Origin of the sequence: Arthrobacter sp. SO3, from assembly GCF_020532825.1 — a bacterium.
GTDB lineage: Bacteria > Actinomycetota > Actinomycetes > Actinomycetales > Micrococcaceae > Arthrobacter.
Map to the genome: position 1 here is coordinate 6,982 of NZ_MQTS01000165.1, position 42,075 is coordinate 49,056.

Sequence of the window (42,075 nt, forward strand, 5' to 3'; positions counted from 1 at the left end):
GACTCCAGGATCCGGGTTGTAGGGGCGCCCTGGAGGGCGGGCGCCGCCGCGGCGGAAGTCCACACGTTCGTCCGAAGGTTCGCCAGCAGCGACTCCGCCTCGGCCTGCCGTGCGAAATCGAGTTCGACCACCACGTAGTTCGGATCCTCCACCGGGCGGCTGATCCGGTGTGCGGTGACCCCCGACGCCGCGCGGTTGACCGGATCACGGTCGAACGCCGTTTTCCACATGCCAAAATCCTTGATCGCGTGCTCGATCTGCAAGGTGTACATCGCACTCATTCCTTCCGTTTCCTGCTCCTGGCTGGTGTGGCATGTTCCACGCTAGGCGGGGCCGGGCCCGGTGCGGTATCCCAGAAATCTGGTGGCGGGCAGGGGCATACTGAATTCATGACCACCAGCTGGGCGCTGAGCCGGAGTCTGGAACGCATCGGGGAGCTCTGCCGGGACGTGCTGGACGACAAGGAGCTGCGCCGCGGAGTGCTTGCGGAACTGGGCCGGATGGTGCCGTTCAGCGCCTTTGCCTGGCCGCTGTCGGATCCCGAATCGGCCACCGGCATTGCGCCGATGGCCAGGATCCCCTGCCCGGAAGAACTGCCGGAGCTGATCCGGCTCAAGTACCTGACGCCCGGCTGCCGTTGGACCGCCCTCATCGGGCTGCCCCGGCCCGCGACCACGCTGCTGATGGCCACGGGCGGCGATCCGGCGCGCAGTCCCCTCTGGAGCGGCCTGCTGAACCGCTACGGCGTGACGGATGTGCTGTCGGCGGTCTTCGCTGACAAACATGGCTGCTGGGCCTGGCTGGATCTCTGGCGTGCAGGGGATGAAGGCACCTTCTCCGGGCCCGAGACCGACTACCTCGCCACGGCCGCGCCGCTCGTGGCGGCCGGCCTCCGGCGGAGCCGTGCGGCACAGTGCCGGCGGGATGCGGAAGCCGGCAAATCCGCCTGGCCGGTCGTCCGGAAGCCTTTGCCGCCCCAGGCGGTGCTGACCCTGGACGAGACTCTGGCCGTGGTGGGGCAGACGGCCTCGGCCGGAGACTGGCTGGGGCTGCTGCAACGTGGGCCCCGGCCGTACGAGGGCGTTCCGGCGGAGGTCCTTAATGTTGCCGCACAGCTGCTGGCCAGGGAAGCGGGGGTGGACGCGAACGCTGCGATGTCGAGGGTACCTGTCGGCCTCGGTGCCTGGGCGCTCCTGCGCTCCACCCGATTGGAAGACGGCCGGACGGGGGCAACGCCTCCGCTGGCGGTGACCATCCAGGAATGCCCGGCGGCGGACCGGCTCGAGGTGTTCGCCCGCTGCTTCGCCCTCACCCCGCAGCAGCACCGGCTGCTGGAACTCACCGCCGGGGGACTGAGCACAGCGGAGCTGGCCGCTGCCCTGCGGATCCGCCCCTACACCGTGCAGGACCAGTTCAAGGCTGTCTTCGCTGCCTGCGGCGTCCGGAGCCGGGGTGCGCTGCTGGGCCTGGCACTTGGCACTGCGGCTGTGCGTGCCGATACCGGCCAGACCCCTGCGGCGTCGTGAAGACCCCTGTTGTGAAGGGCCCGGTCGGGAGGGGCCCGGCCCTGGTCACCCGGAACAGGCTCGGCTAGCCGCCGGCGAACGGCGGCAGCACGTCGACGACGTCGTCCGGCTTCAGTGCCGCCGTGCGGTTCCGCACCGCCACCTCGTTGAGCAGGAAGCTGCTGCGGGACAGCAGCCGCGCCAGCGGCGGGGTCCCGGCCGGCGGTTCCGGGCGCTCGACGGCGAGGATCGCCGCCAGGAGCGAGGCGACGGTGGCGTCCGCGGGAAGGTCAAAGCGCTCCTCGTCGACGCCGGCGGCAGCGCGCGCGGCAGCGAAGTAACGTACGTTCACAGGTGGTTCAGCCTCCGATGGCGCTCATGCTGCGGTCCGGCTGGACGAAGTCCGGGGCGTCCAGCCCGACGTGGTCCATACCGTGGGCCTTGGGCTTGATCCACATCGCGTCCTGCCAGCGCCCGGCGAGCTGTTCGTCGCTTGCGCCCTCGCGGAGCAGCCCCAGCAGGTCAACTTCCTCACGGGAGAACAGGCAGCTCATGATTTTGCCCTCGGCCGTGATGCGGGTGCGGCGGCAGTCGGAGCAGAACGGCTCGGTCACGGAGGCGATGATCCCCACGGTTCCCAGCACCGGGCCGGTTGCTTCGACGGTGCCGGGCACCCGGGCCCGGACCTCGAAGCGTTCCGCCGGGGCGCCGTCGCGGTCCCGCGGATCAGCGCTGAGGACATAGTCGACGGAGAGCAGTTCGCGGATTTCAGCGGCAGTGATCATGTTCCGCCGGGTCCAGCCGTGGTCGGCGTCGAGCGGCATCTGCTCGATGAAGCGCAGCTCGTAGCCGCGGTCCAGCGCCCAAGCCAGCAGCGCCGGGGACTCGACGTCGTTGATGCCGCGCATCAGTACCGCGTTGAGTTTCACGGGCCCCAGTCCGGCGGCCCAGGCGGCGTCCACGCCAGCCAGGACCTTGTTCAGGAAGGGACGGCGGGTCAGCTGGGTGAAAGTTTCCTCGTGCAGCGAGTCCAGTGAGACGTTGATCCGGGACAGCCCGGCCGCCTTGAGCCCGGCGGCTTTCTTGTCCAGCCCGACGGCGTTTGTCGTCATGGAAATCGGAAGGTCAGGGTGAGCCTTTCGGAGCGCAGAAATGATGTCCAGCAGGTCGGCCCGGACCAGCGGTTCGCCGCCGGTGAGCCGCAGCTCGCGCACACCGAGCATGTCGACGCCGATCCGCACGATCCGGACAATTTCCGCCGCCGACATAACAGCCTGCTTTGACAGCCACTCCAGGCCCTCGGCCGGCATGCAGTAGGTGCAGCGCAGATTGCATTTGTCGGTCAGGGACAGCCGCATGTCCGTGGCGCGGCGGCCGTAGCGGTCGACGAGGCCGGCGGGCATTCCGGCGGGACGCCCGGGCAGCTGCGCGCCGGCGGTGCCCGCGCCGGGGCCGTCATCCGCGCGGGGCTGGGGCATACCAAGCTGAACACTCATAATGTCAGGCTACGCCACCTCGGCGCCAGCATCACAGCTGGTGGGCCCGGGGATTCCCCCGGCGGGATCCTTTCGGGGTCCCGACGCTCTTTGTTCTGCCGCCGGGCCGGCACGAACCTATGCTGGAGAAGTGAACACCACGCAGCACGGGCAGCCGGGCACATTCCCCAACCCCGGCCCGCAGACCCCCGGGCCGGGAATGACGGACCGGCAGGCGACCAGCTGGGCCGCGGCGGCCGGCATCGCCGCCGTCGGAACGGGGGTTGCCCTCGGGGAACTCGCGGCAGGACTCGTGAGCCCCTCGCTCTCCCCGGTGACGGCTGTCGGCGGCGCCGTGATCGACGCGGTCCCACCGGGCGTCAAGGAGTGGGCCATTGCGCTGTTCGGCACCGCGGACAAGGTTGCCCTGCTGGGTGGCATGGGGCTCCTCATCGCTGCCCTGGCAGCACTGTCCGGAATTGTGGAGCTGCGGCGCGGCTTCGCCGGGGTCGCCATTATTGCCGTCTTCGGCGTGGTGGGGCTGGCGGCTGTACTGGGCCGGACGGAACTGACGGCGAACGCGGTCCCGGTCCCTCTGCTCGCCGCCGCTGTGGGCATGGTCCTGCTGCGGTGGCTGGTCCGTCGGCTGCGGGAGTGGCGCACCGAAGCCGGACCGCCGGCTGCCCGGCTGCCCGCTGGGCCGCCGCCTGCCGGACCGGGCACCGCGGCACAGCCTCCCTCCCGCCGCCGCTTCTTCCACGCGCTCGGCGGGACGGCCGCCGTCGCCGTGGTGGCCGGCCTGCTGGCCACGACGTTCCGGGGAGCCGCCGCCGCCGTCAGTGAACTGCGCAGCAAGCTGGTGCTCCCCGCGCCGGAGTCGCCGGCACCGCCGGTCCCGGCCGGCGCCGAGGTCCGGCTGGACGGTGTGGGCCCGCTGGTGACCCCCAACAAGGATTTCTACCGGATCGACACCGCCCTGCGCGTCCCGGTGGTGGACCCGGCCCAGTGGACCCTGAAAGTCACCGGCTTGGTGGAGAAGGAGGTCTCACTGGACTTCGCCGCACTGCTGGCCAAACCCCTGGTCGAACGGCACGCCACCATCGCCTGCGTCTCCAACGAGGTCGGCGGGGACCTGATCGGCAACGCCCGCTGGCTCGGCTGGCCCGTCCGGGAACTGCTCGCCCTCGCCGGCCCGAAGGACGGCGCGGACATGGTCCTGTCCCGCAGCGCGGACGGCTGGACCGCCGGCACCCCGTTGGAGGTCCTGACCGACAACCGGGACGCGCTCCTGGCAATTGGCATGAACGGAGAACCCTTGCCGCTGGAGCACGGCTTCCCGGTCCGGCTCATTGTCCCGGGCCTCTATGGCTACGTTTCGGCGACCAAGTGGGTCACCGAGCTTAAGGTGACGCGTTTCGCCGATGACGTCGGCTACTGGACGCCCCGTGGCTGGAGCGAGCGCGGTCCGGTCAAGACCTCCTCCCGCATCGATGTGCCCCGGGACGGCCGCTCCGTCAGCGCCGGAACCGTGGCCTTCGGCGGGGTCGCCTGGGCCCAGCACACCGGGATCGGGCGGGTGGAGCTCAGGATCAACGGCGGGGCGTGGCAGCCGGCCGAGCTCGCTCCCGGGATCTCAAAAGACACCTGGTACCAGTGGAAGCTGGCCGTACCGCTGACCCCCGGCCAGTACGAGGTCCAGGTCCGTGCCACGGACCTCAACGGCGTCGCGCAGGTGGAGGACCGCGCGCCGGTGGCGCCCAGCGGGGCCACCGGCTTTCACACGGTTAGAGTTGACGTGAAGTCCTAACGGTCCCGGCGCGCACGCAGGGACCGGGAGCCGGGCCGGCGAGCTAAGTCAAGGGCCCAAGACGAGGGGTCACCAACGTATGCACCGCACCCAGACACGGCACGTCACCGTGGAAGAGCACCGCGAATCGGTCCGCCGCCTCCTGGCCCCGCTCCGCACCCCGGACCGGATGGAACGGCTCCCGCTCCTCGCAGCGCTGGGCCGCGGACTCGCGGCGGACGTCGTGGCTCCGCTGGATCTGCCACCCTTCGCGAATTCGCAGATGGACGGCTTCGCCATCCGCAGCGCCGACGTGGCCGGCCTGCCCGGCGGCGGCAGCGAACTGCACGTCGTCGCGCCGGTCCCGGCCGGGGCCGCCCCGGCCGAACTCGCCCCCGGAACAGCCGCCCCGATCATGACCGGCGCCATGATGCCTCCCGGCGCCGACGCCGTGGTGCCGATCGAACAGGCCGTCCCCGCTGTATTCCCCGCGCCCGGTGTGCCGGCCACGGTCCGGCTGCCCGCCGTCCCGGCGCGGAACTTCGTCCGCGACGCGGGCAGCGACATCCGGACCGGCGAGCTGGCCCTCGCCGCCGGAACCTTCCTCGGACCCGGCCAGCTGGGACTCCTGGCCGCCCTGGGATTCACCGACGTACCCGTCTACCGGGCGCTGCGGATCCTGCTGGTCACCACCGGGGACGAAGTCGTGGAGCCCGGCAGCCCCTTGGGGCCCGGCAAAATCTACGACTCCAACGCCACCCTGCTCGAATCCTCCATGCGCCAGGCCGGACTCCACGTCACCCGGACCGGGATCTCCACGGACCGCCCCGAGGCACTCGCCGCACTGCTGCGCCGGCACGCAGCGGACGTTGACCTGATCGTCACCACCGGCGGGGTCAGCAAAGGCGCGTACGAGGTGGTCCGGCAGGCGATGGAGGGCCACGACGTCGACTTCTTCGGCGTCGCCATGCAGCCCGGCGGCCCGCAGGGCATCGGAACCTTCGACGGCGTCCCCGTCCTCGGCTTCCCCGGGAACCCGGTGAGCTGCCTCGTCTCCTTCGAAATGTTCCTCCGGCCCGCGCTGGGGGACCTGTTCGGCTGTCCCGCACCGCGCCCCGCGGTCAGGGCTCGGCTGGCCGAGGCACTGACATCCCCGGCGGGCAAGCACCAGGTCCGGCGCGGGACCGTCCTCCCCAACGGCACCGTCCGGCTCGAAGGCGGCGCCGGCTCGCACCTCGTCAGTGCCCTGGCGCACTCCAACGCCCTGATCCAGGTGCCGGAAGGAATTGCGGCGCTCGCCGAGGGCGCTGAGGTGGAAGTATGGATGCTGTGAACGAAGCAGACCCCGCAATGGGGAACCCAGGCCTGACCCACCTCCGCCAGGACGGCACGGCCCAGATGGTCGACGTGTCCAACAAGGCGGCGAGCACCCGCCAGTCCACTGCCACCGCCACTGTCCGCAGCACGCCCGAGGTCCTCGCCCTGCTCGGTGCGGGGGACCTGCCTAAGGGTGACGCCCTCGCCGTCGCCCGGGTCGCCGGGATCATGGCTGCCAAGAAGACCGCGGACCTGATCCCGCTGTGCCACCCGCTGCCGATCGCCAAGGTCACCATCGACTTCGAACTCGACGCCGACTCGGTCACTGTGTTCGCCACGGTCAAGACCCTCGGGGTCACCGGCGTCGAAATGGAAGCGCTGACGGCCGCCTCCGTGGCCGCGCTCAGCGTGTACGACATGATCAAGGCCGTGGACAAACACGCGGTGCTGACCGATATCAAGGTGCTGGCCAAAAGCGGCGGCAAGAGCGGGGACTGGACACTATGAGCATGCCCGAACCACACCGGCACGGTGAAGCCACCGGCCGGAAGGCCGGCGTCGTGATCGCCTCCACCCGGGCCGCGGCCGGCATCTATGAGGACCTGACCGGCCCGGTCATTATCGACTGGCTCACCGAACACGGCTTCGAGGCCTACCCGGCCCTCGTGGTCCCGGACGGCGAGGCCGTGGGTGCGGCCCTGCGTGCGCTCCTGACCCAGGCGCCGGCCGTCATCATCACCAGCGGCGGCACCGGCCTCAGCCCCACGGACGCCACGCCGGAGCAGACGCTGCCCCTGCTGGACCGCGAAATCCCGGGCATCATGGAGGGCATCCGCTCCGCCGGGATGGCCAAGACCCCGACTGCGATGCTCAGCCGGGGCCATGCCGGCGCCGCCGGCCAGACCTTCATCGTCAATCTCCCCGGATCCCCGAAGGGTGTTATGGACGGCCTCAGCGTGCTGGACCCCATCCTCGGACACCTGTGCGACCAGCTGGAAGGCAGCCATGGCCACTGAATCAACCTTTGACGTCGTGTCCGCGGTGCTCAGCGCCGAGCCCATCTCCGTGGACCAGGCCATCGCCGCCGTCGAATCGGATACCGCGGGCGCGGTGGTCAGCTTCAGCGGTGTGGTCCGCAACCACGACGGCGGCAAACCCGTCCAGCGGCTCAGCTACAGCGCGCACCCGACGGCGCACCAGGTGATGGCCGACGTCGTCGCACAGCTCGTCGCCGAACAATCGGCTGGCGGGGAAACCGCCGAACAGGCGGCAGGAGACGCCGGCGGGACAGCCGTCGACGCCGCCGGCCTGCCGGGCCAGCCGGTGCGGATCTGGGTGGCGCACCGGATCGGGATGCTGGAGATCGGCGACCCCGCGCTGGTCTGCGCCGTCTCCGCCGCGCACCGGGGCCAGGCCTTCGCGGTCTGCTCGGAACTCGTGGACCGGATCAAGGCGCAGGTTCCGATCTGGAAGGAACAGTTCTTCACCGACGGCACGGTCGAATGGGTCGGCGCGGGGGCTTAGCCCCGCCCCGGGGCAGCGCCGGGCGCCACTCGCGGGGCCTGTCATGCAGGGTTGCAGGTTCAGGCGGGCACCTGCCCCGGCGGTAGGGTTGATGGCATGACCGAACAACTCGCAGTCGCCGTGCTGGGCGCGAACGGGCGCATGGGCGCCGAAGCGGTGAAGGCTGTCGAAGCCGCCGCTGACTTGAAGCTTGTCGCCGCTCTGGGCCGGAACGATTCCCTGGACACCCTCGTCGACGCCGGTGCCCGGATCGTGGTGGACCTGACGGTCCCCGGGAGCACCGAAGCGAACGTCCGCTTCGCCGTCGAACACGGTATGCACGCCGTGGTGGGCACCACCGGCTGGGACGCCGGCCGGTTGGACCGGCTCAAGGAGCTCCTCGCCGGCCAGTCCGGCGTCGGCGTCCTGATCGCCCCGAACTTCGCGCTCGGATCCGTCCTCGCCTCCGCGTTCGCCGCCAAGGCCTCGCGCTACTTCGAATCGGTCGAAATCATCGAACTGCACCACCCGGAGAAGGTGGACGCCCCGTCCGGAACCGCTGTGCGCACCGCACAGCTGATCTCCGCCGAGCGTGAAGCCGCCGGCCTCCCCGCCAGCCCCGACGCCACCACAAGCGAGCTCCCCGGCGCGCGCGGCTGCGACGTCGACGGCGTCCGCGTCCACAGCGTCCGGCTCCGCGGCCTCGTGGCGCACCAGGAGGTCCTGCTGGGCGGGCCGGGGGAGCAGCTGACCCTCCGGCACGACTCCTTCGACCGGGCCTCGTTTATGCCCGGCGTGCTGCTGGGGGTGCGCAACATTGCGTCCCGCCCGGGCCTCACCGTGGGCCTGGACGGCTACCTGGACCTGGGGCTCTGAACGCCGTGGCCACCGTCCTGACCGCCTTCAAAGCCAACCGCACCAAGATCTGGGTCGGCGCCGTCACCCTGCTGCTGGTGTTCTACCTTGTGGTGTCCTTCCAGCGCGCGGTCCTGCTGATGACGGACGCCAACCCGGTGGCCAAAGCCCTCGGCGTGGCGTATCTGCTGCTGCCGGTGATCGGTGCCTGGGCCCTCATGCGCGAACTGCTCTTCGGCGCCCGGACCGAGCGGCTGGCAAAGATCCTGGAAGCCGAAGGCGGCTTGCCGGAGGATAATTTGCCGCGCACGCCCGCAGGGCGGATCATCCGCGAGGCTGCGGACCGTGAATTCGAGAAATACCGTGTTGAGACGGAAGCCGCGCCGGAGGACTGGCGTTCCTGGTTCCGGCTGAGCTGTGCCTACGACGCCGCGGGTGACCGCAAGCGCGCGCGTGCCTCGATGCGCGACGCCGTCCGGCTGTACCGGACGGGATCCCGCCAGGGCTGAGCCGCGGCCAGCAGGCCAGAGGCGCGGTCAGCGGATGCGGGCCGGCTGGTGCCGGCCGAGCTGGTTCGCGGCATGCGCCACCCACTCCAGCGGCCCGCGCCACACCAGGGCCGCGAACATGGCGCCAAGGGCCAGGATCGCCACGGCCTGCGCCCAGTAGATGCCCTCCAGCGTCCACCCGGACGGCAGTGGCTGGCCGTACAGTGAGGCCATCACGCACAGGTGGGCCGTGTAGAAGCTCAGGGTCATGGCACCGGCGCCCCGCAGCGGGAGCAGGAAGTCCCACCCGCTGCCCTGGACCAGCCGGCCCAGCAGCAGGCAGCCCCCGACGACGGCGGCCGCCACCCCCGAGGTGTGCAGCAGATCCAGGGTGGTGCCCGAATGCGGGGCGCTGGAGGCGAGCCACCAGGCGGAGCCGGTCTGGTCCACTCCGGCCAGGTTGACCTGCAGGAGGCTCCCCAGTGGATATGACGGATCGAGCAGGGACGCCTGCAGTGCAGCCCGGCCGCCCCAGTCCTCCATCATCACCACGCCCAGCCACTTGGCCAGCACCGCAACTACCGTTCCCGCCGCCAGCAGCAGCGCCGGGACCGCCGCCGACGTGAGGGCCAGCCGGCCGATCGCGAGGCCGATCAGCAGGTAGGCAATCCACTGCAGGACAGGGTAGTAGCCGGTCAGGAAGAGATCGCCGAGCAGCACCGCGGGCGTGGACAGATCCTCCCACTGGGGGTTGTGCCCCAGCTGCAGGGCCGGCACGGCGGTGAGGAGCCAGGGCCGCAGCAGGAAGGCGAGCGCCGGGGTCACCAGCACCCAGCCGAGGGCAAGTACCAGCAGGTGCTTGACGTCCAACCCCAGGAACGGCAGCACGCAAAGGAACAGCACAGCGTAGTGGACCAGGATGATGGCGATGTTCACTTCCAGCCCCCCGATGGAGAGCCCGACGGCGCCCACCACGAGGGCGCGGAGGGCGATTCCCCGGCGGGCCGCCCACAGCTGCGGCCCCTGGAGGGGGTGCTGTTTGCCGGTTGACAGTGCCAGCCCGATTCCGGCGAGCACGGCGAACAGGGCCGAGGCGCGCCCGGAAAACACCAGCCCCACCCAGGTGGGTGTGAGCTGGGCGTTGGACTCGAAGGTGGGGAACACGTGGGTGGCCATCATGCCCAGGAGGGCCAGCCCGCGGGCGGCATCGATGCCGGAGAGCCGCGTCCCGGCCGCTTTGCTTACGGCGGGCCGGGCAGTGGAGGCTGTTCCGCGCGGCGTCATCTTTTGATCGTCTCATGACGGGCACAGGTGATCCCGGGCTACGGTGCGGATCCGGAGGTGCTCACAGGAGTCACACAGGTCTTGTATTCGAATATATGTTCGAATACCATGTGGTTATGAACAATCCATCAGAGCCCGTTCAGCCGGACACGGCAGCCGGCGTCCTCAAAGCCATGAGTCCCGGCGTCGTGGACTTCCTGTTCCGCCAGCTCGTTGCCGGCGAACCCGCGGAGGACCTCCAGTGGCAGCAGGAGGGCGCGGCCCTGTCGGCGCAGCCGCCCGGCGCCGAACTGGCCCGCCGGCTTGCCGAAACCGACCTTGAAGCGCTCACACCCGGCGAACTGTTCCACTATGTCCGGGCGGCCCAGCGGCTCGCGGCGTGGGCCGAGGGGCTCCGGGAGGACGCCGTGGGCCGCTACTGCGCCACACCTTCCGGCAGGACCGCCCCGGCCGTGTGAGCGGTGCCTAGGATGGCAGGGTGACCACAGCGCTGACGCTTTCCGCCATCCAGTACACGGCCCTCGACGGCGGGCTCGCCGCCAATGTCCCGGAACATATCCGGCTGATCGAAGACGCCGACGACCACGGTGCCCGGCTGGTGGTCTTTCCCGAGCTTTCCCTCACCGGTTACCGGCTGGACGGACTGGCGGATCCGGACCGGTGGGTGACCGCCGGGGACGCCCGGCTGGACGGCCTGCGCGAAATCTGCCGGCGGACCGGAATTACCGCGGTTGTCGGCGCCCCGTTCAAGGACGCGGACGGCACGCCCCGACTCGCCTCGCTCGCCCTGCACCCCGGCGGTCAGCTGGAAACCGGTTTCAAAGTCTGGCTCCACGGCCCGGAGCAACAATCCTTCAGCGCCGGAGACCGGACGGCCGTCCTTGACCTCGACGGCTGGAGGGTCGCCCTGGCCATCGGCCCGGACGCCGGCCGCCCGGCCCATGCCCGCGGGGCGGCGGAGGCCGGCGCGGACATCTACGCTGTCTCGGCCCTTTATGCCGACGGCGAGGACAACCGGCTGGCCGGGCACCTCGGCGCGCGGGCCAGGGACAACCGGATGTTCAGCCTGCTGGCCAACCTCGGCGGTACTACCGAGCGGGGGGCCTCGGCTGGCGGGAGTGGTTTCTGGGGGCCGGACGGAGGCGTGATCCGGCAGGCGGCCGGAACGGGGACCGAAGTGCTGACCGCGACCCTGCAGCACAACGTCCTGGCCCCCTAGGTCCGGGAAGGCGCTGGCCTCCATCACCGGGCTCCCGCACCCCCCCGGCCGGCTTCCGGGTGAGGCCCGCGGGCCGGGTTTGATCTTCATCACGTCGCCGCCATTGTCACATCGCGCCGGGGACAGGGTAACGTTTTTCATATGGCTGACTCTGATACTCGCTCTTACACGTTCGGAACCCTCGTGACCGCCATGGTCACGCCTTTCACTTCCGACGGTGAGGTCGACTACCAGCAGAACGCCGAACTGGCCAACAAGCTCGTCGACGACGGCAACGATGCCCTCGTTATTTCCGGTACCACGGGGGAGACCTCCACCCTGGAAGACGACGAGAAGGAAAAGCTTTTCCGGGTCATCGTGGAGGCCGTGGGGGACCGGGCCAAGGTCATCGCCGGAACCGGTACGAACCACACCTCGCACTCGATCGAAATGGCCAAGCGCGCCGCGAAAGCCGGAGCGCACGGCCAGCTGATTGTCACCCCGTACTACAACAAGCCGAGCCAGGCCGGCATCCAGGCCCACATCGAAGCCGTCGCCGACGCCGCCGATCTGCCCGTCATGGTCTACGACATCCCCGGCCGTTCCTGCGTGCCGATCCTGCCCGAAACCATGATCCGGCTCGCGGACCACCCGAATATTGTGGCGCTCAAGGATGCCAAGGCCGATTTTGCCGCCGTCACCCGGGTCCTTGCCAACACCGACCTTGACGTCTACTCCGGCGACGACGGACTGACCCTGCCGTGGATGGCAGCGGGCGCCGTCGGGCTCGTCAGCGTCTCCGCGCACGTCGCGACGCGGCAGTTCCGCGCCCTGATCGATGCCGCACTTGCGGGCGACTTCGCCACCGCCCGCACCATACATTTCGAACTGGACCCTCTGGTCCGTGCAGTGATGACCCATATCCAGGGTGCTGTTGCTGCGAAGCAAGTTCTTAAGTGGCAGGGAGTCCTGCCCAACTCGGTTGTCCGTTTGCCCCTCGTGGAGCCGGACGAAGCTGAGATCGAAACCATCCGCGAGGACTTGGCGGAAGCCGGAATGGTCTTTTCCTGATCAGGTGTTCCAACTGATGAGTAGAGACCAGTCCGGTACCCGCCTGGAAAGTAGTGCATTATGACCCAAACCGCCCTTCCCGGCCTTGTCACGCCGCCGAAACTGCTCAAGGACACCCTGCGGATCGTTCCGCTCGGTGGTCTGGGGGAGATCGGCCGCAACATGACCGTCTTCGAAATCGACGGCAAGCTGCTCATCGTCGACTGCGGCGTCCTCTTCCCTGAGGAAACCCAGCCCGGCGTCGACCTGATCCTTCCCGACTTCTCCTACATCAAGGACCGCCTCCAGGACATCGTCGCCGTCGTCCTGACCCACGGCCACGAGGACCACATCGGTGCCATCCCGTACCTGCTGCGCCTGCGCGCCGACATTCCCCTGGTCGGCTCCCGGCTGACGCTGGCCCTCATCGAGGCGAAGCTGCTGGAACACCGGATCAAGCCGGTCACCCAGACCGTCACCGAGGGCCAGGTGCAGAAGTTCGGCCCGTTCGAATGCGAATTCGTGGCCGTCAACCACTCGATCCCGGACGCCCTGGCCGTGTTCCTGCGCACCTCCGGCGGCACCGTGCTGCACACCGGCGACTTCAAGATGGACCAGCTGCCGTTGGACGGCCGGATCACCGACCTCCGCCACTTCGCCAAGCTGGGCGAAGAAGGCGTGGACCTGTTCATGTCGGACTCCACCAACGCCGACGTGCCGGGCTTCACCACCGCCGAGAAGGAAATCGGCCCCACCCTGGACCGGCTCTTCGGCCAGGCCTCCAAGCGCCTGATCGTCGCGTCCTTCTCCTCGCACGTGCACCGCGTCCAGCAGGTCCTCGACGCCGCCGCCAACCACAACCGCAAGGTGGCCTTCGTCGGCCGCTCGATGGTCCGCAACATGGCCATCGCCGAGAAGCTCGGCTACCTCGACGTGCCCCCGGGCATACTGGTCGACATCAAGAACATCGACAACCTGCCGGACAACCGCGTGGTGCTGATGTCCACCGGTTCCCAGGGCGAGCCGATGGCGGCCCTGTCCCGCATGGCCAACGGTGACCACCGCGTCGTCGTCGGCCAGGGCGACACCGTCATCCTCGCCTCCAGCCTGATCCCGGGCAACGAGAACGCCGTGTTCCGCATCATCAACGGCCTGCTCAAGCTCGGCGCCGACGTCATCCACAAGGGCAACGCCAAGGTGCATGTCTCCGGCCACGCCGCCGCCGGCGAACTGCTGTACTGCTACAACATCCTGGAGCCGCTCAACGCGATGCCGGTGCACGGCGAGACCCGCCACCTGATCGCCAACGGCAAGATCGCCCTGGACTCCGGGGTCCCCGAGGAAAGCATCCTCCTCGCGGACAACGGCACCGTCATCGATCTCCGCGACCACCAGGCGGACATCGTCGGCCAGGTCGAGGTCGGTTTCGTCTACGTCGACGGCTCCAGCGTTGGCGAAGTTACGGAAGCGGACCTGAAGGACCGCCAGACGCTCGGCGATGAAGGCTTCATCTCCATCATCACCGTCATCCACCGCGCCACCGGCAAGGTCGTCTCCGGCCCCGAGATCCACGCCCGCGGCGTGGCCGAGGACGACTCCGTGTTCGACGAGATCATCCCGAAGATCAACGCCGCCCTGGAAGAAGCCGTGCTCAACCGCTCGGACCACACCACGCACCAGCTGCAGCAGGTTGTCCGCCGCGTGGTCGGCACCTGGGTCAACCGCAAGCTTCGCCGCAAGCCCCTGATCATCCCGGTGGTCCTGGAGGCGTAAGCCCCGGCGGCGGCGCCAGCGCCCCGCAGCTCAACGGCCGTCCCGGCCCGCCGCAGGCTCCAGCTTGCGGCAGACCGGGAGGGCCGTTTTTGCGTGCCCGGCCGGCAACATGATCCCCGCGGAGGCCCGGAAATCCGCGGTTTTCGGCCCGGCGTCAGGTACCGTAGCGGGTATGGCGACACGTACTTCCTCCGCGCCTAGAGGAAACCCCAGCGGTAAATCAGGCAGCCCTTCGGCCCGGGGCTCCGGCCCGGCTGCGTCCAAAACCAGCAAGCCCTCCGGAACAACGGGCACCGCGCGCACCCGCCAGCTGGCCGCCGTCGAACCCAGACAGCCCTGGCCGGTCCGGGTTGTGGCCGGTGCCTGGCTGGGCGTTGCCCACGTCGTCGGGGCGGGAATCCGGCGGATCGGCTACGACGTCAGCGACCTCGCCCCCGGGGACCGCCGCGACGGCGCAGCCCTGTTCAACCTCGCACTCGGGGTCTTTGTCGCCACCTTCGCCTGGTGGGGCTTCCAGGGCTGGTTCCCGGACACTGTCTACGCCATCATCAACGGCACCTTCGGCTGGATGTCGCTGCTGCTGCCGCTGATGCTGTTTGTCTGCGCCTTCCGGCTGTTCCGCCAGCCCGCCGACGGCCGCGGCAACAACCGAATCGGGATCGGCTTCCTGATCATGACCTTCGCCGGCTCCGGCCTGGCCCACATCATCGGCGGGGAACCCACCGTCGCGGAGGGGTTCGACGGACTGCGCCACGCCGGCGGCATGCTCGGCTACCTCGCCGCGGCCCCGCTGGCCGCCATCCACCCCGCCGTCCCGGTGGCCGTCTACAGCCTGCTCGCCTTCACCTCGCTGCTGATCGTCACCGCCACGCCGTTCGGTGCCATCCCCGGCCGGCTGCGCGGCGCCTACGAGCACCTCATGGGCATCGACCTGCAGGACGACGACACTGACGGCACCGGCCACGACCGCAGCTACCTCTACGAAAACGACACCCCGGCCCCGGCGAAGAAGAAACGCCGCCGCCTCTTCGGCAAGGACCACGACGAGGAGGCCGGACTCGAAGGCTACGTCGGCGACGAGGCCTTCGAACGGGCCCTGATCGCCGATGAGGAAGCCGAAGCCGCCCGATCGGCCGGCGGCGCCAAAACGGGCTCCAAGTCCGTCGCACCGGGGGTGCGCCGCCCCACCCAGGCCGAGATCGCCGTCGAGAAGATCAAGGCAGCCCAGGGGCTGGGCGGCGACGCCGGAGCGGCGGGGGAGAACGCCACCGAGGCGATCCCGCTCGTCACCCCGGGCATGATCGCCGCGGGCTCACTGAACCCGGCCGTGCCCGCACCCGGCGCCGCTGCCGTGGCAGCCGCCGCGAAGGTCCCCTCCAAACCGGTCGTGCCGGCACCCCTGCCCACCCCGATTCCGCAGCGCACCGAACAGCTCTCGCTGGCCGGCGACGTGACGTACACGCTGCCGCCGTCGGACGTCCTGACCCCGGGCTCCATCCCCAAGGAACGCACCGAAGCCAACGACGCGATTGTCGCCTCGCTGACCGAAACCCTGAACCAGTTCAACGTCGAGGCGCAGGTCACCGGGTTCAGCCGCGGCCCCACCGTGACCCGCTACGAGATCGAGCTCTCCCCGGGCACCAAGGTGGAACGCGTCACCGCGCTGTCCAAGAACATCTCCTATGCCGTCGCCAGCTCGGACGTCCGCATCCTGAGCCCCATCCCGGGCCGGTCCGCGATCGGCATCGAGATCCCCAACACGGACCGCGAGACCGTGTCCCTCGGCGACGTGCTCCGCAGCCAGAACGCCCGGCGGACCGAGCACCCCATGGTGATCGGCGTCGGCAAGGACGTCGAGGGCGGCTACGTCGTCGCGAACCTCGCCAAGATGCCCCACCTGCTCGTGGCGGGCGCCACCGGTGCCGGCAAGTCGGCGTTCGTGAACGCCATGATCACGTCCATCCTGATGCGCGCCACCCCCGACGAGGTCCGCATGGTCATGGTGGACCCCAAACGGGTGGAACTCACCGCCTACGAGGGCGTCCCGCACCTCATCACCCCGATCATCACCAACCCCAAGAAGGCCGCCGAGGCCCTGCAATGGGTGGTCCGCGAGATGGACGCCCGCTACGACGACCTCGCCAACTACGGTTTCAAGCACATCGACGACTTCAACAAGGCCGTCCGCGCGGGCAAGGTCCACCCGCCCGAGGGGTCCAAACGGGTCATCCGGCCGTACCCGTACCTGCTGGTGATCGTCGACGAACTCGCCGACCTGATGATGGTCGCCCCCCGCGACGTCGAGGACTCGATTGTCCGCATCACCCAGCTGGCCCGTGCCGCCGGCATCCACCTCGTGCTCGCCACCCAGCGGCCCTCCGTCGACGTGGTCACCGGCCTGATCAAGGCCAACGTGCCGTCGCGGATGGCGTTCGCGACCTCCTCGGTGACGGACTCCCGCGTGGTCCTGGACCAGCCGGGCGCAGAGAAGCTGATCGGCCAGGGCGACGCGCTGTTCCTGCCCATGGGCGCGTCGAAGGCCATGCGTGTCCAGGGTGCCTGGGTCACCGAATCGGAAATCCACAAGGTGGTCGAGCACGTCAAGGGCCAGCTCAAGGCCGTGTACCGCGACGACGTCGCCCCCGAGGCGCCGAAGAAGCAGATCGACGACGACATCGGGGACGATCTCGAGGTCCTGCTGCAGGCGACCGAGCTCGTCGTCACGACCCAGTTCGGCTCCACCTCGATGCTGCAGCGCAAGCTCCGCGTCGGCTTCGCGAAGGCCGGCCGGCTGATGGACCTGCTCGAATCCCGCGGCGTGGTGGGCCCCTCCGAGGGCTCCAAGGCCCGCGATGTCCTGGTCAAACCCGATGACCTGGCGACGGTTCTCGCGGCCATGAAGGGCATGGAGGTGCCCGCCATCGCCGATTCCCAGACCGCTGCGCTGAGCGAGAACGCCAACGCGAACCTCGCCCAGGGCGGCTATGCGGAGGACCTCGTCGCCGCGGACCTGGACCGGCGCGGCCAGAACACCCAGTACTACGACGGCGCCGACGGCGCCGGCGGGGGCTCCGGCCCGGATGAGGACGACGGGGGCTCCGAGGACGCCTGGTCGCTCACCGGACGGTAGCCTAGGAAGGTGACTAGCGCCGAAGCAAACAAGGCCGGATCCGCCCCCGGAATCTGGAACCTGCCCAACATCCTGACGATGCTGCGGATCGTGATGGTGCCGTTCTTCGTCTGGTTCCTCCTGCTCGACGCGCCCGGGCTGGTCGCGCAGAACGGCGTCTGGCGCTGGGTTGCCGCGGCAACCTTCGCCGTCGCCATCTACACCGACAAGCTCGACGGCGACATCGCCCGCAGCCGCGGCCTCATCACCGACTTCGGCAAGATCGCTGACCCGATCGCGGACAAGCTCCTGATCGGCTCGGCCCTCGTGATGCTCTCGCTGCTGGGGGAGCTGCCCTGGTGGGTCACCATCCTGATCCTGGCCCGGGAATGGGGCGTCACGGCCCTGCGCTTCTTCGTCATCCGCTACGGCGTCATCCCGGCCTCGCGCGGCGGCAAACTCAAGACCGTCATCCAGACCGTGGCCATCTTCCTGTACATCCTCCCGCTGGCCTCAATCGCGCCGTGGCTGGGGATCGTGGCCTTTGCGGTCATGATGGTGGCCCTCGCGATTACGGTCTGGACCGGCGGCGAATATGTCATCGAGGCCCTCAAGCTGCGCGCCAGCGGCATCAGGGCACAGCAACGGAAGATCCAGGAGGGCAAGCCATGACCAATCCCCACCACCCGCTCAACCTGCATCACCTGGCCGAAGAGGCCGTCACCGGGGCCATCGGCCGCGGCCTGACCGTTGCCACCGCCGAATCCCTTACCGCCGGCATGCTCGCCGCCGTGATCGCGGACACGCCCGGCGCGTCCGGGATGCTCCAGGGCGGCGTGGTGTCCTACCAGAACACCGTCAAGACAGAGGTGCTGGGAGTTCCCCGGGAACTGCTGGACAGCGTAGGCGCCGTCGACGGCCGGGTCGCCGAGGCCATGGCGGACGGTGCCCGCAGGATCTGCGGGGCCGACATCGGCGTCTCCACGACCGGCGTCGCCGGCCCCGAGCCGCACGGCGGCAAGGATGTCGGCTCCGTCTACATCGGCGTCGCCACCGCGGAAGGCTCGACGTCGTTCGGGTACAGCTTCGAGGGCAACCGCCCGGAGATCCGCGGCCAGGCCTGCGCCGCGGCCCTGGAACGCCTCCTGGAAGCTCTGGCATCCCCAAGCTACCGGGCGTAAAGTTTCCGGGAACAAAACTTGATTCCTAATAGTTGTTACATTGTGTCGCTTCCGAATAAGGGAGGCGCCTAGGATGAAAGCATCATCAGTGTCCGCTTTGACCGGCGGGCTCGACATAAAGAGGGAGCAAGGCGATACAGATGGTAAAGCAGCCCGTATCCGTTAACGGCGTTGTCCGCTGGAAGGATGTGGGCCTCGCCGATCAGGCTAAGAGCGAACAGAAGGAGCGCAAGATGGTTGTACTTCGTCACGAAATCGGTGATGTACTCCGCGATGTCCGCCAACGCCAAGGCCGTACCCTCCGCGAAGTCTCGCACAGTGCCCGCGTGTCCCTGGGCTACCTGAGTGAAGTGGAACGCGGCCAGAAGGAAGCCTCCTCGGAGCTGCTCTCCTCGATCTGCTCGGCCCTCGATGTTCCGCTCTCCATCATGCTCCGCGAGGTCAGCGACCGCGTCGCCGTCGCCGAGGGTGTTGCCGTTCCGGACACCGTCCCGCAGGAATTTGCACAGCGCTACGGCCGTGACCTGGACCGTGAGCTCAACTCGGACCTCAACGACGAGTTGGCCAAGGGCCTTCTTTCCGGGGCGCGTTAGCCCCGACGCCCACCACTCGACAAAAGACCCCGGCGGTGTGCCGGGGTCTTTTGCGTGTGCGCTGTCTGCCTGCCCTGGGTTTGCCCGCCCGGCCCACTGTGCGTGACCGGCCCGGGGGGAGGGGCCCGGAGGAACAGGCCCGCTACTGGGGCTCTTCCCGGGGGAAACCGTCCCGCTCGTAGGTGGCGTTGAGTTTGGCGATGTAGCGGGACAGGGTCTGCAGGTCCTCCGGCGGCCACTCGCCAAGCCGTTCGCGGAACACCTCGCGCCGCGCGTCCTGCACCTCGTGCATCCGCTCCTCGCCCATGGGCGTCAGCCGGATCATCTGTGCGCGTCCGTCGAGCGGATCAGCTTCCTTGGCGACCAGGCCGAGTCGCTCCAGGAAAGCGATCTGCCGGCTCACGGAGGGCTTGCCGACGCCGATGCTGGAGGCCAGTTCGGTCAGCCGGATGGCACCCTGCTTGCGGATCACCGTGAGCAGGCCGTAGGCCGCCGGTTCCATGTCCGGGTGAACCTGCCGGGACAGGTGGTGGGAGATGGAACGGGCACGCCGCCAGAGCAGGCTCAACTGGTGCTCGACGGCGGTCAGTGCCGCCTCGGTGGAATCGTCCGCGCCGCCGGGGACGCCAGGGCCGGTGCTGCCGGGGGCTTCGGCGGGGTTGCTCATGGCAACCATTCTAGAGTCCTCCCGCACCGTGAGAGACTCTAGGGGTGCGAATCAGTGACTTTTGGCGCCTCATGGACGACGAATTCGGGGCAGGCTACTCCCGGGTCCTCAGCAGCTCCCTGGTCCTCGCGGGAGTCGGCGGGCGTACCGCCGAGCAGGCCCTGAATGCCGGGGTACCGCCCCGGCAGGTGTGGCTGGCGCTGTGCGAGGTCCAGGATGTGCCGCCCGAGCGGCGGCTGGGCCGCGACGTCAAACCCCGCTGACCCGGCGCGCGGCCAGCCGGCCCTGACCCGCGGCCCCAGACGTGCGGCGCCGATTCCGGGCCCGAACGCCCCGGGGCCAATTCCCGGCCCGAACGCCGCCGGTCCAGCGCCACCCGGCGGCAGCGGCTGACACGCCGCAGCGATTGTTCGAATATCTGTTCGGGTAGGACTATGCTTTTTTCAGAGTGTTTTCCACATATGCGGGGCCGGCAGGCAACTCTGTCGGTGGGTGCCAGTAGCTTCAGTAATGAACTGATCACCAACCTGATCAAGAACACTAAACACAGGGCCGGAACGGCCCCGCCACAGCGAGAAAGTATTAGAGGTGTGAACCATGGCCGCAGCCCCGGATCGCCAGAAGGCGCTCGACGCAGCGCTTGCCCAGATTGACAAGCAGTTCGGCAAAGGCTCGGTCATGCGCCTGGGTGACGAAGTCCGCGCGCCCATCGAGGTCATTCCGACCGGATCCATCGCGCTGGACATTGCCCTGGGAATTGGCGGCCTGCCCCGCGGCCGCGTCGTGGAAATCTACGGGCCGGAATCCTCCGGTAAGACCACGGTGGCGCTGCACGCCGTCGCCAGTGCCCAGCGCCTGGGCGGCATCGCTGCCTTCATTGACGCCGAGCACGCCCTCGATCCGGAATACGCCGCCAGGCTCGGCGTCGACACCGACGCCCTCCTGGTCTCCCAGCCGGACACCGGCGAGCAGGCCCTGGAAATCATGGACATGCTGATCGGCTCGGGCTCCCTGGACGTCATTGTCATTGACTCCGTTGCCGCCCTCGTTCCCCGCGCGGAAATCGAAGGCGACATGGGCGACAGCCACGTTGGCCTGCAGGCGCGCCTGATGAGCCAGGCCCTGCGTAAGATCACCGGCCGCCTGAGCCAGACCAAGACCACGGCCATCTTCATCAACCAGCTGCGCGAGAAGATCGGTGTCTTCTTCGGCTCCCCGGAAACCACCACCGGCGGCAAGGCCCTGAAGTTCTACGCCTCCATCCGCATCGACGTCCGCCGGATCCAGACCCTCAAGGAGGGCGCGGACTCCGTCGGTAACCGCACCAAGGCCAAAATCGTCAAAAACAAGATGGCCCCGCCCTTCAAGATCGCCGAATTCGACATCATTTACGGCCAGGGCATCTCCCGCGAGGGCGGCATCATCGACATGGGTGTGGAGCACGGCATCATCAAGAAGTCCGGGTCCTGGTTCACCTATGACGGTGACCAGCTGGGCCAGGGCATGGAGAACTCCCGCCGCTTCCTGCGCGACAACCCCGAGCTGGCTGCCGAGCTGGAGCGGCTCATCAAGGAAAAGCTCGGCGTCGGGGTCAAGGCTCCCGCCGAGACCGCAGCAGAACCGAAGCTGAAGGCCGTTGACGGCTTCTAACGGCCGACGGCGCCAAGGGGCAGGATTCCCATCGCGGAATCCTGCCCCCGGCTTCGACGACGCAGAACCGCCCGGGGACGGTGCCGGCCGCGCGGATCCTTCCGCCGGCCTGGACCGCGATGCGGACCCGGCGGCTGTCGCGCGCGCCATTGTCCTGCGGCAGCTGACAAACTCGCCCAAGAGCCGTCTGCAGCTCGCCCGCAAACTGGCCGAGCGCAACGTCCCGGACGACGTCGCGGAAGCCGTGCTGGACCGCTTCGAGGAAGTGAAACTCGTTGACGACGCCGACTTCGCCGAGATGTGGGTGCGGTCCCGTTCGCAGAGCCGCAAACTCGCCAAGGGCGCCCTCCGGCGCGAACTCGCCGAGAAGGGCATCGAGGCCGAAACAGCGGCCTCCGCCCTGGAACAACTCAGCGACGAAGACGAGGAAACAGCGGCCCGCGACCTCGTCCGGCGCAAACTCCGCGGCGCCACCGGGTTCGGTGACCGTGCCGAGCGGGACAAAACCACGCGCCGGCTGGCCTCCATGCTCGCCCGCAAGGGGTACCAGCCCGCACAGGCCTTCCGGATCGTCGGCGAAGTCCTCGACGCTGCCGTGACCGGTGCCGACGCCGGGGACGAACCGGAATTCTGAGGAACCCGCGGTACCGTGCGACCCGGTACCCTTAACAGGTGAGTTTGACCATTCCCTCCCCAGCAGCCGGCACCACCCCTTCCACGGACACCTTGTCGACACCCGGCGCCGGGTCACCGGCCGCCGCGCCGCAGCCGCGCACCTACCAGGTGCGGACGTTCGGCTGCCAGATGAACGTGCACGATTCAGAGCGCATGTCCGGGATGCTCGAAGCTGCCGGCTATGTCCCCGCTGCGGGGGAACTGGCCGACGTCGTGGTCTTCAACACCTGCGCGGTGCGGGAAAACGCCGACAACAAGCTCTACGGCAACCTCGGCATGCTGGCCCCGGTCAAGGCCGCCAACCCGGGAATGCAGATCGCGGTCGGGGGCTGCCTGGCGCAAAAGGACCGCGACACCATCCTGAAGAAGGCACCCTGGGTGGACGCCGTCTTCGGCACCCACAACGTCGGCGCCCTGCCGGCCCTGCTCGAACGCGCCCGCCACAACAACGAGGCGCAACTCGAAATCCTCGAGTCCCTCGACGTCTTCCCTTCCACCCTGCCCACCAAGCGGGACTCGGTCTATGCCGGCTGGGTGTCCATCTCCGTCGGCTGCAACAACACCTGCACCTTCTGCATCGTCCCTGCCCTGCGCGGCAAGGAAAAGGACCGCCGCCCCGGCGACATCCTGGCCGAGATCCAGGCACTCGTCGACGACGGCGCGATCGAAGTAACCCTGCTGGGCCAGAACGTGAACTCCTACGGCGTTGAATTCGGCGACCGGCAGGCGTTCTCCAAACTCCTCCGCGCCTGCGGCGACATCCCCGGCCTGGAACGCGTCCGCTTCACGAGCCCGCACCCCGCCGCCTTCACCGACGACGTCATCGACGCCATGGCCGAAACCCCCAACGTCATGCCGCAGCTGCACATGCCCCTGCAGTCCGGCTCGGACAAGGTCCTCAAGGACATGAAGCGGTCCTACCGCTCCACCAAGTTCCTGGGCATCCTGGACAAGGTCCGCGAGAAAATCCCGCACGCCGGGATCTCCACGGACATCATCGTCGGATTCCCCGGCGAAACCGAGGAGGACTTCCAGGCCACGCTCGACGTCGTGGAGAAGTCCCGCTTCGCCACCGCCTTCACCTTCCAGTACTCCAAGCGGCCCGGCACGCCTGCCGCTGAACTCCCGGACCAGCTCCCCAAGACCGTGGTGCAGGAACGCTTCGAACGCCTCACCGCCCTGCAGGACCGGATCGCCGCCGAGGAGAACGCCCGCCAGCTCGGCCGGCGCGTGGAGGTCATGGTCACGGCCCAGTCCGGGCGCAAGTCGGAGGAAACCCACCGCCTCTCCGGCCGGGCCCGCGACCAGCGACTGGTCCACTTCTCCGTTCCGGCCGGCGCCCAGACGCCCCGCCCCGGCGACCTCGTCACTGTAACCATCACCGAGGCCGCGGCCTTCCACCTCGTCGCCGACCCGGCCTCGGCGGACGACTACAGTCTTCGCCGCTCCCGGGCGGGCGACGCCTGGGACAGGTCGCAGGCGGACTCCTGCGGTGCACCTGTTCCGGGATCCGCACCCGGCACCACGGGCGTATCCCTGGGCATGCCCACCCTTCCCGTCCGCGGCCGCTAGCCTGTGGCGGACGCGCAGGCCGCGCCGGCGGAAGGGGCTGCGCCGGCAACCCCGGCAGCGGTCCCACCAGCACCGCCGGTGGTCGCCGTCGTCGGGCCGACCGGCTCCGGCAAGTCCGATCTCGCCGTCTCGCTGGCGCTTGAGCTCGGCGGCGAGGTCATCAACGCCGACTCCATGCAGTTCTACCGCGGCATGGACATCGGCACGGCCAAAATCACCGAGGACGAACGCAGGGGAGTGCCGCACCACCTCCTGGACATCCTGGACGTCACCGAGGAAGCGAGCGTCTCGGACTTCCAGCAGCGGGCCCGGGCGCTCATCGCCGACATCCACGCCCGCGGGAAACGCGCCATCCTGGCCGGCGGCTCCGGGCTCTACGTCCGCGCCGCCCTGGACGTGCTGGAATTCCCCGGCACGGACCCAGCCGTCCGGCGCCGGCTTGAGGCGGAACTGGAAACCGCCGGAGCGGCGCCGCTGCGGGCGCGGCTGGAAGCTGTGGACCCGGTCTCCGCCGGCCGGCTCGGGGACGCCCGGCGGATCATCCGTGCCCTCGAGGTGTTCGAACTCACCGGCCGTCCTTTCAGCTCCTTCATGCCCACCCGCGAGTACGCCCAGCCCGCCGTGCAGATCGGGCTTGAGGTGGACCGCGAGCAGCTTCGGGAGCGGCTCGCCCGCCGGGTGGACACCATGGTGGACAGCGGGCTGCTCGACGAGGTCCGGAAGCTCGACGCCGCCGGACTGCGGCTCGGGCGGACCGCCCCGCGCGCCCTCGGCTACGCCCAGTTCCTCAAGGTCCTCGACGGCGAATCCAACGCGGCGCAGGCTGCGGAGGACACCATCGTCGCGACCCGGCAATTCGCCCGCCGCCAGCTCACCTGGTTCCGCGCCGACCCCCGCATCCACTGGCTCGGCTGGCGGGACCCGGAACTCGTGGCCAAGGCTGCCGCGCTCTGCAGCCCCGGCTCTCCGGCCCCCGACACGGCGAAGGCCCACCGCACCGGAACGGTAACCTTGAAGCATGGACGTAACCCTGGCCGAGGCCGCTGACCGCAATCCCACCGGCGACACCGCAGCCCTCAGCGGACTCAAGTTTTCCAAAGGCCACGGCACGGGCAACGACTTCGTCCTCCTTGCCGACCCCCACGGCACCCTGGCGGTGACCCCGGAGCAGGTCGCCGCACTCTGTGACCGGCACCGCGGAATCGGCGGCGACGGGCTGATCCGTGCCGTCCCGTCCCGGCTGCTCGCCGAAGGCCAGGAGCTGCTCACCCGGAACCCGGACGCCGAATGGTTCATGGACTACCGCAACGGCGACGGCTCACTGTCCGAGATGTGCGGCAACGGCGTCCGCGTCTTTGTGCACTTCCTGATCACCGAAGGCCTCGTGGAGCTGCCCGCCGGCGAATCGCTGACCATCGGCACCCGGGCCGGCGCCAAGACGATCGTCCGCACCGCCGCCGGCTACGCCGTCGACATGGGCCCCTGGGAGTTCATCTTTCCGGGCGAGGCCACCGCTCGGGCGATGGATTCGCTGGTCAGCGCGGCGGGGCTGGAGGTCGCGCGGCCCGCCCTGTCCGTGAGCATGGGCAATCCGCACACGGTCGTGGCGCTGGCGGAACTGGCCGAGCTGGAGGCCACGCAGCTCTTCACCGCACCCCACGTGGATCCCACCCCGGCCCACGGCACCAACGTGGAGTTCGTCGTGCCGTCCGAGCCGTTGGTCCATGACGGCGTCGGCACCATCACGATGCGCGTTCACGAGCGCGGAGTCGGGGAAACGCAGTCCTGCGGCACCGGCGCCTGTGCCGCCGCCGTCGCGATCCGCCACTGGGCCGGCCAGGGAGCCCCGGACGTCTGGAACGTCCACGTCCCGGGCGGCGTCGTCGGGGTGAAGTTCTTCCTCGGCGCAGAGGGCCACGAGCATGTCGAGCTCAGCGGCCCCGCCGTTATTGTCGCTAGTGGGACGCTTTCCTGACCCGAAGGATGCGGAACGACTTCGAGGTGCTCTCGCGCGTGACTGTGAAGCTGCTGTCGAGCTCCGCTGCGAGCCAGCGCTGAAGGGAATCCGAGCCCAGGTTCTTCTGCACCACCAGCCACGCGGAACCGCCCGGCGCAAGCCGCGGCAGCCACAGGAGCAGCAGGGCATGCAGTTCGTCCTTGCCGATCCTGATGGGCGGGTTGGACCAGATGGTGTCGAAGCGGAGCCCGGGGTCGACGGCGTCGGGCGTGCTGGCCGCGACATTGCCCAGCGCCAGGGCGGCCGCGTTTTCGTTCGTCAGGGCCACGCACCGCTCGTTGACGTCCACGGCGTAGACCTGCGCGTGCGGTGCCCGCAGGGCCATTGTCAGGGCGATTGGACCCCAGCCGCAGCCGATGTCCAGCAGCGTCCCCTGCGGCGCCGGGGCGGGTGCCTCGGCGAGCAGCACGGCCGTGCCCTTGTCGATGCCGTCCGGGCTGAAAATGCCCGATGACGTCTGCAGGTGCCGGGCCTCACCGGCAAGCTCCACGGTCAGTGGCTTGCGGGTGAACGGCCCGGCAGGCTGGGCGCTGAAATAGTGTGCAGACTCCATAACTGCCCAGATTAGTTGGCCCCCGGCCCGTAGGCGAAACCGCGGCGGTGGGCCGGAGCCAGCGATACAGTCTGCTAGTCTTAAATACATGTTCTTGAACTTCAGGTAGCCGGCACGGGTTAAATCCCGTCCCCGCAGCGACGCAGGTAGTTACCTTCCGCTCAGTGCGCCAACCTCCCCGATGATCCCGTCAGGGACCTCTTGTTGGCGCCCGATCCACTTGGAGTCGGGCAGTGCCCCCGGGGCGCGGCCAAGCGGCAGCCACTCCTCCTCAAGGCCACGCCTGTTCCCTCCCCATTTTCACCACTCCATCGCGGAGCCCACCTTGCCCCGGCACCGCTGCCGCAGGCACCCCAGGAGACCCGGTTTGACCAATAGTCGTCAGCCCAGCGCGAATACCGCCCCACACAGCACCGATCGGCACTATTCTGAAACTGCCGAACCTCTAAAGGAGACCATGACCAGTCAGCCCAACACCGGACCCGATTCAGCAGCCCAGGACATGAGTCCTGCGGAAATCCAGGCTGTCATCGACCGGATCCTCTCCAAGGACACCCCTGCCCGGAAAGCAGTCCCGGCCGCCGGTGCGCCCTCGTCGGTACTCGGCAAGGCGCAGGCGATCTCCCGGCTGGATGAGGAGCACAGCAACTACGACGGCGACCAGCAGGACCTCGAGGAACGTCACGCCCTGCGGCGTACCGCCGGGCTGTCCACCGAGCTCGAAGACGTCACCGAAGTCGAATACCGGCAGCTGCGCCTCGAGCGCGTTGTGCTGGCCGGCCTCTGGACCGAAGGCACCCTCGCCGACGCCGAGAACTCGCTCCGCGAACTCGCCGCCCTGGCCGAAACCGCCGGATCAGAGGTCCTCGACGGGATCGTCCAGCGCCGCGCCAAGCCCGACCCCGGAACCTTCCTCGGCTCCGGCAAGGCCCAGGAGCTCAAGGACATCGTGATGTCCACCGGGGCGGACACCGTCGTCGTCGACGCCGAGCTGGCCCCGTCCCAGCGCCGCAGCCTGGAGGACATCGTTAAGGTCAAGGTCATCGACCGCACGGCCCTGATCCTGGACATCTTCGCCCAGCACGCCAAGAGCCGCGAGGGCAAAGCCCAGGTGGAACTGGCCCAGCTCGAGTACCTCCTCCCGCGCCTGCGCGGCTGGGGCGACTCGATGTCCCGCCAGGCCGGTGGCCAGGTCGGCGGTGCCGGTGCCGGCATGGGTTCGCGTGGCCCCGGTGAAACCAAGATCGAACTGGACCGCCGCCGCATCCGCACCCGGATGGCCAAGCTGCGCCGCGAAATCGCCGCAATGAAGCCGGCCCGGGAGACCAAACGGGCCAACCGCCGTCGTAATGCCGTGCCCTCCGTAGCGATCGCCGGGTACACCAACGCCGGCAAATCCTCGCTGCTGAACCGGCTGACCGACGCCGGCGTCCTGGTGGAGAACGCCCTGTTCGCCACCCTGGACCCGACCGTCCGCAAGGCCGAAACCTCGGACGGGCTGGGCTACACCCTCGCCGACACCGTGGGCTTTGTCCGTTCGCTGCCCACCCAGCTCGTGGAGGCATTCCGCTCCACCCTGGAAGAGGTTGCCGACGCGGACCTGATCCTGCACGTCGTGGATGTCTCCCATCCCGATCCGGAAGGCCAGATAGCCGCCGTCCGCAAGGTCTTCAGCGAAGTCGACGCACGCAAGGTTCCGGAAATCATCGTCCTGAACAAGGCCGACGCCGCCGACCCCTTCGTGATCGAACGGCTCAAGCAGCGCGAACCGCGCCACGTGGTGGTGTCGGCCCGCACCGGGGAAGGCATCCCGGAACTGCTCAAGGCCATCAGCGAGGGTATCCCGCGGCCCAGCGTGAAGCTGGAACTGATGATCCCGTACAACCGCGGGGACCTGCTCAGCAAGCTGCACGAGACCGACGCCGAGATCCTCAGTCTCGACCACGAGGAAGCGGGCACCCGTGCCGTCGTGATGGTGCGCGAGGGATTCGCCGCTGAACTGGATTCGTTCATCAGAAATGACTGAGGCAGCGGTAACCGGGACGGAGGCGACCAGCCCGGCCGGGGACGACCCGGACGCCGGGAAACGCCCCCCGGGAAAAGGCGGCCGGACCGGCGAGGAGTTCGTCATCGAACTCCTCGACCGTGCCGTGTCCGGCATGGGCGGCCAGAGCCGCGACGGCCAGCACGAAATGGCCCGGCAGGTGGCGCACGCGATCGACAGCGGCGACCACCTGCTGGTCCAGGCCGGAACAGGAACCGGCAAATCCCTTGCGTACCTGATCCCGCTGATCGCCCATTCGCTCGTCAGCGACAAGCCCACCCTGGTCTCCACCGCCACCCTGGCCCTGCAGACCCAGATCGTCGGCCGGGACCTGCCCCGGCTGCTGAAAACCATCACCCCGGCGCTGGAACGGCCCGTCAAGATTGCCCTCGTCAAGGGCCGCTCCAACTACGTCTGCCGCCACAAGCTCGAGGGCGGCTTCCCGTCGGAAGAACCCTCGGAGGGGCAGCTCTTCTCGCTCGGGGAGGACACCTCCGTGCCGCATTTCGCCGCGGCGATGGGCGGCCCGTCGTCCCAGCTCGGCAAGGAAGTCGTCCGGCTGCGCGAATGGGCCGAGGACACCGTGACGGGGGACCGGGACGAACTCCTGCCCGGGGTGACGGACCGTGCCTGGCGGCAGGTCTCGGTCACCTCCATGGAGTGCCTCGGCGCGCAGAAATGCCCGCTGGCGGCCGAATGCTTCAGCGAACTGGCCCGGCAGAATGCCGCGGACGCCGACGTCGTCGTCACCAATCACGCCATGCTGGCCGTCAGCGCCTTCGAGGGCCTTGCCGTGCTGCCGGAATACGACGTCGTGGTGGTCGATGAAGCCCACGAGCTGCAGGACCGCGTGACCGGCGCCGTGTCCGGCCAGCTCTCCGTCGCGATGATCCATGTGGCCGCGTCCGGGGCCCGGAAAAACACCGGCATCACCGTGGACGCCCTGAACAACGCCGCGTCCAACCTCGAACTTGCCATTGAAGGGGTCCCCAGCGGACTCATGCCCAACGGACTCAACAGCGAACAACTGGACTGCGTCGACCAGCTGCGGGACGCCTGCCGCGCTGCGCTCTCCGACTCCAAGGGGGACAGCGCCAACACGGCCGACGGCGGCCGCCAGCTCGCGCGCTCCCGCCTGATGGTGATCCTGGAACTCTGCGAACGGCTGCTTGCCGCCCGGGAAAACCGGGAAGTGGTCTGGTTCTCCCGCAACAGCACCTTCGACCCCCAGCACAGCTACTCCCAGCCCGACGAGTCCGCCCCGGCCCTGATCAACATCGCCCCGCTCAGCGTCGCCGGACGGCTCCGCGAGGGCCTGTTCGCTGACCACACCGTCATCCTGACCTCGGCGACGCTGGCGATCGGCTCGGCCTTCGAACCGGCCGCCGGCGGCCTTGGCCTGGTCGGGCCCGGCGCCCCCAGCTGGACCGGGGTCGACGTCGGCTCCCCCTTCGAATACCCCAAGCAGGGCATCCTGTATGTTGCCAAGCACCTGCCCAAGCCCGGCCGCGGCACGTCCCCGGAAGCCCTCGACGAGCTGGAGAAGCTAATCCGGGCCTCCGGCGGCGGAGCCCTGTGCCTGTTTTCCTCCCGGCGCGCCGCCGAGGAGGCCGCCGAGGCCATGCGGCCCCGGCTGGACATGAGCATCCTCTGCCAGGGGGATTCGACCATGACCGCGCTCGTGAAACAGTTCGCCGACGAACCGGACACCTGCCTGTTCGGCACCATGTCCCTGTGGCAGGGCGTCGACGTGCCGGGGATCTCGTGCCGCCTCGTCGTGATCGACCGGATACCGTTCCCGAGGCCCGACGATCCCCTCATGACGGCCCGGTCCCGGGCGGTGGCCCAGGCCGGCGGCAACGGCTTTATGAGTGTTTCCGCGACCCACGCCGCCATCCGGCTGGCCCAGGGTGCCGGCCGCCTGATCCGCACCACGACGGACCGGGGGGTGGTTGCAGTACTGGACTCGCGGCTGTCCACCGAGCGCTACGGGGGATTCCTCCGCGCCGCCCTGCCGCCGTTCTGGCCCACCACCGACCCCCCGATCGCTCTGGCGGCCCTGGCCCGTCTCTCCAAGGAATCCGGGCAGCCCGCCCCATAACCCCGCAGCCGGCAGGAAACCCGCACAACAGGCCGTGCCGTCGCGGCACGCTGAGAGCAACACAAAAGGGCCCCGTCCGATGCCGGCGGGGCCCTTTCGCACAGCTTCGTGGGGGGGCTGCTCCCCATTACCCCTACAGGGAGCGCAACACCGAGACGACCTTGCCCATGATGACGGCGTGGTCGCCGAGGATGGGCTCGTACTGGGTGTTCTGCGGCAGCAGCCAGGTGTGCCCGTCGCGCTGGCGGAACGTCTTGACTGTTGCCTCGTCGTCCAGCAGCGCGGCGACAATGTCGCCGTTGAGGGCATCGCCCTGCCGGCGGACAACCACCCAGTCACCGTCACAAATGGCGGCGTCGATCATCGAATCCCCGGCAACCCTGAGCATAAAGAGCTCGCCGTGGCCCACCAGCTGGCGGGGCAGGGGCATAACGTCCTCAACGACCTGGTCGGCGAGGATCGGGCCGCCGGCGGCGATGCGGCCCACGAGCGGAACCATGGCCGTATCGGTGGCACTGGCCAGATCCGACACGGACAGCCCGCCGATTGTGCGCAGGCCGCTGGACTTCTCCACCCCGGAAATCTTGGTGGTTCCCTCATCGAGGGTCAACGGCATCAGCACCTCCATGGCGCGCGGGCGCTTGGGGTCACGCCGCAGATAGCCGAGTTTTTCGAGCTGGGAGAGCTGATGGGTGACGCTGGAGAGGCTGGCCAGTCCGACCGTGTCGCCGATCTCGCGCATGGACGGCGGGTAGCCGTTGTCCGTCACGGAGCGCTGGATCGTTTCCAGAATCTTCTTCTGCCGGACCGTGAGGCTCTTGGGTGGCCGGGCTGCCTGCGGGCTCCGCTGCGTGGCCCTGCCGCCAGTGGCTTGTGCTGCCATGTTCGCCAACGCCTTTCCGTTCCGCCCGGCCGCCGTGGCTGCAGCTGCCGGGAACTTCCGGCCTGAAATGTCAGACCCTGCTGATCAACTGCAGAAGTGGTTGTTCTTTGACTCAAACGTAGGCCAGCCACACAGCATTTTCAAACATTTGTTCTAGCGAGTCTCGACAATGTTCGTCAATAGGTGCTAAAACTGAACAGGCAAGGTTCGAATATGTGTTCTAGTCGAATACCACTCGGGCACAGCACGGCGTTCGGTTCTTTGTTCGAAGGTTAGGCCGGTTGGCGGCGCGTATGTGGAGTACGCCGGGCGGCACAGTATGGTCCAGGAGGGCTCAGTTCATGTCAGCATCAAGCGCGTTTCACGACACTTTCGGCCGCGACGCATTCGGCAACTACGGCCGGCCCGACGGCGGTACCGCCTCCGGCGGGCACAGCCCGGCAGTCAACGGACCTCAGGCACAGCCGGCCAAGGCTGCGCCGCTCAGGCTCACCCGGCGGGGACGCTTCGTCTTCATCGGGGTGCCGCTGATCCTGCTGGCGGCACTCATTCTCTCGTTCAGCGGCTTCTTCAATGCACCCGCCAAGGCTGCCGAGTCCGCCGCCGGACTGTCGCTGACCCCCACCGTCAGCGTTACGGTGCAGCCCGGTGAATCCCTCTGGGCGATCGCCGCAACCGTGGCACCGGAGCGGGATCCCCGCGACGTCGTCGCCGATATCATCCAGCTGAACAACCTGGAAGCCGCCCGGGTAGTGCCTGGCCAGGCACTCTTCATCCCGTCCAAGTAAGGCAGTCCAACCGTCACAGTTTCAGGGCCCGCGGCGATCTCACTTAAACTAGTGAGGTGACTGACCAGTTAGAGCGCCTGAACCGACTTCCCCTCCGGACGAATCTGCGCGGCCTGACGCCGTACGGCGCCCCGCAGCTGGACGTTCCCATCCTGCTCAACGTCAACGAGAACACCCATGGTGTCCCCGCCGACGTGCGCGCCGCCATCACTGAGGCCGTCACGGTCGCCGCGGCCGGCCTGAACCGCTATCCGGACCGGGAATTCACGGAGCTGCGCGGGGCCCTGGCGGAATACCTCGGACACGGGCTGGGTGCAGAGAACATCTGGGCCGCGAACGGCTCCAACGAGGTTCTCCAGCAGATCCTCCAGGCTTTCGGCGGGCCCGGCCGGACCGCCCTGGGCTTCCCTCCCACGTACTCCATGTACCCGCTGCTTGCTGCCGGCACGGACACCGGGTACCTCGCCGGCGTCCGCACCGACGACTACGGCCTGAGCGCCGAGTCCGCCGCCCGCCAGGTCCGCGAACTCCAGCCGAACATCGTCTTCCTCTGCTCCCCGAACAACCCCACCGGAACCGGGCTTGGCCTGGACGTCGTGGATGCCGTCTATGCGGCCGGGGAAGCCAGCCAGAGCATCGTGATCGTCGACGAGGCGTACCACGAGTTCGCCCATGACGGCACACCCAGCGCGCTCACCCTGCTGCCCGGCCGGGAACGGCTGATCGTCTCGCGGACCATGAGCAAGGCCTTCGCCCTGGCCGGAGCACGCATCGGCTACATGGCGGCAGCGCCCGAGGTGACGGACGCGCTGCGCCTGGTCCGGCTGCCGTACCACCTCTCGGCGATCACCCAAGCGACAGCCCTGGCGGCCCTGCACCACCGGGTAGCACTGATGGCTGACGTCGAGGACATCAAACACCAGCGGGACAGGATCGTGTCCGAACTGCAGCGGATGGGACTCCAGCCGGCAGCCTCCGACTCGAACTACGTCTTCTTCGGCGGCCTCGACAACCCGCACGAGATCTGGCAGGGCCTGCTCGATGCCGGCGTGCTCATCCGGGACGTCGGCATACCGGGGCACCTGCGCGTGACGGCCGGGACTGAGACCGAAACCACAGCCTTCCTCGAAGCCCTCGAACGGATCCTGGCCGGCCGCGCAGTGCAGCCCGCCTAGACTTAACCCAGGTCATCCACCCTGCCTGAACGCCGGGCACCGTCGTCATCCAAAAGGACACCCACATGAGCAACACCGGATCAGCCGCTGCCGAGGGCCGGACCGCACGCATGGAACGGACCACCAGCGAGTCATCCGTGCTGGTCGAAATCAACCTGGACGGCACCGGCGTCTCGGACATCAGCACCTCGGTCCCGTTCTATGACCACATGCTGACGGCGCTGAGCAAGCACTCCCTGATCGATATGACGGTCAAGGCCACCGGCGATACGCACATTGACGTGCACCACACGGTCGAGGACGTTGCCATCACCTTTGGTGAGGTCCTGCGCACCGCGCTCGGGAACAAGGCCGGGATCCGCCGCTTCGGTGAGGCCACGGTTCCCCTCGACGAGGCCCTCGCGCACGCCGTCGTCGACGTCTCCGGCCGGCCCTACCTTGTCCACGGCGGAGAGCCTGCAGGCCAGGAGTACCACCTGATCGGCGGACACTTCACCGGTTCCCTGACCCGCCACGTCTTCGAAGCGATCACCCTGCACGCCGGAATCTGCCTGCACATGAACGTCACCGCCGGCAGGGATCCGCATCACATCGTCGAGGCCCAGTTCAAGGCGTTCGCGCGCGCCCTGCGCGCCGCCGTCGAACCGGACCCCCGGGTCACGGGCATCCCCTCCACCAAGGGTGCCCTGTGACCGGCAAGGTGCTCAAGGACGGCGCGATTATCAACCCCGACGCCGGCAGGAAGCCGGCGTCGCCCGCGGGCAAGCCCACCGTTACGGTCCTCGACTACGGTTCCGGCAACGTCCGTTCCGCCGTCCGCGCCCTCGAACGTGCCGGTGCCGAGGTGATCCTCAGCTCCAAGCCGGAGGACGTGCTTAACGCCGATGGCCTCGTGGTCCCCGGCGTCGGGGCGTTCGAAACGGTGATGCGCGAACTCAAAGCCGTTGACGCCATCCGCATGATCGGCCGCCGCGTCGCCGGCGGCCGTCCCGTTCTCGCCATCTGCGTGGGCCTCCAGGTCCTGTTCGAGGCCGGCGTTGAGCATGGAACCGAAGCCGAAGGCATGGGGGAGTGGCCCGGCAAGGTCGAACTCCTCCCCGCCGACGTCGTACCGCACATGGGCTGGAACACCGTGACCGTGCCGGAGGGCTCCCGGCTCTTCGCCGGGGTCGAGGACGAGCGCTTCTACTTCGTCCACTCCTACGGCGTCCAGCACTGGGACTTTGACGTGATCCAGCCGCGGATGGCGGCGCCACTCGTTACCTGGTCCGAGCACGGTGCCCCCTTCATCGCGGCCGTTGAAAACGGTCCGTTGTGCGCCACGCAGTTCCACCCCGAGAAGTCAGGCGACGCCGGGGCCCGCCTGCTCCGTAACTGGGTGGAAAGCCTGCGCGGCGGCTCCCGGACCACGGAAGCCCGGACCCCGGAAGCCCGGACCACGGAAGCCCGGACCCCGGAAGCCCGGACCCCGGAAGCCGGGACCGCCTAGATGGTGTGGTCCGTAGTGCTGATGGGGCTCGCCGGCCTGCTGGTCGGCGGAGGGCTCTCATTCCGCCAGCAGAAAAGCCCCCGCTGGGTCCAGATCGTGTTCTATGTCCTGGCCGGTATGGCGCTGCTCGCCGCTTACCTCCTGACGCTGCCGGCCGCCTGACGCGCCACTGCGCCCCCAACCCCCTCCCGTCCCTGAAGAGCTGAGGATCCACTATGACCACCGAAACCCCGTTGCCCGTGCTGGAACTGCTGCCCGCCGTCGACGTCGTCAACGGCCAGGCCGTCCGTCTTGTCCAGGGCGAAGCCGGCAGCGAAACGAGCTACGGCACACCCCTGGAAGCCGCCCTCAACTGGCAGCAGCAGGGGGCGGAATGGGTGCACCTCGTCGACCTCGACGCAGCCTTCGGCCGGGGCTCCAACGCTGAACTGCTCCGCGAGGTGGTCGGCCGCCTCGACATCAAGGTGGAGCTCTCCGGCGGCCTGCGCGACGACGAGTCGCTCGAGAACGCCCTGGCCCTCGGCGTCGCCCGAGTCAACCTGGGCACCGCGGCACTGGAGAACCCGGAGTGGACCGCCCGGGTGATCGGGCGCTTCGGCGACAAAATCGCGGTCGGGCTCGACGTCCGCGGCACGACGCTCGCCGGACGCGGCTGGACCAAGGAGGGCGGTGACCTGTGGGACGTCCTCGGACGCCTCGAAGAGGCCGGCTGCGCCCGCTACGTCGTCACCGACGTCACCAAGGACGGCACGCTCCAGGGACCCAACGTGGAACTGCTGCGCCAGATGGTGGAAAAGACCGGCAAGCCCGTGGTCGCCTCCGGCGGGATTTCCAGCCTGGACGACCTCCGGGTCCTGCGCTCCCTCGTGCCGCTCGGCGTCGAGGGAGCCATCGTCGGCAAAGCCCTCTACAACGGCAACTTCACGATGCCCGAGGCCCTCGACGCCGCCGGCCGCCGCTAGCAGGCCCGCAGTATGGAGCACCAGCCAGCCGGTCACGGCGCCGCTGACGGCCCGGCCCCCGCACGCCACCTGCCCGGCCACATCGCTGCGGCCCTCGCCGGCGCGGGCGGGGCGGCCGACTCGGCCGGCCGGCCCTGGGCCGGGCGCAGCCTCAGCGGCGACGACGCCAGTATCCACAATTTCGAGGACGACGACGGCACGGCCGACGCCGGATACCTCTCCGCGCTGGCGGCCCTCGCAGCCGGCAACGGCGACGAAGCCGCGGTGGTGGCCTCGCTGGCCACGGCGCGGGTCTTTGTGCCGATCCTGGCCACGCTCGCCGAAGAAGGCGAAGGAGCCAGCGGCCTGCACGCCGACAAACAGGCCGATATGGCCCTCGTGACCCTGAAGGCCCCGGACGGCCGGACGGCGATGCCCGTCTTTACCTCCGCCGCGTCGCTGGCGGCCTGGCACCCGGAGGCCCGCCCGGTGGCCGTCTATGCTGCCCGCGCGGCACTCTCCGCGGTCGCTGAGGGCGCGGAACTGCTCGTGCTCGACCCGGGCTCCACGGTCACCTTCGTAGTGCGCCGGCCCGCGGTTTGGGCCCTCGCGCAGCAGCGGGACTGGACGCCGTCGTACGCTGATCCCGAGCTCGCCCGCAGCCTCGGTGAGGCCGCGGCTGGCTTTCCCGCCGTCCGGCGTGTTGAAATTCATCCAGGCGGTGGCGTTGCCTCGGTTACGGCCGATGGACGGCAGTTCCCGGGTGGAGGTTCCGGCCCGGAACTCCGGGTGCTGCTCTACCTTGAAGACGGACTCGACGCCGCCGGCGTCCAGTCCCTGGTGTCCGGGCTCAACGATGCCTGGGCACGGAATGAAGTTTTTGCTGAGCGCGTTGACTCGATCGAGGTCAAATTGCAGCGCGCAGCACCGTAGCTGACGGCCAGCGGGGGAGATCCTGGTGCTGCCGGTGGCAGGATCAAAAAGGATGTAGTCCGTGAACTTCGCGCTTTACCGGGAGCTGCTGGCCGTGCGGCCGATCAGGCGGCTCCTGCTGGTGGGCATGGTTGCCCGCATACCGCACTCCGCGGCCGGGGTCCTGCTGACCCTGCACATCGTCCTGGCCCTCGGCCAGGGGTACGCGGCTGCCGGGGCCGCGGCTGCCGTGATGACTATCGGCATTGCCGTCGGGGCGCCCTGGCGCGGCCGGCGCGTCGATACCGTGGGCCTCCGTCGTGCCCTCATACCCTCAGTCATTTCAGAGACTGTTATCTGGTCGGTGGTGCCGCATGTGTCCTACGAGGTGCTGCTGCCGCTCGTCTTCGTCGGCGGGCTGCTGACGCTGCCGATCTTCAGCGTGGTGCGCCAGTCCCTCGGCGTCCTCGCCACGGGGGAGCAGCGCCGCACCGCCTTTGCCCTCGACGCCATCTCCACCGAACTGGTCTTTATGATCGGCCCCGCCGCCGGCGCGCTTGTTGCCACCGCCGGGTTCTCAATCCTGGGGCTGACCATCGTCGGCATTGCCACCTCTGTGTCCGGGCTCGCCCTGATGTGGTTCAACCCGCCGACCCGCAGCGCCGAGCCTGGCCTTGCGTCCGATGCCGAGTCCGATGTTGTGTTCGACTCAAGCCAGCGGGAAGCTGCCGAAGTTGCCGTCGTCGCTGCTGCGCCGGCCCACCTCAACGAGGCCGCCGCCGAGTTCGCCCCGCTCGCCGCTGCCGGGGAACGGCGCCAGGAACGAGCCGGCCTGCGGCACAAGGTCATTCACAACTTCGCCTGGTTCACCGCCGCCGTGGCCGCCGTCTTCGCCGTCGCAGCCGGCGCGGGCATGGTGCTCAGCGGAACCGACGTCGGAATCGTTGCCGCGCTCGAAACCGGCGGCCACCAGGCCGAGATCGGGCTGGTGTTCCTCTTCTGGTGTGCGGCCTCGGTGGTCGGCGGACTGATCTACGGCGCCATGCACCGGCCAATCTCGCCCGTCCTGCTGCTGCTTGGCATGTCGGCGCTGACGATTCCGATGGCCTTCGCGCAGGACACCTGGACGCTCAGCCTGCTCTCGCTCCTGCCGGGCCTGTTGTGCGCGCCGGTGCTGTCGGCAGCCTCGGAGCGGGTCGCCGAACTTGTCGAGGAGCGCCGCCGTGGTGAGGCCATGGGCTGGTACGGCTCGGCCCTCACCGGCGGCGTCGCCCTCGGCGCACCGCTCGCCGGAGTCTTCATCGATGGCATCGGCCCGTCGTCGGGCTTCGTGGCCGTGGGGGTCGGCGGTGTGCTGCTGTGCCTTCTGGGACTTGTGCTGCAGCACCAGCGCCGGCGCCGGCTCGCCGCCGCCTGAGCGGAGGTGAAGTCTGAGGGGCGGCGCCGTTGCGCCGCCGCCGGCACGCGCGCTGCTTACACCGGCGGCACGCGCGCAGCTTACGCCGGCACGCGCGCGTCAAAGGCGTTAACGCAGACGGCGGGCGGACCGAATGGGTCCGCCCGCCGTCTGCGTTGTGGCTGGATTGCTGGTGGTGCCTAGTTGACCGGGCCGGTGTACTTCTCGCCCGGGCCCTTGCCCGGCGCGTCCGGAATGATGGATTCCTCGCGGAAGGCAAGCTGCAGGGACCGCAGTCCGTCGCGCAACGGTCCGGCGTGCTGGGAACCGATCTCGGGCGCTGCAGCGGTGACCAGGCCGGCGAGGGCGGTGATCAGCTTGCGGGCCTCGTCGAGGTCTTTGAGTTCTTCGGCGTTCTCTTCGGCGGCGAGGCCAAGCTTCACGGCGGCGGCACTCATGAGGTGCACGGCTGCGGTGGTGATGACCTCGATCGCGGGCACCTCGGAGATGTCGCGGATCTGCTGTGAGACGTCGCCCTGGGCGCTGGCTGGCTCGTAAACGTGTGAATTGCTATCTGAAGTGCTCATGCTGGTAAGCTTGTCACAGACCGACTGATAGTCGTTATTTCACAGTTGTTGTCCTGGGAGTTATGTCACCGCAGTTGCCCTGCGGCGGTTTGCTCCCGGAGCCCGTCCGCAACCAGCATGCCCGTCATGCAGGTGCGCCGGACGGGATTTCTTCTGTAGAATCGACTTCAGTTTGCAAGCGGAGTTCTCTCCCACCCGCGTCAGCCGCTCTCCTTCGGGAAGCTTCGCAAGAAGCAAGGTTGCCGGGTACCTGGTCGGGCATTCTTCCCGGGCGTCAGCCCGGCGGGATGCATGCCGCCTCACCTGAGGCAGGCAGTTCCGATCTTCGAGGCCTTCGATTGCTCCGGCAATTGGGGGCCTTCTCTTTTTGCCGGTGGAATACCCCCTCACGAACACAGGAGCTTTAACATTAGCGAGCCAAGAATCAATGAGCGTATCCGCGTCCCCGAGGTGCGGCTGGTCGGCCCTGCAGGCGAGCAAGTAGGCGTTGTCCGTATTGAGGATGCCCTGCGTTTGGCTGCCGAGTCCGATCTTGATCTCGTTGAAGTTGCACCGCAGGCCAAGCCTCCGGTGTGCAAGCTGATGGACTTCGGCAAGTACAAGTACGAAGCCGCCGTCAAGGCACGTGAAGCCCGGAAGAACCAGACCAACACGGTTCTGAAGGAAATCCGCTTCCGCCTGAAGATCGACACCCACGACTACGAGACGAAGCGCGGCCACGCGCTCCGCTTCCTCGGCGCCGGTGACAAGGTCAAGGCCATGATCCAGTTCCGCGGCCGTGAGCAGCAGCGCCCTGAGATGGGCATCCGCCTGCTCCAGCGCTTCGCCGACGACGTCTCCGAAGTTGGCGTGGTGGAATCCAGCCCGCGCATCGATGGCCGCAACATGGTCATGGTGGTCGGTCCCCTGAAGAACAAGGCAGAAGCCAAGGCTGAGGCCCGCCGCGCATCGCAGCGTGCGGAAGCCAAGGCCGAGAATGAAGCCAAGGCCACGGGCGGTGGCCGTGTTGACACGTCCGGCCCCGAAGCACCCCTGACGCAGTCGCTTGCCGACCTGCTGCCGGAGGGCTACCAGGTCCGGACTGAGGCACCCGAGGCTGAGGTAACCGCAACGGAAGCCCCCGCGGCGGAGGCAGCTGCGGCTGTCGAGGCTCCGGCCGAGACGGCTGCAGCCGAAGAAACCGTGGTTGCGGAGGCCCCGGCCGCCGAGGCCAAGGCCGCGGAAGCACCGGCTGCGAAGACTCCCGTCCAGGAAGCGCCGAAGCAGGAGGCCCCCAAGGCTCCCAAGGCCGCCCCGAAGCGCGAGGCACCGACGGCTGAAGCTCCGAAGGCCGCCGCCAGGCCGGCAGCAGCCAAGGCGCCCGCCGCGCCTAAGGCCGCCGCCAAGGCTCCGGAAACCGCCAAGGTTCCCGAGACCGAGACGGCCGCTCCGGCGGCAGCACCGAAGCCGGTTGCTGCCCCGAAGCCGGTCCCGCGTCCCGCGGCGCCGAAGCCTGCCGCACGGCCGGCTGCGCCGAAGGCCGCCGCCAAGCCGGGCACCAAGAAGACCAACTAGCTCAGGGCTGCCGGACAGCAATGTCCGGCAGCAAGAAACCAGCACGCCGCCCGCAGGGGCGGCTGCACGAAAGACTGCAGACCCTGTCTGCGGATACGTAAGGAGATCGGTTCCCATGCCGAAGATGAAGACCCACAGTGGTGCTAAGAAGCGCTTCAAGCTGACCGGCAGCGGCAAGCTGCGCCGCCAGCAGGCCAACCGCCGCCACTACCTCGAGCACAAGTCCTCCAGGCTGACCCGCCGCCTCGCCGGCGACAAGATCGTCTTCAAGGGCGACGCCAAGGTCATCCGGAAGATGCTCGGCATCTAAGTTCCAAGTTCTCTGATTGTTGCCACCTGGCAGCAGTCAACTACCAATAAGGCTTCTCAGGCCAGCCGGTTGTTCCGGCAGTAGATGCTTGGGATCAGTAATTCTAAGGAGTACGCACGTGGCACGTGTGAAGAGGGCGGTCAACGCCCACAAGAAGCGCCGGGTTATCCTTGAACGCGCAAAGGGCTACCGTGGACAGCGTTCACGCCTGTACCGCAAGGCCAAAGAGCAGCTGCTGCACTCGTTTGTGTACAGCTACGGTGACCGCAAGAAGAAGAAGGGCGACTTCCGCCGCCTGTGGATCCAGCGCATCAACGCTGCATCCCGCGCCAACGGCCTGACTTACAACCGTCTGATCCAGGGCCTCAAGGCCGCTGAGGTCGAGGTTGACCGCCGGATGCTGGCCGAGCTTGCCGTTTCCGACGCCAACGCCTTCGCCGCGCTGGTCCAGATCGCCAAGGATGCCCTGCCCGCCGACACGTCCGCTCCGGCCGTCCAGGCTGAGGCTGCACCGGCCGAGAAGAAGCCGGCTGCCAAGAAGGCCGCCGCGAAGAAGCCGGCTGCCAAGAAGCCTGCCGCTGCTGAGGCTGCCGAGTAGTACCTGAAGCAGTCCACGGACTGCGTCGTTCAAGAACCGGCTGCAAAAGCTACTAAGGTTCTTGTATGAACGAAACCGGGCGCCCGCAAGATTTTCCACTTTCCAATCCTCGAGCTGATCGGGTGAGGAAGGTGGCACAACTTGCTGGGCGCCCGGCCCGTTTAAAGCGCAGCGAGTTCCTGGCGGAGGGCCCACAGGCTGTCCGGGAGGCCCTGGTCCTGCACCAGAAAAGGATTGCCGCGGGGGAGCCCGGCGTCGTCTATGAGGTCTACGCAAGCGAGGCCTGCCTCGACCGGCACCCCGACCTGGAAACACTCGCGGAGGGCACCACCGCGTACCTTGCCACCGACGAAGTGCTGGCCGCGATGGCGGACACCGTGACCCCGCAGGGCATTCTCGCGGTCTGCGGTTTTCTTGATGTGAGCCTTGATCAGGTGCTCGACGCCGGCCCGCGGCTGGTTGCCGTGTTGTGTGAGGTCCGTGATCCGGGCAACGCCGGTACGGTTCTGCGGGCAGCCGACGCGGCCGGCGCGGACGCCGTCATCCTGACCGCATCCAGCGTCGACATCTACAACCCCAAGGCCGTGCGCTCGACGGCGGGATCCCTCTTCCACCTGCCGGTGGTGCTCGGCGCTGATGTCGGGGAGCTGGTGGCCCGCTGCAAGGAACGCGGCATTGGTGTCCTCGCGGCGGACGGCCAGGGCCAGCTGGACCTGGACCGGCTGCAGGACCAGAACGCGGCCCGCCGGCTGGGAGCCGCGGCCGGGGACTCCGAGTACGCGCTGGAGAACCCGACGGCGTGGCTCTTCGGCAACGAGGCCCAGGGACTGTCCAAGGAAGAACTGGCCCTGGCCGACCACCGGGTGGCCGTGCCGGTCTATGGCGCCGCCGAGAGCCTCAACCTCGGGACCGCGGCGACGGTCTGCCTGTACGCCAGCGCGCGCTCACAGCAGGACCGCGGAAACCCGCCCAGCTAGCTTCCCACCCGGGCCGCAGCGGGTCCCGGCACCAGGGCAAGAAAATACGGCGGGGGTCCACCTGAAGGT

44 protein-coding genes are annotated in these 42,075 nt (G+C 68.6%); 36 read left to right on the plus strand and 8 right to left on the minus strand.

Annotated features, from left to right (window positions below):
- Positions 1-272, minus strand: a 272-nt coding sequence (locus tag BJQ90_RS15420) for a hypothetical protein (protein ID WP_226761112.1), incomplete at its 3' end; no start/stop codon positions are given.
- 117 nt (positions 273-389) lie between these two features.
- Here BJQ90_RS15420 and BJQ90_RS15425 point away from each other — a divergent pair.
- Positions 390-1,526, plus strand: coding sequence for a helix-turn-helix transcriptional regulator (locus BJQ90_RS15425; protein ID WP_226761113.1), 1,137 nt, complete (start codon positions 390-392; stop codon positions 1,524-1,526).
- A gap of 64 nt (positions 1,527-1,590) precedes the next feature.
- On the opposite strand, the gene BJQ90_RS15430 is transcribed toward BJQ90_RS15425, so the two are convergent.
- Together BJQ90_RS15430 and moaA are read right to left on the minus strand one after the other, a co-directional pair.
- Complete coding sequence (locus tag BJQ90_RS15430) at positions 1,591-1,857, minus strand: MoaD/ThiS family protein (RefSeq protein ID WP_226761114.1); 267 nt, start codon at positions 1,855-1,857, stop codon at positions 1,591-1,593.
- 7 nt (positions 1,858-1,864) lie between these two features.
- Positions 1,865-3,001, minus strand: a complete 1,137-nt coding sequence (moaA, locus tag BJQ90_RS15435) for a GTP 3',8-cyclase MoaA (RefSeq protein ID WP_226761115.1) — start codon at positions 2,999-3,001, stop codon at positions 1,865-1,867.
- 199 nt (positions 3,002-3,200) lie between these two features.
- On the opposite strand from moaA, the gene BJQ90_RS15440 reads away from it, so the two are divergent.
- From BJQ90_RS15440 to BJQ90_RS15470, 7 genes are all read left to right on the plus strand, one after another.
- Positions 3,201-4,787: a molybdopterin-dependent oxidoreductase gene (locus BJQ90_RS15440; RefSeq protein ID WP_226761158.1), complete on the plus strand. Its 1,587-nt coding sequence runs from the start codon at positions 3,201-3,203 to the stop codon at positions 4,785-4,787.
- Between the two features lie 79 nt (positions 4,788-4,866).
- Positions 4,867-6,099 carry a gephyrin-like molybdotransferase Glp gene (gene glp, locus BJQ90_RS15445; RefSeq protein WP_226761116.1) on the plus strand — a complete coding sequence of 411 codons (1,233 nt, stop codon included), beginning with the start codon at positions 4,867-4,869 and terminating at the stop codon, positions 6,097-6,099.
- On the plus strand, positions 6,087-6,590 hold the full coding sequence (gene moaC / locus BJQ90_RS15450; protein WP_226761117.1) for a cyclic pyranopterin monophosphate synthase MoaC: 504 nt from the start codon (positions 6,087-6,089) through the stop codon (positions 6,588-6,590). Before glp ends, moaC begins: the two co-directional genes overlap by 13 nt.
- Entirely contained in the window at positions 6,587-7,099 is a 513-nt protein-coding gene (locus tag BJQ90_RS15455; protein WP_226761118.1) for a molybdenum cofactor biosynthesis protein B, read from the plus strand. The genes moaC and BJQ90_RS15455 overlap by 4 nt, the downstream gene beginning before the upstream one ends.
- Positions 7,089-7,607: a molybdenum cofactor biosynthesis protein MoaE gene (locus BJQ90_RS15460; protein WP_226761119.1), complete on the plus strand. Its 519-nt coding sequence runs from the start codon at positions 7,089-7,091 to the stop codon at positions 7,605-7,607. Before BJQ90_RS15455 ends, BJQ90_RS15460 begins: the two co-directional genes overlap by 11 nt.
- 96 nt (positions 7,608-7,703) lie before the next feature.
- Positions 7,704-8,462: a 4-hydroxy-tetrahydrodipicolinate reductase gene (gene dapB, locus BJQ90_RS15465; protein WP_226761120.1), complete on the plus strand. Its 759-nt coding sequence runs from the start codon at positions 7,704-7,706 to the stop codon at positions 8,460-8,462.
- A 5-nt stretch (positions 8,463-8,467) separates the two neighbouring features.
- Positions 8,468-8,950, plus strand: coding sequence for a hypothetical protein (locus BJQ90_RS15470; RefSeq protein WP_226761121.1), 483 nt, complete (start codon positions 8,468-8,470; stop codon positions 8,948-8,950).
- Between the two features lie 27 nt (positions 8,951-8,977).
- On the opposite strand, the gene BJQ90_RS15475 is transcribed toward BJQ90_RS15470, so the two are convergent.
- Entirely contained in the window at positions 8,978-10,213 is a 1,236-nt protein-coding gene (locus BJQ90_RS15475; RefSeq protein ID WP_226761122.1) for a heparan-alpha-glucosaminide N-acetyltransferase domain-containing protein, read from the minus strand.
- A gap of 116 nt (positions 10,214-10,329) precedes the next feature.
- Between BJQ90_RS15475 and BJQ90_RS15480 the strand changes: the two genes are divergently transcribed.
- The 8 genes from BJQ90_RS15480 to BJQ90_RS15515 all read left to right on the plus strand — a co-directional run bounded on the left by BJQ90_RS15480 (position 10,330) and on the right by BJQ90_RS15515 (position 19,117).
- Entirely contained in the window at positions 10,330-10,671 is a 342-nt protein-coding gene (locus BJQ90_RS15480; RefSeq protein WP_226761123.1) for a hypothetical protein, read from the plus strand.
- Positions 10,672-10,691: 20 nt separating this feature from the next.
- On the plus strand, positions 10,692-11,432 hold the full coding sequence (locus tag BJQ90_RS15485; protein WP_226761124.1) for a carbon-nitrogen hydrolase family protein: 741 nt from the start codon (positions 10,692-10,694) through the stop codon (positions 11,430-11,432).
- A 141-nt stretch (positions 11,433-11,573) separates the two neighbouring features.
- Positions 11,574-12,482 (plus strand): 4-hydroxy-tetrahydrodipicolinate synthase, encoded by a 909-nt coding sequence (gene dapA / locus BJQ90_RS15490; RefSeq protein ID WP_226761125.1) that lies wholly within the window; start codon positions 11,574-11,576, stop codon positions 12,480-12,482.
- Between the two features lie 60 nt (positions 12,483-12,542).
- Positions 12,543-14,234 carry a ribonuclease J gene (locus BJQ90_RS15495; protein WP_024366762.1) on the plus strand — a complete coding sequence of 564 codons (1,692 nt, stop codon included), beginning with the start codon at positions 12,543-12,545 and terminating at the stop codon, positions 14,232-14,234.
- A gap of 172 nt (positions 14,235-14,406) precedes the next feature.
- Entirely contained in the window at positions 14,407-17,364 is a 2,958-nt protein-coding gene (locus tag BJQ90_RS15500; RefSeq protein ID WP_226761126.1) for an FtsK/SpoIIIE family DNA translocase, read from the plus strand.
- 9 nt (positions 17,365-17,373) lie between these two features.
- Positions 17,374-18,015 (plus strand): CDP-diacylglycerol--glycerol-3-phosphate 3-phosphatidyltransferase, encoded by a 642-nt coding sequence (gene pgsA / locus BJQ90_RS15505; RefSeq protein WP_226761127.1) that lies wholly within the window; start codon positions 17,374-17,376, stop codon positions 18,013-18,015.
- On the plus strand, positions 18,012-18,524 hold the full coding sequence (locus BJQ90_RS15510; protein ID WP_226761128.1) for a CinA family protein: 513 nt from the start codon (positions 18,012-18,014) through the stop codon (positions 18,522-18,524). Before pgsA ends, BJQ90_RS15510 begins: the two co-directional genes overlap by 4 nt.
- Positions 18,525-18,664: 140 nt before the next feature.
- Positions 18,665-19,117, plus strand: a complete 453-nt coding sequence (locus BJQ90_RS15515) for a helix-turn-helix domain-containing protein (RefSeq protein WP_024366758.1) — start codon at positions 18,665-18,667, stop codon at positions 19,115-19,117.
- A 142-nt stretch (positions 19,118-19,259) separates the two neighbouring features.
- Here the strand turns inward: BJQ90_RS15515 and BJQ90_RS15520 are convergent, their stop codons facing one another.
- Positions 19,260-19,784 carry a MarR family winged helix-turn-helix transcriptional regulator gene (locus tag BJQ90_RS15520; protein ID WP_226761129.1) on the minus strand — a complete coding sequence of 175 codons (525 nt, stop codon included), beginning with the start codon at positions 19,782-19,784 and terminating at the stop codon, positions 19,260-19,262.
- Positions 19,785-19,828: 44 nt separating this feature from the next.
- Between BJQ90_RS15520 and BJQ90_RS15525 the strand changes: the two genes are divergently transcribed.
- The 6 genes from BJQ90_RS15525 to dapF all read left to right on the plus strand — a co-directional run bounded on the left by BJQ90_RS15525 (position 19,829) and on the right by dapF (position 25,656).
- On the plus strand, positions 19,829-20,047 hold the full coding sequence (locus BJQ90_RS15525) for a DUF3046 domain-containing protein (RefSeq protein ID WP_226761130.1): 219 nt from the start codon (positions 19,829-19,831) through the stop codon (positions 20,045-20,047).
- A gap of 334 nt (positions 20,048-20,381) precedes the next feature.
- The gene (recA, locus tag BJQ90_RS15530; RefSeq protein WP_069951200.1) at positions 20,382-21,434 is read left to right on the plus strand and encodes a recombinase RecA; all 1,053 of its coding nucleotides are present in this window, start codon (positions 20,382-20,384) and stop codon (positions 21,432-21,434) included.
- A complete protein-coding gene (locus tag BJQ90_RS15535) occupies positions 21,421-22,068 on the plus strand; it encodes a regulatory protein RecX (RefSeq protein WP_413463697.1) in 648 nt (215 codons plus the stop codon). Before recA ends, BJQ90_RS15535 begins: the two co-directional genes overlap by 14 nt.
- 38 nt (positions 22,069-22,106) lie before the next feature.
- Positions 22,107-23,681, plus strand: coding sequence for a tRNA (N6-isopentenyl adenosine(37)-C2)-methylthiotransferase MiaB (gene miaB, locus BJQ90_RS15540; RefSeq protein ID WP_226761131.1), 1,575 nt, complete (start codon positions 22,107-22,109; stop codon positions 23,679-23,681).
- A 78-nt stretch (positions 23,682-23,759) separates the two neighbouring features.
- The gene (gene miaA, locus BJQ90_RS15545; protein ID WP_226761132.1) at positions 23,760-24,728 is read left to right on the plus strand and encodes a tRNA (adenosine(37)-N6)-dimethylallyltransferase MiaA; all 969 of its coding nucleotides are present in this window, start codon (positions 23,760-23,762) and stop codon (positions 24,726-24,728) included.
- Positions 24,700-25,656 carry a diaminopimelate epimerase gene (dapF, locus tag BJQ90_RS15550; protein WP_226761133.1) on the plus strand — a complete coding sequence of 319 codons (957 nt, stop codon included), beginning with the start codon at positions 24,700-24,702 and terminating at the stop codon, positions 25,654-25,656. The genes miaA and dapF overlap by 29 nt, the downstream gene beginning before the upstream one ends.
- Here the strand turns inward: dapF and BJQ90_RS15555 are convergent.
- Positions 25,637-26,251: a class I SAM-dependent methyltransferase gene (locus tag BJQ90_RS15555; protein WP_226761134.1), complete on the minus strand. Its 615-nt coding sequence runs from the start codon at positions 26,249-26,251 to the stop codon at positions 25,637-25,639. The two genes, dapF and BJQ90_RS15555, sit on opposite strands and share 20 nt — an antisense overlap.
- 457 nt (positions 26,252-26,708) lie before the next feature.
- Between BJQ90_RS15555 and hflX the strand changes: the two genes are divergently transcribed.
- On the plus strand, positions 26,709-28,277 hold the full coding sequence (gene hflX, locus BJQ90_RS15560; protein ID WP_226761135.1) for a GTPase HflX: 1,569 nt from the start codon (positions 26,709-26,711) through the stop codon (positions 28,275-28,277).
- Positions 28,270-30,396: an ATP-dependent DNA helicase gene (locus BJQ90_RS15565; RefSeq protein ID WP_319004646.1), complete on the plus strand. Its 2,127-nt coding sequence runs from the start codon at positions 28,270-28,272 to the stop codon at positions 30,394-30,396. The genes hflX and BJQ90_RS15565 overlap by 8 nt, the downstream gene beginning before the upstream one ends.
- Before the next feature lie 133 nt (positions 30,397-30,529).
- Here the strand turns inward: BJQ90_RS15565 and lexA are convergent, their stop codons facing one another.
- Entirely contained in the window at positions 30,530-31,279 is a 750-nt protein-coding gene (lexA, locus tag BJQ90_RS15570) for a transcriptional repressor LexA (protein ID WP_226761136.1), read from the minus strand.
- 341 nt (positions 31,280-31,620) lie between these two features.
- On the opposite strand from lexA, the gene BJQ90_RS15575 reads away from it, so the two are divergent.
- The 8 genes from BJQ90_RS15575 to BJQ90_RS15610 all read left to right on the plus strand — a co-directional run bounded on the left by BJQ90_RS15575 (position 31,621) and on the right by BJQ90_RS15610 (position 38,001).
- The gene (locus tag BJQ90_RS15575) at positions 31,621-32,067 is read left to right on the plus strand and encodes a LysM peptidoglycan-binding domain-containing protein (RefSeq protein WP_226761137.1); all 447 of its coding nucleotides are present in this window, start codon (positions 31,621-31,623) and stop codon (positions 32,065-32,067) included.
- A 56-nt stretch (positions 32,068-32,123) separates the two neighbouring features.
- On the plus strand, positions 32,124-33,242 hold the full coding sequence (locus tag BJQ90_RS15580; RefSeq protein ID WP_226761138.1) for a histidinol-phosphate transaminase: 1,119 nt from the start codon (positions 32,124-32,126) through the stop codon (positions 33,240-33,242).
- A 65-nt stretch (positions 33,243-33,307) separates the two neighbouring features.
- Positions 33,308-33,934, plus strand: a complete 627-nt coding sequence (hisB, locus tag BJQ90_RS15585; RefSeq protein ID WP_226761139.1) for an imidazoleglycerol-phosphate dehydratase HisB — start codon at positions 33,308-33,310, stop codon at positions 33,932-33,934.
- Positions 33,931-34,731, plus strand: a complete 801-nt coding sequence (hisH, locus tag BJQ90_RS15590; protein ID WP_226761140.1) for an imidazole glycerol phosphate synthase subunit HisH — start codon at positions 33,931-33,933, stop codon at positions 34,729-34,731. The genes hisB and hisH overlap by 4 nt, the downstream gene beginning before the upstream one ends.
- Complete coding sequence (locus tag BJQ90_RS15595) at positions 34,732-34,893, plus strand: hypothetical protein (protein WP_226761165.1); 162 nt, start codon at positions 34,732-34,734, stop codon at positions 34,891-34,893.
- Between the two features lie 53 nt (positions 34,894-34,946).
- Positions 34,947-35,693 (plus strand): bifunctional 1-(5-phosphoribosyl)-5-((5-phosphoribosylamino)methylideneamino)imidazole-4-carboxamide isomerase/phosphoribosylanthranilate isomerase PriA, encoded by a 747-nt coding sequence (gene priA / locus BJQ90_RS15600; RefSeq protein WP_226761141.1) that lies wholly within the window; start codon positions 34,947-34,949, stop codon positions 35,691-35,693.
- 12 nt (positions 35,694-35,705) lie between these two features.
- The gene (locus BJQ90_RS15605) at positions 35,706-36,605 is read left to right on the plus strand and encodes an SseB family protein (protein ID WP_226761142.1); all 900 of its coding nucleotides are present in this window, start codon (positions 35,706-35,708) and stop codon (positions 36,603-36,605) included.
- 61 nt (positions 36,606-36,666) lie between these two features.
- Positions 36,667-38,001 (plus strand): MFS transporter, encoded by a 1,335-nt coding sequence (locus BJQ90_RS15610; RefSeq protein WP_226761143.1) that lies wholly within the window; start codon positions 36,667-36,669, stop codon positions 37,999-38,001.
- 179 nt (positions 38,002-38,180) lie between these two features.
- Here BJQ90_RS15610 and BJQ90_RS15615 read toward each other — a convergent pair whose 3' ends face one another.
- Entirely contained in the window at positions 38,181-38,567 is a 387-nt protein-coding gene (locus tag BJQ90_RS15615; RefSeq protein ID WP_226761144.1) for a DUF1844 domain-containing protein, read from the minus strand.
- 450 nt (positions 38,568-39,017) lie between these two features.
- On the opposite strand from BJQ90_RS15615, the gene infC reads away from it, so the two are divergent.
- The 4 genes from infC (at position 39,018) to BJQ90_RS15635 (ending at position 42,006) form a co-directional block, all read left to right on the plus strand.
- Positions 39,018-40,121: a translation initiation factor IF-3 gene (infC, locus tag BJQ90_RS15620; RefSeq protein WP_413463698.1), complete on the plus strand. Its 1,104-nt coding sequence runs from the start codon at positions 39,018-39,020 to the stop codon at positions 40,119-40,121.
- 115 nt (positions 40,122-40,236) lie between these two features.
- On the plus strand, positions 40,237-40,431 hold the full coding sequence (rpmI, locus tag BJQ90_RS15625; RefSeq protein WP_009358635.1) for a 50S ribosomal protein L35: 195 nt from the start codon (positions 40,237-40,239) through the stop codon (positions 40,429-40,431).
- 118 nt (positions 40,432-40,549) lie between these two features.
- A complete protein-coding gene (rplT, locus tag BJQ90_RS15630; RefSeq protein WP_226761145.1) occupies positions 40,550-41,029 on the plus strand; it encodes a 50S ribosomal protein L20 in 480 nt (159 codons plus the stop codon).
- Positions 41,030-41,094: 65 nt separating this feature from the next.
- Positions 41,095-42,006, plus strand: a complete 912-nt coding sequence (locus BJQ90_RS15635) for a TrmH family RNA methyltransferase (RefSeq protein ID WP_226761146.1) — start codon at positions 41,095-41,097, stop codon at positions 42,004-42,006.
- Positions 42,007-42,075: the final 69 nt, after the last annotated feature.

What these genes read in the sequence shown, in the direction of transcription:
- BJQ90_RS15425 (WP_226761113.1), top strand. Translation starts at nt 390, where the DNA reads ATGACCACCAGCTGGGCGCTGAGCCGGAGTCTGGAACGCATCGGGGAG.
- moaA (WP_226761115.1), bottom strand. Translation starts at nt 3,001, where the DNA reads ATGAGTGTTCAGCTTGGTATGCCCCAGCCCCGCGCGGATGACGGCCCC.
- BJQ90_RS15440 (WP_226761158.1), top strand. Translation starts at nt 3,201, where the DNA reads ATGACGGACCGGCAGGCGACCAGCTGGGCCGCGGCGGCCGGCATCGCC.
- glp (WP_226761116.1), top strand. Translation starts at nt 4,867, where the DNA reads ATGCACCGCACCCAGACACGGCACGTCACCGTGGAAGAGCACCGCGAA.
- moaC (WP_226761117.1), top strand. Translation starts at nt 6,087, where the DNA reads ATGGATGCTGTGAACGAAGCAGACCCCGCAATGGGGAACCCAGGCCTG.
- BJQ90_RS15455 (WP_226761118.1), top strand. Translation starts at nt 6,587, where the DNA reads ATGAGCATGCCCGAACCACACCGGCACGGTGAAGCCACCGGCCGGAAG.
- BJQ90_RS15460 (WP_226761119.1), top strand. Translation starts at nt 7,089, where the DNA reads ATGGCCACTGAATCAACCTTTGACGTCGTGTCCGCGGTGCTCAGCGCC.
- dapB (WP_226761120.1), top strand. Translation starts at nt 7,704, where the DNA reads ATGACCGAACAACTCGCAGTCGCCGTGCTGGGCGCGAACGGGCGCATG.
- BJQ90_RS15475 (WP_226761122.1), bottom strand. Translation starts at nt 10,213, where the DNA reads ATGACGCCGCGCGGAACAGCCTCCACTGCCCGGCCCGCCGTAAGCAAA.
- BJQ90_RS15480 (WP_226761123.1), top strand. Translation starts at nt 10,330, where the DNA reads ATGAACAATCCATCAGAGCCCGTTCAGCCGGACACGGCAGCCGGCGTC.
- dapA (WP_226761125.1), top strand. Translation starts at nt 11,574, where the DNA reads ATGGCTGACTCTGATACTCGCTCTTACACGTTCGGAACCCTCGTGACC.
- BJQ90_RS15495 (WP_024366762.1), top strand. Translation starts at nt 12,543, where the DNA reads ATGACCCAAACCGCCCTTCCCGGCCTTGTCACGCCGCCGAAACTGCTC.
- BJQ90_RS15500 (WP_226761126.1), top strand. Translation starts at nt 14,407, where the DNA reads ATGGCGACACGTACTTCCTCCGCGCCTAGAGGAAACCCCAGCGGTAAA.
- BJQ90_RS15510 (WP_226761128.1), top strand. Translation starts at nt 18,012, where the DNA reads ATGACCAATCCCCACCACCCGCTCAACCTGCATCACCTGGCCGAAGAG.
- BJQ90_RS15515 (WP_024366758.1), top strand. Translation starts at nt 18,665, where the DNA reads ATGGTAAAGCAGCCCGTATCCGTTAACGGCGTTGTCCGCTGGAAGGAT.
- BJQ90_RS15520 (WP_226761129.1), bottom strand. Translation starts at nt 19,784, where the DNA reads ATGAGCAACCCCGCCGAAGCCCCCGGCAGCACCGGCCCTGGCGTCCCC.
- recA (WP_069951200.1), top strand. Translation starts at nt 20,382, where the DNA reads ATGGCCGCAGCCCCGGATCGCCAGAAGGCGCTCGACGCAGCGCTTGCC.
- dapF (WP_226761133.1), top strand. Translation starts at nt 24,700, where the DNA reads ATGGACGTAACCCTGGCCGAGGCCGCTGACCGCAATCCCACCGGCGAC.
- BJQ90_RS15555 (WP_226761134.1), bottom strand. Translation starts at nt 26,251, where the DNA reads ATGGAGTCTGCACACTATTTCAGCGCCCAGCCTGCCGGGCCGTTCACC.
- hflX (WP_226761135.1), top strand. Translation starts at nt 26,709, where the DNA reads ATGACCAGTCAGCCCAACACCGGACCCGATTCAGCAGCCCAGGACATG.
- BJQ90_RS15565 (WP_319004646.1), top strand. Translation starts at nt 28,270, where the DNA reads ATGACTGAGGCAGCGGTAACCGGGACGGAGGCGACCAGCCCGGCCGGG.
- lexA (WP_226761136.1), bottom strand. Translation starts at nt 31,279, where the DNA reads ATGGCAGCACAAGCCACTGGCGGCAGGGCCACGCAGCGGAGCCCGCAG.
- BJQ90_RS15575 (WP_226761137.1), top strand. Translation starts at nt 31,621, where the DNA reads ATGTCAGCATCAAGCGCGTTTCACGACACTTTCGGCCGCGACGCATTC.
- hisB (WP_226761139.1), top strand. Translation starts at nt 33,308, where the DNA reads ATGAGCAACACCGGATCAGCCGCTGCCGAGGGCCGGACCGCACGCATG.
- BJQ90_RS15595 (WP_226761165.1), top strand. Translation starts at nt 34,732, where the DNA reads ATGGTGTGGTCCGTAGTGCTGATGGGGCTCGCCGGCCTGCTGGTCGGC.
- priA (WP_226761141.1), top strand. Translation starts at nt 34,947, where the DNA reads ATGACCACCGAAACCCCGTTGCCCGTGCTGGAACTGCTGCCCGCCGTC.
- BJQ90_RS15605 (WP_226761142.1), top strand. Translation starts at nt 35,706, where the DNA reads ATGGAGCACCAGCCAGCCGGTCACGGCGCCGCTGACGGCCCGGCCCCC.
- BJQ90_RS15615 (WP_226761144.1), bottom strand. Translation starts at nt 38,567, where the DNA reads ATGAGCACTTCAGATAGCAATTCACACGTTTACGAGCCAGCCAGCGCC.
- rpmI (WP_009358635.1), top strand. Translation starts at nt 40,237, where the DNA reads ATGCCGAAGATGAAGACCCACAGTGGTGCTAAGAAGCGCTTCAAGCTG.
- BJQ90_RS15635 (WP_226761146.1), top strand. Translation starts at nt 41,095, where the DNA reads ATGAACGAAACCGGGCGCCCGCAAGATTTTCCACTTTCCAATCCTCGA.